The sequence below is a fragment of the Aggregatibacter segnis ATCC 33393 genome (assembly GCF_000185305.1).
GTDB classification, from domain to species: domain Bacteria; phylum Pseudomonadota; class Gammaproteobacteria; order Enterobacterales; family Pasteurellaceae; genus Aggregatibacter; species Aggregatibacter segnis.
In genome coordinates, this window is the sequence record NZ_GL622200.1 from 796,587 (window position 1) to 854,257 (window position 57,671).

Below are 57,671 nucleotides of genomic sequence, written 5' to 3' on the forward strand. Positions count from 1 at the left end.
TGTAATAATTTGATCATTTCAACGACTTTGGGATCGTTAATGTAATACACACGTTCCCGATGTTTGACATCACTTGCCACTAAGCCTGCTTTACGCAAAAGAGCGAGTTGGTTGGACATCGCTGCTTGTGGCATGTTCATTTTGACAGTCAATTCAGTGACGTTATATCGTTGTTCATGTAAACAGCACAAAATGGCTAAGCGATTCGGATTGGCTAACAATTTTAAGAAGTTGCTGGCTTCGTTACTTTTTTCCAATATGTCTTTCATCAGATTCTATTTCAGTCTTTACTCATTATGGGTAGGGGCGCGTATTCTACACATCTTACCCCGTGAAACCAATAACTGAATTGTTTTTTTCCGTTATTTTATGATCTAATCGACTATTTACGATTCCATGGCATCAGTGCGAGGAGTTTTGCCATCCCACAAAAACTGCTGATTCCGGCAAAAGTGAGCCCGGCACCGACAAATGCGGGTAGCCAATAAAAATAAGGTGAAACAGACCACCCCAATACTGAGCCTAGTAAAATCAAGCTTCCTGCAGAAATTTGAACTTGACGCATAATATCAATCGGTTGTGAGAGATTAACTCGTGTGGCAAGTCCGGCATTTTTCCAACCGGTTATCCCATCTTGAAGAAAATATGCTTCGCAATGATGCTCTTGTGCCAGTTGTTTGAGAAACGCTGATTGGCTACCGGTTCTTGCGCCGGATTTACAGTGGAAAATAAGGCAACTTCCTTGTTTTAGGGTTTTATCTAGACCTTGACATTGTAATTCAGAAAGGGGCTGTAACATTGCTCCTTCAATATGTTCACGTTGATATTCCTCAGGTTGGCGAATATCAATTAATAAGGCACCGGAGGCTAATCTATTTTTTGCCTCTAAGGCAGAAATGATGGAAATCGTCATAGTATTTTTATGTTTTCTTTAAAATAGAAAAACACTCGACATTTCTGCCGAGTGAAAATGATGTGTTAATGAATTATTTTTTTAATGGGCAGGTGTTGATGCCAAGTAGTGAATAAAGACCGCAGCGTGAGAATAGTCCGGTTAATAGCGGAACAACACCAATCCAGCCCCACCAACCGATAACGTTCGTTAAGGTCAAGGCAATGAGAACGATGCCTAGAACGATTCGAATAACTTTATCCATACCACCAACATTTGGGTTCATATTTGTCTCCTTAAGTTTGAATTAATAGTTAACAAAGAGTTAACATATAAAAATAGTATTATATGATGTGCTGGTTTGTCAAAACTTTTCTATATTATTTGGCATCATTTTTTATCACGACAAATAAAGGAAAGAGATTAAAACAGAGCAAATGTTCGTTTGCTGTGCTGAAAATAATGAAAAAACAGACCGCACTTTACTCATTCTATCTAAAGTGCAGTCTGTTTTTCTGATGTTTTTTAGGAGATTTACAGGGAAGAAACTACATCGTCTAAACTGAGTACTTTTTTCTCTCTTTCTAATTTTTCTTCACCGGAACCTAACATAATAAAACCGATAATTTTATCTTGCGCTTCACATCGGAAAGCGTTGCGTAGTGCCGAACCTTCTAGCCAAGGGCCGCTGATCCAAACGTTTTTAAAGCCTAACGCGTTGGCGGCAAGTTGCATTGCATAAGTGGCGCAACCGGCGCAGAGAAGTTGTTCCCATTCCGGCACTTTCTTGATGGTTGGATCTAATTTCGCGACGATACCGATAACCATCGGTGCGCGACCGGCAAGGTTTTCAGCTTTTTTCAAACGTTCTTCACCCAAATTGAGTTCATGCACCGCACTTTTTAACAAATCGCCGAAGGTGGCCATTTTTTCTTTTTTGATAACAACAAAACGGTAAGGTTGTAATTTGCCGTGATCAGGCGCCCGCAAGGCAGCTTGAAAGATTTGGTTTAATTGCTGTTCATTTGGTGCCGGTTCATTGAGTTTTTTTTGTGAACTGCGTTCAGTGAGGAGTTGTAATGCATCCATTTTCGCTTCCTTTTTATGGGGGGGAATAAAGTGCGGTGGATTATAGCACAGTTTTTAAAACAGGCTTTCTCTAGGTTTATTCAGACGTAGGTTTATGGTATTTTAAACGCCATTTTGTTGATTTTTCGAGGTTATATGAAATTTATCGTCTCTTTGGTGAAGTTTGCCTGGCGTATCCTTAATTTTATTCGTGATTTAGTCATGAATATCGTTTTCTTGATTTTTGTTTTATTGGCACTTTCCGTTTTTACCCTGATTGTTGGGGCGGATAAACAGGAAAAAGTCGTGTTAAAAGGCGATCAAGGGGCGTTGCTATTACAACTGGATGGCTATTTGGCAGATAATCGCGATGCTCAAAGCAGTTTCAAAAGCATGCTAAAAGAATTGGATAACCAACGTATTGCGCAACAATATTCGACCTTTGATGTGATTTATGCCATTGATGCAGCGGCACAGGATGACAAAGTGAAAGGCTTAGTGCTGGATCTCAATTATTTTCAAGGAGGCGATTTACCATCTCTTGAATACGTCGGTGAAGCGATTGAGAATTTCAAAGATAGCGGTAAACAAGTGATCGCTTATTCGGACAGCTACAACCAATCTCAATATTTCCTCGCCAGTTATGCCGATGAAATTTACATGAATCCTATCGGCAGTGTTTCTATTGAGGGCTTGGCACAGGAAACGCTGTATTATAAAGAAATGCTGGATAAATTAGACGTGAACCCGCACGTGTTCCGTGTGGGCACCTATAAATCAGCCGTTGAGCCATTTTTGCGTAATGATATGTCGCCTGAAGCACGGGCTAATTTACAACGCTGGTTAAACACCATGTGGGAGAATTACACGGCACAAGTGGCCATTAATCGGGACATTCCGAAAGCGCTTGTTACGCCGACGGCAAATACTTATTTAACCGAGTTGAAGGCCTTGAAAGGCGACAGTACGGCATATGCGGTAAAACGTAAATTAATTACTGATGTGTTGGATCGTTTCGATTTAAATAGAAAATTGACCGCACTTTTTGGTGAAGATAAAGAGCATCAGCCGAAAACCGTGGATTTTGAAACCTATTTAGCTTCTTTACCGGATCGTTTAATCGGCGAAACAGACAATAAAATTGCCGTGGTGAACGTCGAGGGCGCGATTGTAGACGGCGAAAGTGATGAAGAAAATGCCGGTGGCGATACGATTGCGATGTTATTACGTCAGGCGCACGATGATAAAGACGTAAAAGGCGTGGTATTGCGTGTCAATAGCCCGGGTGGCAGCGCTTTTGCTTCTGAGATCATTCGCCAAGAAGTAACGCATTTACAGAAAGCCGGTAAGCCGGTGGTGGTTTCCATGGGAGGCATGGCGGCGTCTGGCGGTTACTGGATTTCTTCCACGGCGGATTATATTGTGGCAGATAAAAACACCATTACCGGCTCTATCGGTATTTTTGCCGTGTTACCGACTTTCGAGAACACCATTAAGAAAATTGGCGTTTCTGCCGATGGCGTGAAAACTTCCGATTTGGCGTTAGGTTCTCTTTTAAGCCCGTTGTCCGCTGAATTAAATGATGTATTACAGCTGGAAATTGAACATGGTTACGATCAATTCTTAACTAAAGTGAGCGAGGGGCGTCATTTAACCAAAGCCCAAGTGGATAAGGTTGCACAAGGTCAAGTCTGGCTTGGTTCCGAAGCGTTAGCGCATAAATTGGTGGATGAGTTAGGTAATCTTGATACCGCTCTAGGAAAAGCCATGGAATTGGTGAATGAAAGACGCGCGGAGCAAGAAAAAATTGATGAAAGTCGTTTCTCTGTGGAATGGATGGTGGACGATGAGCGTACGTTGATTAAGAAAATCATGCGCGATTTCAAAGGTGAAGGTCGTCTTTGGTTACAGCGCGTGATGGCAGAAACTGTCGGATTACCAAAAGAAATGACACTGTTTAAAAAACAACTTGGTTTGTTAAATACGTTTAACGATCCGAAAGGGCAATATTTATATTGCTTAACCTGCGGTTCTGTGAAATAAAAGTGCGGTCGGTTTTTCGGGTGTTTTTAGCGGAGATAAGATGGAACAGTTAGCAGAGTTAAGAGCGCAAATTGATCAATTAGATCAAGAATTGCTACAGCTTTTGGCAAAGCGCTTGGAGGTGGTACATAAAGTCGGTGAAGTTAAACAACAACATGGCCTGCCTATTTATGTGCCGCAGCGGGAAATCGAAATGCTACAACGAAAACGTGAAGCCGCTGAGCAACTTGGGCTGTCGCCTGATTTAATTGAAGACATTTTACGCCGCATTATGCGTGAGTCTTATGTCAGTGAAAATCGTTTCGGCTTTAAAACCGTAAATCCCGCAATTCGCAAAATTGTTATTGTGGGGGGACGAGGCAAACTTGGGCGTTTGTTTGGTCGTTACTTGCAAGATTCCGGTTATCCTGTTGTGGTGTTGGAACACGAGGATTGGCCTCAGGCAGAGAGCATTTTGCAAGAGGCGGATGTCGTGATTGTTTCTGTACCTATCGCCAATACGCCTGAAGTGATTGAACGCCTTAAACCCTATCTCACCGAAAATATGTTGTTGGCGGATTTAACCTCTGTGAAACGAGTGCCGTTACAAAAAATGCTGGAAGTGCATCAAGGCGCCGTGGTTGGGTTACACCCGATGTTTGGGCCGGATATAGCCAGCATGGCAAAACAAGTGGTGGCATGTTGTGACGGGCGTTTTAGCGAACGCTATCAGTGGTTGTTACAACAAATTCAAATGTGGGGTGCCAAAATCTACCCAGTAGATGCCGCGGAACATGATCATCATATGACCTATATTCAGGCGTTGCGCCATTTTTCCACGTTTGTGTATGGCTTGTATTTGTCCCAACAGCCGGTGGAATTGGAAAAATTATTAGCATTATCTTCGCCGATTTATCGTTTGGAATTGGCAATGGTCGGACGTCTATTTGCACAGGATGCGGCATTATATGCCGATATTATTGCGGATAAACCGGAAAACTTGGCGGTGATTGAACATCTGAAAAACAGTTATGAAGTCGGCTTTGATTTTTTCAAAAACCATGATCGCCAAGGCTTTATTGATCAATTCAATCAAATTCGCGACTGGTTTGGTGATTATTCAGAACAATTTTTACAGGAAAGCCGTCAATTATTGCAGCAAGCCAGTGACGCAAGAAATGTTTAATGGCACGGCACAAAGCGTTATCCTGCAGGCGCTTAAACTGCTATAATACGCCGCAATTTTACTCGGAGAGTGAAAACATATGAGTCAATTTTTTTATATCCATTCGGAAAATCCGCAGGTGCGTTTAATCAATCAAGCGGTTGAAATTTTACGTAATGGCGGCGTGATCGTGTATCCTACCGATTCCGGCTATGCGTTGGGTTGCATGATTGGGGATAAGCATGCGATGGATCGTATCGTGCAAATTCGCCAATTACCGGAAGGGCATAATTTTACTTTGGTATGCAGTGATTTATCGGAGTTATCCAATTATTCTTTAGTGACGAATTCTGCTTATCGCTTGATTAAAAACAACACGCCGGGACGTTACACTTTTATTTTAACGGCAACCAAAGAATTACCGCGCCGTTTAATGACGTCCAAACGAAAAACCATCGGGATTCGTGTGCCGGATAATCAAATTGCCTTGGATTTATTGAAGGCATTGGGGGAGCCGATTTTATCTTGTTCTTTAATGTTGCCAAACGAAGAACATATTACCCAATCGGATCCGGAAGAAATTCGAGACCGCCTAGAGCATCAAGTGGATTTAATTATTCACGGCGGTTATTTAGGACAAGAGCCAACCACTGTGGTTGATTTAACGACAGAAACGCCGGTCATTTTGCGTGAAGGCAGTGGTTCGGTCGCTCCGTTTATTTAAACCTATTTTTGAAAAGACGCTTGGGAAAGCGACAACGAGGATTTATGAAACCCACAACACAAAAACGCGTTCAAAATCGACCGCACTTTACACAGAAAAACCAACCTGTCGTAGCGAAAAATCGTCCAACTTCAGTAAAGCCAAATGGAAAAAATGAGATGAAAACGACTTCAGCCGAAGGCGAGAAGTTACAAAAAGTATTGGCACGAGCCGGACAAGGTTCCCGTCGTGAAATCGAAAGCATTATTGCGGAAAATCGAGTAAGTGTGGACGGTAAAATCGCAACGCTAGGCGATAGAATTAACGTGAATTCTGGTGTGAAAGTGCGTATTGACGGTAATTTGATTAATCTGACACAGGCGCAGAAAGAAGTGTGTCGTGTATTGATGTATTACAAACCGGAAGGTGAGCTTTGCACCCGTCATGATCCGGAAGGGCGCGCTACCGTGTTTGATCGTTTACCGCGTTTAACCGGTGCCCGTTGGATTGCAGTTGGTCGTTTAGATATTAATACATCGGGTTTATTGTTATTCACAACAGACGGCGAATTAGCGAATCGTTTAATGCACCCAAGCCGCGAAGTCGAGCGGGAATATTCTGTTCGCGTGTTTGGTGCAGTAGATGACGCGATGTTGAATCGCTTAAAGAAAGGCGTTCAATTGGAAGACGGCCCGGCAAATTTTAAAGAGATTAAATTTGTTGGTGGGGTGGGGATGAATCAATGGTTTGATGTGACCTTAATGGAAGGACGTAATCGTGAAGTGCGTCGTTTATGGGAATCGCAAGGCATCCAAGTGAGCCGCTTGATTCGTATTCGTTATGGCAACATTAAATTGATGAAGAATTTACCACGTGGTGGCTGGCAGGAGATGGAACTGGCAGACGTGAATTATTTACGTGAATTGGTCGGTTTACCACCGGAAACCGAAACCAAATTAGACATGAATAAGCAACGACGTAAGCCAAAGACAGGGAAAATCCGTAAGGCAGTTAAACGTTATTCAGAATTAAGTAAACGTTATAAAAAATAACCGCACTTTACGGTTGTCATTAAAAGGAGAATTTATGAAATTTCAACAGCTTCGCTATATTGTTGAAGTCGCTAATCAAAATATGAATATCACGGAAGCTGCGCATGTGCTATTCACATCGCAACCGGGGATTAGTAAACAGGTACGCTTATTAGAAAATGAGCTAGGCGTAGAGATTTTTGAGCGTAATGGTAAGCACATCAAAGGATTAACGCCGCCCGGGAAAAAAATTGTGGCGATCTCTCGTGAGATTATGATGAAAATGCAAGGCATTCGTTCTGTTGCTGATGAATATACCAAGCCAGAACAAGGTGTATTGCGTATTGCAACGACAAATACGCAGGCGCGTTATATGTTGCCGGCGGTTGTAGAAAAATTTTCTCAGCGTTATCCCAACGTAAGTTTGCATATTCATCAAGGTTCACCTACACAAATTTATGATGCATTGATGTCTGATGAAGTGGATTTGGCCATTACTACCGAAGCGCAATATCTCTTTGATGATGTGGTCTTGTTGCCGTGTTACTTCTGGAATCGTTCGGTGATTGTGAAGCCCGATCATCCTTTAGCTCAATGCGAACATCTTACTATTGAAGAGTTAGGGAAATATCCTTTAATTACCTATACCTTCGGTTTTACCGGTGCGTCTGATTTGGATTATGCTTTTAATAGTGCGGGTATTTTGCCAAACATTGTGTTTACTGCAACGGATGCGGATATTATCAAAACCTATGTACGCATGGGGTTGGGCGTAGGAATTATGGCTTCTATGGCACATACATCGGCAGATAAGGATTTAGTGGCTATCAAAGCAGATCATTTATTCCGTCCAAGCATGACGCAAATTGCATTTAAAAATGGTGCATTCTTACGAAATTATATGTATGACTTTATTAATTATTTTTCACCGCACTTGACTCGAACCAATGTTGAAAAAGCTGAGGCGTTGCATGACAACAGCGACGTGAAAAAGTTATTTAGTAATGTCACGTTAGAAGTATTGTAATCTTAACGCATTTATTTTTATTAACACTGATATAGGAAGCAAGATGTCCAATTTACAACAAATTATTGAAAACGCCTTTGAAAAACGCGCGGAAATCACACCGAAAACCGTTGATGCACAAACTCGTGCCGCCATTGAAGAAGTGATTGAAGGCTTAGACTGCGGTAAATACCGTGTTGCAGAAAAGATTGATGGCGAATGGGTGACTCACCAATGGTTAAAGAAAGCGGTATTGCTTTCTTTCCGCATCAATGAAAATCAAATTATTGATGGTGCAGAAACCAAATACTACGACAAAGTCGCTTTAAAATTTGCTGATTACACGGAAGAACGTTTTCAACAAGAAGGGTTCCGTGTAGTGCCTTCTGCTACCGTGCGTAAAGGGGCATACATTGCTAAAAATACAGTGTTAATGCCATCTTATGTGAATATTGGTGCGTATGTGGGCGAAGGATCGATGGTGGATACTTGGGCAACAGTCGGCTCTTGCGCACAAATCGGTAAAAACGTGCACTTATCCGGTGGCGTAGGGATCGGTGGCGTGTTAGAACCATTACAAGCCAACCCAACCATTATCGGCGATAACTGCTTTATCGGCGCGCGTTCTGAAGTGGTAGAAGGGGTGATTGTTGAAGATGGTTGTGTGATCTCCATGGGCGTATTTATTGGTCAATCTACCAAAATTTATGATCGTGAAACGGGCGAAATTCATTATGGTCGCGTACCGGCTGGTTCAGTCGTTGTTTCCGGTAGTCTTCCGTCAAAATGCGGTAAATACAGTCTTTACTGTGCTGTTATCGTGAAAAAAGTGGATGCTAAAACGCTAGGAAAAGTGGGTATCAACGAGTTATTACGTTCCATTGAAGAATAATTAAAAATGCAATAAAAAAAGACCGCACTTTATATCGCAAAGTGCGGTCTTTTTCTTTTCTAAATCGGCAAACTATTTTTTTCTTGCCAACATGGTTACAAATTTCATTTTATAGCGATTGCCGTTTTCATCGGTTTTGTGCAGTTCACCCATGTTTTCGTTGTATTCTAAGAATTCCCAATCTTTGTAGTATTCTTTCAATTCATTTTCACCAAAGGTGAAAGAGAATGGTACCGGGCAAGGCACTTCCGGTGTGGACATGGCGGCCACGATTAAATTGTAGCCCCCCGGATTGGTGTGGTTTTGCATGTTTTCAAGAATTGCCGGTACGCGGGTACGATCGAGGAACATAAAGACCACAGTCGACAAAATAAAATCATAGTTTTCTTGAATGTTTGCATCGTTGATATTGTAAAGTGCGGTCTGAATTTTCAGATTTTCTTTCTCTTTAGTCTCGTTTAAAAATTGGAGACTGTTTTCATTGTGATCCCAAGAAGTTACATCATAGCCGAGTAAACTCAAATAGAGGGAGTTACGCCCTTGTCCACACCCTAAATCTAACACCTTACATGGTTTGATAATTTTAGCCGCATTGACCACATCGCCGTGAGTAGCGGTCATATTGTATTTTTTGCTGAAGTAGTCTTCCTTGGTGCAATAAAATTCAAGGAAACATTCCAAATCATCGGAAAGGGCTTCAACACGATGCCAAAGTTGAGGTTCAACAAAAGGTGTTTCATCTTGTGGGGTGAAAATGTGTTCGCTCACAATATCACCATTTTCCGTTAACACATAAAATTTGAGTTTGCCCTTTAAGACGGTGAGTTTTCCCCAAGTGCCGACTTTGGTGTTGTGCTTTTCTTGAAACATTTTTGGCAAGCTGTCTTTGGTCCAAACCGGCATTTTTTTGTAACAAATAAGTTCGTTTTGCATTTTTTATCTCCAAATTTTTATGCGATATAAATAGTTGAGTTTAATGGTAGGTTAATTAGGCGAAATACGCAATATTTAATTCTTTTTTTCAATGGCTAATATGTGATGACGATCACCTATTTTAGAAAGAGCGGTCGCTTTTTTAGGCGTTTTCTTTGGTGTGGCAGATTGTTGCGTAAATTTATGTATAAATGGTTATTTAAAAGAGCTCGGCGATAAGATATTTTCCGCTGCAGAGATAAAAATCACTATCATTCTTTCAAAAAATCTAATAAGATTTACATTATTTGTTAAAAATTTGTAATGTGTGTTTTTTGTACAGTTTACATAGTGGTTTTGACAAATTAAACCATTTTTAGTTATCAATTCGTTGTTTAATTGCTACCAAAAGTAGCGTTAAATGTACTTCTAACTTAACAAAATAAGGAAAAAACTATGTCAGAATTGTTAAAAAATGACGTAGATCCGATCGAGACTAACGATTGGTTGGCAGCAATTGATTCGTTAATTCGTGAGGAAGGCATTGAGCGCGCTCAGTTCATTATCGATCAAGTTATGCAACAAGCTCGCGCCGGTGGCGTTTCTTTACCTAGTGGGATCACAACCGATTATGTGAATACCATTCCAGTTTCCGAGCAACCGGCTTATCCGGGCAATTTAGAGATTGAACGTCGCATTCGTTCTTATGTTCGTTGGAATGCCGTGATGATGGTATTACGCGGACAGAAAAAAGACCTTGATTTAGGTGGCCACTTATCCACTTTCCAATCTGCGGCAACCATGTATGAAGTCGGTTTTAACCATTTCTTCAAAGCGGCAACAGAGAAAAACGGTGGTGACTTAGTCTTCTTCCAAGGCCACGCGGCGCCGGGGATGTATGCTCGTGCTTTCCTAGAAGGACGTTTAACGGAAGAGCAATTAGACAACTTCCGTCAAGAAGTGCATGGCAAAGGTTTGTCTTCTTACCCTCACCCCAAATTAATGCCTGATTTCTGGCAATTCTCTACCGTTTCTATGGGGTTAGGCCCGGTGAACGCCATTTATCAAGCCCGTTTCTTAAAATACTTACACAATCGTGGTTTGAAAGATACGGCTGATCAAAAAGTGTATGCCTTCTTAGGCGATGGCGAGATGGATGAAATTGAATCTAAAGGTGCATTAACTTTCGCCGCTCGTGAACATTTAGATAACTTAATTTTCGTCATTTCCTGTAACTTACAACGCTTAGACGGTCCGGTAAACGGTAACGGTAAAATCGTTCAAGAATTAGAAGGTTTATTCGTGGGCGCCGGTTGGGAAGTAATCAAAGTTATGTGGGGTAGTCGTTGGGATAAATTATTTGCCAAAGACACCACAGGTAAACTCACCCAATTAATGATGGAAGTGGTTGATGGTGACTACTTAACATTCAAATCTAAAGACGGTGCTTACGTACGTGAACACTTCTTCGGTCGTTACCCGGAAACCGCGGCATTAGTTGCTGATATGACTGACGATGAAATTTGGGCGTTACAACGTGGCGGTCATGATCCGCTTAAAGTATTTGCCGCATTCAAGAAAGCACAAAATGCCGGTAAACCGGTTGTTATCTTAGTGCAATCTGTGAAAGGCTATAAAATTGCTGAAGCAGAAAGTAAAAACACCGCACACCAATCCAAAAAAATGTCTGCTGACAGTATCAAAGCTTACCGCGATTACTTCCACATTCCGGTGAAAGATGAAGATTTGGAAAGCTTGCCGTATGTCACCTTCCCAGAAGGTTCCGAAGAGTACAAATACTTGCATGAATATCGTAAAGCATTGCAAGGTTATGTGCCTGCACGTCAACCGAAATTTACCGTGGACTTCAAAGCACCTGAGCTTTCAGAATTCTCTGCGTTGTTAGAAGCGCAACCACGTCCGATTTCAACCACAATGGCATTCGTTCGTTTCTTAAATACGTTGTTAAAAGACAAAAATGTGGGTCAACACATTGTGCCAATCGTGGCAGACGAAGCGCGTACTTTCGGTATGGAAGGCTTATTCCGTCAAATCGGTATTTACAACCCACATGGTCAAAATTATGTCCCATCCGACCGCGATTTAGTGGCTTACTACCGTGAGGCGAAAGATGGTCAAGTCTTACAAGAAGGGATCAACGAATTAGGTGCAACCTCTTCTTGGTTAGCTGCAGCAACGTCTTATTCTGTGAGCAATATGCCGATGATCCCATTCTTCATTTACTACTCCATGTTCGGTTTCCAACGTGTGGGTGACTTAATGTGGGCAGCCGGTGACCAATTGGCTCGTGGTTTCATGATTGGTGGTACGTCAGGCCGTACAACATTAAATGGTGAAGGTTTACAACACGAAGATGGTCACAGCCACATTCAATCTTTAACGATTCCGAACTGTGTCTCTTATGACCCGGCATTTGCTTATGAAGTAGCGGTTATCATGCAAGACGGTATTAACCGTATGTATGGTGAAAAACAAGAAGATGTGTTCTATTACATCACCACTTTAAACGAAATTTACGATCAACCTGCAATGCCTGAAGGCTCAGAAGAAGGTATTCGTAAAGGTCTTTATAAATTTGAACGCGTACAAGGAAAAGGTAAAGGCGAAGTGCAATTACTTGGTTCCGGTGCGATCTTGCGTCATGTACGTGAAGCTGCTCAAATCTTGGCTAACGACTACGGCATCAGCTCTGATGTTTATAGTGCGCCGTCCTTCACTGAAGCTGCTCGCGAAGGGGCGGATGCGGTTCGTTGGAATATGTTACATCCAACCGAAACACCACGTGTGCCATACGTTGCTCAAGTGATGAACGACAAGCCTACCGTTGCAGCAACCGACTACATGAAGCTTTTTGCTGAGCAAATCCGCGCTTATGTACCGGCTAAACATTATCATGTGTTGGGTACGGATGGTTTCGGTCGTTCCGATAGCCGTGCGAACTTGCGTGACCACTTTGAAGTAGATGCACACCACGTTGTGGTTGCCGCATTACATGTGTTGGCACAAGAAGGCATAGTTGACAAGAAAGTGGTTGCCGAAGCAATCGCAAAATACGGTATCGATCCTGAAAGATTGAATCCGTTATACGCATAAAAAATAACGAAAAAAACGACCGCACTTGATGAAAGTGCGGTTGGTTTTCCAAACGTTTAAAAGGTAAAAAGAAATGGCTAAACAAATTCAAATTCCGGATATCGGTAGTGATGAAGTGACCGTTACCGAAGTGATGGTAAAAGTTGGAGATACGATTACTGCGGATCAATCCATTATCAATGTTGAAGGTGATAAAGCATCGATGGAAGTGCCGGCACCTGAAGCAGGCGTGGTTAAAGAAGTGTTAGTGAAAGTTGGAGATAAAGTAACCACCGGCACGCCTATGTTGGTACTAGATAGCGCTGACGCGGCACCTGCACAAGCCGCTCAACCGGCCGCAGCACCTGCCGCTGCGCCGGCTAGTGCACAAGTAGTTGATGTGAATGTGCCGGATATCGGTTCTGATGAAGTCAACGTTACTGATGTTATGGTAAAAGTGGGTGATCGCGTTGAAGTGGATCAATCCATTATTAACGTTGAAGGCGATAAAGCGTCTATGGAAGTGCCAGCACCTGTTGCCGGTATCGTGAAAGAAATTATTATTAAAGCGGGCGATAAAGTGTCCACCGGCACATTGATTATGCGTTTTGAAGTTGCCGGCAGTGCGTCTGCTTCAGCACCAGCGGCATCTGCGCCTGCTGCCGCACCTGCCGCACCAGTTGCCGGTGGTGTGAAAGAAGTGAATGTCCCTGATATTGGTGGTGACGAAGTTAACGTGACTGAAATTATGGTAAAAGTAGGCGATAGCATCACAGAAGAGCAGTCATTAATTACCGTTGAAGGTGACAAAGCTTCGATGGAAGTGCCGGCACCATTTGCCGGTGTTGTTAAAGAAATTTTAGTGAAAGCGGGTGACAAAGTCTCTACCGGTTCATTAATTATGAAATTTGAAGTGGCAGGTTCTGCACCAGTTGCCGCAGCTGCACCACAAGCTACTGCACCGGCTCAGGTAGCAGCGCCAGCTGCCGCACCTTCTGCGTCGGCAGCAACGGCATCTGATGCTGATGTCACTTCAGCGAAAAGTTTTGCACACGCCACACCGGTGATTCGCCGTCTTGCCCGTGAGTTCGGTGTTAACTTAGATAAAGTGAAAGGTACCGGTCGTAAAGGTCGTATCTTAAAAGAAGACGTTCAAGCTTATGTAAAAGCGGCAGTGAAAGCGTTAGAAAGTGGTTCTTCAGCAACTGCTGGTGCTGCAAATGGCGCAGGTTTAGGCTTGTTACCATGGCCGAAAGTTGATTTCAGCAAATTTGGTGAAATCGAAGAAGTGGAATTAAGCCGTATCAATAAGATTTCCGGTGCGAACTTACATCGTAACTGGGTTATGATTCCACACGTTACTCATTTCGATAAAGCAGATATCACCGAGTTAGAAGCTTTCCGTAAAGAACAAAATGCCTTAGCGGAAAAACAAAAACTTGGCGTGAAAATCACACCGGTTGTGTTTATTATGAAAGCGGTTGCTAAAGCATTAGAAGCGTATCCTCGTTTCAACAGTTCTATCACTGAAGATGCGCAGCGCTTAATCTTGAAAAAATACATCAACATCGGCGTGGCGGTAGATACACCAAATGGTTTAGTTGTACCGGTATTCAAAGATGTGAATAAAAAAGGCATTATCGAGCTTTCCCGTGAATTGGCTGAAGTTTCTAAGAAAGCCCGTGACGGTAAATTAACGGCATCCGATATGCAAGGCGGTTGTTTCACCATCTCCAGTATTGGTGGTTTGGGTACAACTCACTTTTCGCCAATCGTGAATGCGCCGGAAGTGGCGATTTTAGGTGTATCCAAATCTTCAATGGAACCTGTTTGGAACGGTAAAGATTTTGCACCGCGCTTAATTCTTCCGATTTCCTTGTCATTCGACCACCGTGTTATTGACGGTGCCGACGGTGCACGCTTCATTAGCTACATCGGTTCTGTGTTGGCAGATTTACGTCGTTTAATTATGTAATTTATTGTGCCTCTCTCAAATGAGAGAGGCATTTTTAAATTTTTAGCGCTTGATTAAATGAAGTGCGGTCATAAAAAATCGCATTTTTAAGGAGACAAAATGAGTAAAGAAGTGAAAACCCAAGTGGTTGTGCTTGGCGCAGGTCCGGCAGGTTATTCCGCTGCATTCCGTTGTGCTGACTTGGGCTTAGAAACAGTCATTGTTGAACGTTATTCTACTTTGGGCGGCGTTTGTTTAAACGTAGGTTGTATTCCGTCTAAAGCGTTATTACACGTTGCAAAAATTATTGAAGAAGCTAAACACGTTGAACATCACGGCGTTGTTTTTGCTGAACCAACCATTGATTTAGATAAAATCCGTGCCGGTAAAGAAGGCGTGGTTTCTCGCTTAACTGGTGGTTTAGCCGGTATGGCAAAAATGCGTAAAGTGCAAGTGGTGCAAGGCGAAGCTAAATTTGCTGATTCCCACACTTTAGCGGTGACCGATAAAGACGGTAATGTTACGAACGTGAAATTTGATAATGCGATTATTGCAGCAGGTTCTCGTCCAATTGAATTGCCATTTATTCCACACCACGATCCACGAGTTTGGGATTCTACCGATGCGCTTGCATTGCGTGAAGTGCCAAAAGAATTGTTAATCATGGGCGGTGGTATCATCGGTTTGGAAATGGGGACCGTTTACCAAGCGTTAGGTTCTAAAGTTGATGTGGTTGAAATGTTCGACCAAGTGATTCCTGCTGCAGACAAAGATATCGTTAAAATCTTCACTAAACGTATTGAGCAAAAATTCAATTTAATGCTTGAAACCAAAGTGACTGCCGTAGAAGCGAAAGAAGACGGCATCCATGTGTCTATGGAAGGCAAAGCAGGCAGCATCACAAAACGTTATGATGCCGTATTAGTAGCTATTGGTCGTACACCGAACGGTAAATTGCTTGATGCAGAAAAAGCCGGCGTCAACGTTGATGAACGTGGCTTCATTCGTACCGACAAACAAATGCGTACCAATGTGTCTCACATTTTTGCTATCGGTGATATCGTTGGTCAACCAATGTTAGCCCATAAAGGTGTTCATGAAGGTCACGTGGCTGCTGAAGTTATTGCAGGTAAAAAACACTATTTCGATCCGAAAGTGATTCCTTCTATTGCCTATACAGAGCCTGAAGTGGCATGGGTTGGTAAAACTGAGAAAGAATGTAAAGCGGAAGGCTTGAACTATGAAGTGGCAAACTTTCCGTGGGCTGCTTCCGGTCGTGCTATTGCTTCTGACTGTGCCGACGGTATGACAAAACTGATTTTCGATAAAGACACTCATCGCGTATTAGGTGGAGCTATTGTAGGTACCAACGCAGGTGAATTGTTAGGTGAAATCGGTTTGGCGATCGAAATGGGTTGTGATGCGGAAGACATTGCGTTAACCATCCACGCGCACCCAACTTTACACGAATCTGTCGGTTTAGCGGCCGAAGTCTTCGAAGGTTCCGTCACCGACTTACCAAATCCAAAAGCGAAGAAAAAATAATTTGCTTGATTAAACATAAAAGCCTTTCCAAATGGAAAGGCTTTTTTCTTGCTTAAATATTGCAGGATGATTTTTTATTCCAATCCATTCAACGCATTGATCAACCTGATTTCTTCAAACAAACTCAAATCCGTGGCTAAAATCGACCGCACTTTTATGCGACCTTGGGCTAATAGTGCCGCCCGTTGGGTGCCTTCAAGGAGTGGCGTGTCGGGGGTGAACCATTGTGTACCTTGGCGGAAAATAAGATTGCCGATAGTGCAATCGGTGACATATCCGTTTTTGATGATCATGATTTCATCGCAATCGCCTTTTTGCGCGAGTAATTCGTTTAATAAAGTGCGGTCAGCGAATTTTAAGCCGTAGTCAATGTGGTCGCAGATAACCGGTTTAAAGGTACGACAATGTTTACGCTGGTAAGGAAAATAACGGCATTGAATTTGCTCTGCATTGTAATCGATTCGGCAACGAATCAGCGGTTCGGCAGTCAATTCGAGCGGTACACGAATATGTTCGGCAAGTTGAAAAATGCGAGGAAAAACGACCGCACTTTGTTTGCCATAAAACGCCTGTAAACTGCGTTCGTAGCGTCGTTGATGGAGTGCGATATTGCGGATCTTGCCTTGTTCGATGGCAAGGGTTTCAAATAAAGGAAATTCCATGGTTAAGCCCTCTGTAACGGCACATACACTTTTTGAATTAATTCTTGATATTCTTCCTGTGCGTCACTTTGAATGGTAATGCCTCCACCACTGCGGAAAACAAAGCCTTTTTCTGTGTCTTCAATAAAACGAATTGCCACCGCACTTTGTAATTTTTTCCCATCAAAAATACCGAATATACCGGTGTAATAGCCACGAGGTTGTTGTTCGGCCTGTTGAATAATTTGTACGGTTTTTTCTTTGGGGGCGCCACTGATAGATCCGGCGGGTAGCAATTTGGCAAGAAGAGAGCCGATTTCTTTCTGCCAGTTTTCCGCTAATTCACCACGAATTTCGGAGCTAGTTTGCAAAATGGCGCTGCGTTCTGTTTGGATTTCTTCCACATAACGAAAGCGAGTCACTTGAATGTTTTCAGCAACGGTGGCTAAATCATTGCGCATTAAATCCACGATGGTGTAATGTTCCCGCTGCTCTTTTTGATTGTTGAGCAAGGTGGCTTGGGCATGGGGAAGTGTTGCATCAATCGTGCCTTTCATCGGATAAGTGAAAATATGGTTGTCGTATAAATTGACAAAACATTCCGGTGAAAAACACACAAATTGATCTTTGAACAACAACTTGTATTTTGCCTGACTGTATTGGAAGAGTTGACGCAGTGAATAATGGGTTTCAATCAGTGTCGGATAAGTCAGATTCAGCAAATAGGAATTACCGAAGTGCTGTTCCTGTTGTACTAAATCAAAGCCTTTTTGATAGGCGGCAAAATCCATTGGCTGTTTATGTAAATAAAAAGGCGCTATCGGCAAATCTTCCAGCCAATTCACGTTGGTATAATCAGGAAATTGGACGAAAATCCCTTGCTCAGCCATTTCATTTAGCGGACACAATATCGGTTTTTGTTGCTCAAAATCGATTAAAAAGAAGAAGGGCGTTTTCGCTTCGCCAAATTGGTTCGCTTGTTGAATAAAATCTTGCCACATAACATTATCTCGTGAAAAAACGGCGAAAATTTTAGCTTAAATCGCCATAAAATTATATACTTCACCGCCTATTTAGCCCTTTGAGAAAGATGTTATGTCACTACTGATCATCAATAATCACGATTCTTTTACGTTCAACTTAGTGGATCTCATCCGTCGTTTGGATGTGCCATTTCAAGTGGTTAATGTGGAAGAACTGGATTTAGATGCCGTGGGCGATTTTTCTCATTTATTGATTTCTCCCGGCCCTGATGTGCCGCGCGCTTATCCACAATTATTTGAGCTGCTGGCGCGTTATCAGCACAGCAAATCCATTTTGGGCGTGTGTTTAGGGCATCAAATGTTATGTGAATTCTTTGGTGCAGAATTACATAATCTTCCGTCACCACGTCATGGGCAAGCCAAGCGGTTGCAGTGTGTGGCGGAATCCCTTCTCTTTAAAGATATGCCTCAGGCCTTTCAAATTGGCTTATATCATTCTTGGGCGGTAAGTGAGCTGAATTTCCCAAGTGCATTACAAATTACCGCCCGTTGTGATGACAACATCATTATGGCCATGCAGCATAAAACGTTGCCGATTTACGGGGTACAATTTCATCCGGAATCCTATATTTCGGAATATGGTGAGCAAATTTTGCGAAATTGGTTGCAGGAATCTTAAGAAGAACCATCAAAGTGCGGTGCTTTTTCGCTGCGTTTTTAGATCGAGATCACACAAATCATAAAAATCCTTTCTCTCCCTTGTTTTTGCGCAAAGGCTTCTTTAAGGTTAGACGTCATATTCAAACGTTGTGAAACTAAAGGAGTTTTTGATGAACATTGTTTTTCTCGATCGTACCGGTATTCCCGCAAGCCATAATATTCCACGTCTAAGCTTTCCACACACATGGACGGAATATGACCGCACTTTGCCGGAGGAAACCTTTGAACGCAGCAAAGACGCCGATATTGTGGTGACCAGCAAAGTGGTGTTTGACCGAGAATTATTAAGCCGCTTACCGAAATTAAAACTCATCGCAATTACCGCCACCGGTACCAACAACATTGATTTAGATGCCGCGAAAGACTTGGGTATTGCTGTGAAAAATGTGACGGGCTATTCTGGTGTGACCGTGCCGGAGCATGTATTGGGCATGATTTTCTCATTAAAACATAGTCTTATTGGGTATCATCGCGATCAAGTGACCTCTGATCGCTGGGCCACCTGCGGACAATTTTGTTACACCGATTACCCGATTACCGATGTGCGAGGCGCGACGTTAGGTGTATTTGGTAAAGGTTGCTTAGGCACAGAGGTGGGTCGCTTGGCGCAATTATTGGGTATGAACGTGTTGTATGCGGAACACAAAGGTGCAAGCCATATTCGTGAAGGCTACACTGAATTTGAAACCGTATTGAAACAAGCGGATATTGTTACGCTGCATTGCCCGTTAACCGATACCACCAAAAATTTAATCAATGCGGAAACGTTGGCATTAATGAAACAGACCGCTTATCTCATCAATACCGGGCGAGGCCCATTGGTAGATGAAGCTGTATTATTAGATGCGCTAGAAAACGGCAAAATTGCCGGTGCTGCCTTGGATGTGTTGGTCAAAGAACCACCGGAAAAGGACAACCCATTAATTCAAGCGGCAAAACGTTTGCCGAATTTATTAATCACGCCGCATATTGCGTGGGCGAGTGATTCAGCAGTAACCACTTTAGTGAATAAAGTCGCGCAAAATATCGAAGATTTTGTGGCGCACGGTAAGTAATTTTCGTTTCCTGTGCTATGATGTGGCGCCTGAAAAAGGGCGCCATTTTTTATGGCAAATTTCGTCTTTTAAATTGGAAAATCGAGAATGAAGAAGAATCTTATTACGACAGCAATGTTATTCAGTTTACCGGCGCTTGCCTTTGCCGCTGAACAAGCAAAAACCGAATTAAAACCTATCAGCGTTTATTCTGCGTACGCCACACCGGTGAACCAAGATCAAACCGCTTCATCTGTTACCGTTCTCACTGAAAAAGAGTTTGCCGAGCGCAACGCGACTTATGTGAGCGATGTGTTGAAAACCGTGCCGGGAGTGGCAATGGGAGTCAGTGGTGGACGCGGTGCGATAACAAGCCTTTTCCTACGTGGCGCAAATTCAAAACATACTGCGGTCATTATTGACGGCATTCGTGTTAATCCGGCTGATACTAACTTTGATTTCGGTGGTTTAGCGTTAAGTAACATTGAACAAATCGAAGTGTTACGTGGCGAGCAATCTGCACTTTGGGGCAGTGATGCCATGGGTGGCGTGGTTTATATCACCACCAAAAGCGGATTATATAAAGACAAAGAATTTAACGTTGATTTCGACTTAGGTGCAGGTTCACACCGCACCCGTGATGGCTCTGTCACCCTTTCCGGTCAACATCACGGTCTTTACTATGCCCTTCATGGTGATAGTCATCGTACGCAAGGGATCTCTGCGCGTAGCGAACGCGTATTTAATTATACGAGCGTATCCGGCGCAAAAAGTACAAACGTGCCGGCGACTGAAAAGGATGGCTTCCACCGTGATAACGTGTCTATGCGTTTAGGTTTTGATGATGGTCAAAAAGGCGTTGATTTCCTGGCTTCACATTCATCTCAAACGGTTCATTTTGATAATAGTGCAGAGCACGAAAGAAAATTTGATGACAATACCCGTACACGTGAAACCCGCTATAAATTAAGCGGTTATTTTGGTAATGCAGAAGATTTATTCGTGCATAAAGCGGCGGTAAGTCACGTTAAAACCGATGCTGATACTGCACAATATAGCAGTTGGACTTCTGCTGTTGGTAAAACAGAATACGACAGCAAAAAGTTGAATACGAACTATCAACTTGATATTAACTTCGACCGTGAAGGTGAAGTCAAACAAGCCGTCAGCGTATTAGCGGATTACCAAAATACGAAATATGTTGCTTCCGCTTACAATTTTGCTGAGAAAAAATTAACCGAGAAAAGTGTTGCCGCAGAGTACCGTTTATTTACTGAAGCGGACCACAGCCTTTCTGTTAGCGGTCGTTATACTGACAACAGCGTATTTGAAAATGCTTTCACCGCACGTCTTGCCGGTGCTTATCGTTTCACACCAAATGTTAAAGCGCACGCAAGTTTGGGCAAAGCTATTCATAATCCGACCATGTCCGAATATTACGGTTGGGGTGGAACTTGGTTAGCTAACCCGAACTTGAAAGCAGAAAAAAGCTTGGGGGGCGAATTTGGTGTCTTATTTGAAACCGATGATAAGCGTCATAGCTTGGATACGACCTATTTTGCCCGTAATGTAGATAACTTTTTAAGTGACGAAAATTCCCTTACCGGCAATTACATGAATCCAACAAATCGTGCGGTAAACCGTGATGGTAAAACCAAAATTAAAGGCGTAGAGATTGTGTATAACGGAAAATTCACTGATAGCCTTTCAGGTTATGCAAACTACACTTACACCTATATTAAATCTGAAAATGATCAATATGGTTCAAACTATGTTCGCCGTCCGAAACACACAGGAAACCTAGGGTTAGCTTATCAAATCACGGAAAAATTAGGTTCTGATGTCAATGTGTCTTATGTGGGTAAACGTCTTGATTCCGGCGATTTCAAAATGCCTTCATACACCTTGGCAAATCTTGGCGTGAACTACCAACTCATGTCAAATCTCAACATTTATGCGAATTTAAACAACGTATTCAATAAAAAATACGAAAACGTCCTTGGCTATGGTCAAGACGGACGTCATGTTTATGTTGGCTTGAGAGGATCGTTCTAATCATAAGGCGGGCTTTGGTCCGCCGAATTTTTTAATCATGGCGGGCTAAAAACCCGCCTTCGTTATATGAAAAAAACATCCGTTATTTTCACCGCACTTTTTCTTTCCTTTTCTGCACACGCTGAGCAATTTGTTTCGCTCACCTTGTGCAGCGACCGACTGCTTGCGGAAATTGCCCGTCCGGAACAAATCGCGGCGATGTCGCCTTACTCTCAAAATCCGCGCATGATGCTGGATAAAATTAATCGAGATAAACCTATCCTTGAGCCGCAACTTACCGCATTGTTGCCTTATTTGGATAAAACGCTGTTGATTAATGAAACCTTTTATCCTCAATTGGTCGCTGATTTAAAGCGCCTTGGCGTAAAAATTGTGCCGATTAACGACAGTCCACAAACCGCTGAAGAATTATTTGAACTCCTGTTGCAACTCGGAAAAATCACCGGTAATGAAGCCCATGCGGAACAGTTGGTAGCAAAATTAACATCACAAAAGACCAAAATGAATGTGTCCTTGACTGATACGCTAATGTTATCGGAAACCGGCGTAGTGGAACCTATTTTCCCGCAATATAACGTGCTATTAACATTGCTTGGTTTAACACCGTTAAAATACCCATTGACCCCGCAAAATTTTTCATTGGAAAAAGTGCTGCTTGCTCAACCTAACGGGTTAATCGAAATCACTGACCAACAAAGCTATAACGAACAGGCGGAATTGCTTGACCATCCTCTGCTAAAAAAATACTTTGAAAATCGACCGCACTTTCGCATTCCGATGAAATATACTTATTGCTTTGATCACGGTGTGTGGCAAGGGGCGGAGAGGATTTATCAACAATGGAAGTCATGGAATTCGACAAATCTCCCTTGAATGAGACAAATCTCTCCTAGCCCCTCTTTACTAAAGAGGGGGATTTTCTTTAGTAAATTAACCCCAGATGGCATATTTACCTTTTTTGTGTGTGAATGATTAAAATGAAAGGCATCAGAATGATAAATTATCGATACAACAGTTCCCCTCTTTAGTAAAGAGGGATTTGGGGAGATTTGTTAAATTAATAGAAAGAGATTTGATAACATTAAAACGAAGAACATACCGAATGATCTTTGGATTGCATAGGAAATAGCCCATTGACAAAAATACAAAAATTAAATACCGCACTTTTTTCATTCTTACTGTTGATAACAAGCATTGCCCTTTATCATCAACTTGGCGATTTTGCGCATCTTAAAAATGCGGATGGGGTGCTGACTGATATGCGCTCGCTTGTATTGTGGGATGTTCGTGTACCGCGCATTGGTTTGGCGATTTTAACCGGCGCCTGTCTTGCTCTTGCAGGGAATGCCATGCAGGGTATTTTTCAAAATCCATTGGCAAGCCCGGGTTTGCTCGGCAGTAGCGCCGGGGCAACTGCTGCCAGTGTGCTTATTCTTTATTATTTTTCTGTGCCGTTTACGGTATTGCTGTTCGGCGGTGTTGCAGGGGCATTAGCGAGTTTTTTATTGGTGTATGCCATTGCTAAAAATCATGGCACGACCATGATGCTCCTCAGCGGTTTGGCGGTGAATATGTTGCTTGGCGCCGCCATTGCGTTGTTGTTATCTAACGCCGAAAGCCCTTGGGCGCTAGCAGAGCTTTATCGTTGGTTACAAGGCTCATTAGTGTGGGCGAAGCTTGACACTTTGGTGATTTCACTGCTGATCGTTCTGTTTGGTTTAGTTTGTTTATACCGCGAACGTCGTTATGTGGATTTACTCAGTTTCGGTGAAGAGACCGCGGGCACCATGGGGATCGATCCGAAACGAAGTTTTTTTATCACCACCTTTGGCGTTGCGTTGCTCGTCGGCGCAACCATTCCACAAACGGGTGCCATCGGTTTTATCGGCTTAATCGCACCGCACTTTGCACGAATTTTATTGAAGCAACGCCCATCACAACTTTACATAACAAGTGCCTTATTTGGGGCTTTATTGTTGCTCATTGCAGATCTTTGTGTGCAATATGTGCCGTTTTTCTCTCACATTTACATCGGCACACTCACGGCAATGATTGGTGCGCCATGTTTGATTTGGATTTTATTGACGGAACAACGCAGATTGGCAAGGTAACTTTATGATTAAAATCGAGAATCTCTCCCAACCTTACGGGTTAAAAGGCATTCACTGCACTATCCCAACGGGCAAATTGGTCGGCATTATGGGTGCTAATGGTGCGGGCAAATCAACGTTGCTGAAAACCATCGCCGGTATTTTGCCTATTGATAAAGGTGAAATTTGGTTCGATGACAACAGATTGACCGCCATGAGTGCCACACAAAAAAGCCAACAGTTAGCTTATCTTGCACAAAACACGGAAATTCACTGGGATTTATCTGTGTATGACGTTATCGCGTTGGGTTTGCCAAATCCGCTTAACCGAGCCAAAGAACAAGAAAAAGTGCGGTCGATTTCAGAAACGTTTTCCATTTCACATTTATTAGAAAAATCTTTTCGCCAACTTTCCGGCGGCGAAAAAGCCCGCGTACAACTTGCTCGTTGTTGTATCAAAAATGCCCCTTTATTGCTCGCTGACGAACCCATCGCAGCCCTCGATCCGTTTTATCAAATCGATATGATGGAACAATTAAAATCTCTTACGCCCAGCCACACCTGCGTGGTCGCAATCCATCACCTTTCTTTAGCCTATAAATTCTGCGATGAAGTAATTTTATTGAATCAAGGACAAATCATTGCCAATGGCGAAAAAACGCAGGTGTTAACTGCTGAGAATTTGGCAAAAGCGTTTGGCATTCAGGCTGAAATTGATGAAGCGAAAAAAGAGATTATGGGGATTGAGAAGTTAAGTAACGAAAACGTTAAGTACTAATTGAGCTGGTTAGTAAATTAAAAAAGCGCTATTTCGAGAGAAATGGCGCTTTTTGTTTTGATTGTATTAAAAGTGCGGTTCGTTTTTTCAACGTTTTTCATTTGAGAAATACCAAAAAACTGATCGCACTTTCTATTTAAATCTAATGCTGCAGCGTCTCAAAAATCTTTTCTGCCAACGCTTTTGAAATGCCGGGGACGGAGGCGATTTCATCGAGAGTGGCATTTTTAACGCCTTGTAAGCCGCCGAGGTATTTGAGGAGCGCTTGGCGACGTTTAGCGCCTACGCCTTCAATGCTTTCTAAGCCGCTTTGGGTGAAATGTTGTTGGCGTTTCTTACGGTGTCCGCTGATAGCGTGATTGTGGCTTTCATCGCGGATATGTTGGATTAAATGGAGCGCGAGGCTGTCCGATGGCAAATGCAATTCTTTATCCCATTTGCTCAGAATCAGGGTTTCCAAGCCGGCGCGGCGATCGACACCTTTGGCAACGCCAATTAAGTGCGGTCGGTTTTTATTCCATTTTACCTTGAGATTTTCAAACACCTGTAATGCACGATTGAGTTGCCCTTTGCCGCCATCGATAAAAATAATGTCGGGGATTTTGTCTTCTTCTAGATCTTTGTCGTAGCGTTTTAACAGTGCTTGCTCCATAGCCGCGTAGTCATCGCCTTTGGTGATGCCGCTGATGTTGAAACGACGATAATCGGATTTTAGCGGCCCGTCTTGATTGAACACCACGCAGGAAGCGATAGTTTGTTCGCCCATCGTGTGGCTGATATCAAAACATTCCATGCGTTTGATAACATCAATGCCGAGTAATTCTTGCAGGGCGGCATAGCGATCATGTTGCAAGGTAGATTGTTTTAACTTGGTCACTAACGCGGCTTTGGCATTCATTTGCGCAAGTTGCAGGTATTTGCTTTTATCACCTTTGGCATGATCTTGAATGATAACTTTTCGCCCCGCTTGGTCGCTTAATAAGGTTTCCAAATCTGCTTTTTCTTCCAGTTTTTGATCCACGATAATGGTATTCGGAATGGTTCTGCCTTGGTGTGCCTGTAGATAAAATTGCCCAACAAAGGTTTCAGTGAGTTCTGCCAGGTTGGTATTGCTTGGTACTTTCGGGAAGTAGCTACGATTACCCAAAATCTTACCTTGACGGATAAACAACACCTGCACGCAAGCCACACCAAGTTGGTAGGCGATGGCGATAATATCAATGTCATCATGGCGATCGTTGGCGACAAATTGTTTTTCAATTACTGCGCGCACCGCCTGAATTTGATCGCGAACCCGTGCCGCCTCTTCAAAATTCAGTTGCTGACTTGCCTGTTCCATTTGTTTGACCAAATGATCCAACACTTGTTGATCTTTCCCCTGTAAGAACAAGCGGGCAAAATTTACCTGTTGCGCATAGGCTTCGTCTGTTACATAACCTTTCACGCAGGGGGCAAGACAACGCCCGATTTGATATTGCAAACAAGGGCGCGAGCGATTGTTATACACCGAATTTTCGCATTGCCGAATAGGGAACAATTTTTGCAACAAAGACAAGGTCTCACGCACAGCGCCGGCATTGGGATAAGGGCCGAAATATTCCCCTTGGATTTTTTTCGAGCCGCGATAAGACGTAATACGAGGATGAGTTTCTTTGGTTAATAAAATATATGGATAGGATTTATCATCGCGTAACAACACGTTATAACGCGGCTGATAGGTTTTGATGTAATTATGCTCAAGCAGGAGCGCTTCTGTTTCCGAGGTGGTAATCGTGGTTTCAATATGATGAATTGATGCCACCAATGCTTCCGTTTTTTTGCTGTTTAACTGCTTACGAAAATAACTGGATAAGCGTTTTTTCAGATCTTTCGCTTTACCCACATAAATCACCGTGTTGCTATCGTCATACATACGATAAACGCCCGGCAAGTGCGGTACGTTAGCGAGGAATTTTTTGGCGTCGAAAGTCATCATGAATGATTAAGTCGGATTTGATATTGAAATGATTTTAAACATTATCGTCGTTATTTTTTTAAAGCAAATTCCCCTCTTTAGTAAAGAGGGGTTAGGGGAGATTCATCGTTAATGTGATTTTTTCGCTAAAATCGACCGCACTTTTTCCAAATCTTCGGTGGTATCCACACCCACAGCCGGCACTTCTTTGGCGAGTTCTACATGAATTTTTTCGCCGTTCCAAAGCACGCGTAGCTGTTCCAGTTTTTCGATGTGTTCTAATGCGGTCGGTTGCCATTGCACATATTGTTTAATGAAACCGGCTCGATAAGCATAAATCCCAATATGGCGTAGGTATTGTGTGTTCAGTTGCAATTTTGCTACGTCATCCATTTGCGCAAATTGATCGCGATCCCAAGGAATCACTGCACGGGAGAAATAAAGCACATAGCCGTCTTTGTCGGTTAGCACTTTCACCACGTTGGGATTAAATAACTCCTCAGGCTCGTCGATATTAACCGCAAGGCTTGCCATGTTGACAGGGTAGTTAGCGAGATTTTCTGCCACTTGTTTGACGATCACCGGTGGAATAAGCGGTTCATCACCTTGAATGTTCACGATGATTTCGTTGTCGGGAATCGCCAGTTTTTCAACCACTTCAGCTAAACGTTCTGTGCCGGAGTTGTGGCTTTCTGCCGTCATGCATACTTCTGCACCAAAATTTTTGGTGGCGGCAGCCACCTGTTCATTGTCGGTCGCGATAATAATTCGGCTAGCACCGGATTGTTTGGCTTGTTCAAAAACATGTTGAATCATTGGCTTGCCGGCAATGTCCGCCAATGGCTTGCCCGGTAAACGGCTGGAGGCGTAACGGGCGGGAATGATTACAGTGAATTGGGTCATGTTATTGTTCCTCTGATTGGCTTAATGTTTCTGCCTGTTCTGCTAATAATATCGGAATACCGTTTTTGATCGGGTAGGCAAGCTTTTCAATGCGACAAATTAAACGTTGATGTTGCTCATCGTATTCCAAATGTCCATGGCAAGTTGGACAAGCCACGATATCCAATAATTGTTTGTTCATGGTATTTTACTTTGATTTTTGACCGCACTTTTGCGCGATTTTTTGAATCAGTTGCTGTGTTTTATTCCCTTGGATTTCTGTGGTTACCGGCACATACCACCAATTTTCTTGCGCAAAGGCGAGACACTTCACCGCATCTTTTTCGGTCATGAAGAGCGGTTGATTTTTATCGAATTTATCAAACAAAGACACGGTAAAAGCCTGATGATCTTGGAAGGCTTGGGTTTCGCTTAATGTGATTCCCTGTTGTTCTAACATCGCAAAAAAGCGTGGTGGATTGCCGATACCGGCAATAGCCGTGGCGTGGTTAAATTCATTTAACGGACGTTGCGCTTTGGTTACTAAATTTACGGCGTATTGTGGTTTTAAGAGCATCACCGCATCGCTGTATTGATTTTCTGCGCCGTTGGTAATAATGAAATCGACGGATTGTAAACGGCTTGGTAATTCGCGTAACGGGCCTGCCGGTAACAAGAAACCGTTGCCTAGACCACGTTGAGCATCCATGATCACGATTTCAACATCACGCTGTAATTTGTAATGTTGTAAACCGTCATCGCTAATGATGACATCACAAGGCGTATGTTGTAATAGACATTCGATGGCTTGTTGGCGATTGGGTGAAATGCAAACCGGGGCTTGGGTCCGTGTGGCAATTAAAACCGGCTCATCACCGGCTTGCACCGGATCACTGGTCGGTGTGACCAACAAAGGATAAGTTTTGGCTTGGCTGCCATAACCTCTGGAAATCACCCCAGCATTCAGACCGCACTTGCGAAGTTCTTCAACCAACCAAATCACCGCGGGTGTTTTTCCGTTTCCGCCCACAGATAAATTGCCGACAACCACGACGGGAACCGGTGCGCGATAGGATTTTAAGACATCAAAGCGAAAGAGCGATCGACGAAACGTGCTAATCAGCCAAAATAACAAGGAGAAAGGGCAGAGTAGCCATGTGATCCACGAACGGGAATACCAAAACTGCATACTTTCTCCTTAGGTTAATTATTGACTGAACTGCATGCCGTGTAATTGTTTATATGCACCGCCTTGTGCCAATAGGGCTTGGTGGTTGCCGCGTTCTTTAATTTGTCCGTTTTCAATGACAAGAATTTCGTCCGCTTTTTCAATGGTGGATAAACGATGCGCGATCACCAAAACGGTACGATCTTTTTGAATTTCTTCCAATGCGGCTTGAATCGCACGCTCGGATTCCGTATCTAAAGCCGAGGTCGCTTCATCTAAAATTAGCACCGGTGAATTACGCAATAAGGCACGAGCAATAGCTAAACGTTGGCGTTGACCGCCGGATAAGCTGGCGCCATTTTCACCGATAACGGTATCCAACCCATTTTCTAAATGTTCGATAAATTCCATTGCGTGTGCCGCTTTTGCTGCGTTGATGATTTCTTCACGGCTATATTTATCTTTTGCTGCATAAGCGATGTTATTGGCGATGGTATCGTTGAATAAGTGCACTTGTTGTGAGACGACAGCGCAATTTTCGCGTAAATCCGATAGGCGATAATCTTGAATATTCACGCCGTCTAATAGAATTTCACCTTGGGTGACATCATAGAAGCGGGTTACTAAATTCGCGATGGTAGATTTACCGGAACCGGAACGCCCCACTAATGCCACAGTTTTGCCATGGGGAATGTGGAAAGAAATATTATCCAAGGCAAGTTCTTCTTTGCCCTCATAGCGAAAGGTGACATTTTTAAATTCAAGGTCGCCTTTGACATTGTCCGCTTTATGCGTACCGGTATCTTTTTCCGTTTCCATATCTAAAATACCGAACAAGGTTTGACAGGCTGCCATACCACGTTGGAATTGAGCGTTGACGTTCGTTAAGGATTTTAACGGACGCATTAGCGCAAGCATGGAAGAGAAAACAACGGTAAATGTCCCCGCACTTAAGTTTTGATCCATGATGGAAGGGAAACTCGCGAGGTATAACACGGCGGCAAGGGCAAACGAGGCAATGATTTGCACCACAGGATCGGCAATGGCATCTGCTGCAGTCATTTTCATGCCTTTACGGCGCATATCATTGCTGACGTGATTGAAACGTTCTTCTTCAATAATTTGGCCACCGAAAGAAAGAACCACTTTATGCCCTTTTAACATTTGTTCTGCCGTTGAGGTTAAATCCCCCATGGAGTTTTGCATGTTACGGCTTAAATTGCGGAATTTCTTCGATACCATGCTGATTAAGATACCGATGATGGGCCCGATAACAAAAAGCACCAAAGAGAGTTGCCAGCTGGTATAAAGCATGACGCAAAGGAGAGAAATTAAATAAGCCCCCTCACGCACGATGGTAATCAATGATCCGGAAGAGGCATTGGCGATCATTTCGGAGTCATAAGTGATACGGGAAAGCAGTTTTCCTGCAGCATTTTTATCAAAAAAGCTGACCGGCATAAACATTAAATGTTTGAATAAACGCCGACGCATGGTCATCACCACTTTACCGGAAACCCAAGCCAAGCAATAGTTGGAAATAAAGCTGGACACGCCGCGTAAGATAATGATTAACACAACAAAGACAGACATGTATTTCAAAAATGATGCGTCTGCTTTACCAAAGCCCTCATCTAATAAGGGTTTGAGTAGGAAAATTAAGCCGGAGTCGGTTAGAGCGTTGAGAATTAAGGCAACAGCGGAAACAATCAAACCGGCTTTATACGGACTAATCATTGGCCACAGACGCTTGAAGGTTTGCATAGTAGAAAGATCTTGATCTTGCATAATAATTTCTGTCTTTGGGTCAAAAATAATGGCGCATTGTACCTTTATTTGCCCTTCAAGCCAATTAATCTGCGATACCATGGCGAAAATTCCGCCCGTGCAGTTTGAATTTCTATTTTATTTTCATGAAATAATAAAGTAATTTGACCTGTTTCTGCCGTATTGTAACTTTGCGTACCTTGCTGTTTTAGCCTTGCCATCACATCACCGTTCGGAAAATGCCACGGATTCCAACGCCCGCTGGAGATTAACGCTATATCCGGCTGTGTGTGGCGCACTAATGCCTCTCCTGTCGAGGTTTTGCTGCCATGGTGTCCCACTTGTAGTACGTGGATTTTATCTAGCTTGGGTAAAATTTTGTATTCCACGCTGAGATCGGCATCGCCTGTTAGTAAAATATTGTATTTACCATCCGTTAATAGCAGCGTGCAGGAATCGGGATTTTCCGCACGGGACACGATGTTGTTGGGAGAAAGTACGGTAAAGTGTAATCCCTGCCATGTCCATTGTTTGTTGGCAAGGCAAAAAGTGCGGTCGTTTTCTTCCGTGTTTTTTTCGCCATAACGTTTTTGCGAAGCGGTGGTCAGTTGAATGTCGGGATAAGCGGCCAACATCGCGCGAGCACCGCCCGAATGATCGTTGTCATCATGGCTTAAAATCAGCCATTCCAACTGAATGCCTTGTCGCTGTAAATAAGGCAGAATTTCTAACTGCGCCATACTGCCGCCTTCCCAACTCGAGCCAGTGTCGTATAGCACGCCTTTGCCATCTTTCACGATCAAGGTGGCTAGCCCTTGCCCCACATCTAAGGTATCCAATTGCCAATTTGGGCGGGAAAGGTAGTGGTGCGCTAATGTAGTGTTGCAAAAAACAATCAATCCGCAACCTAACCCGTAAATTGTCTTTTGTAAGGGAAAGCTTAAGGTGCGTTCAGCAGCGAGGTGAAATCCCTTTAAACGAGTGAGTTTTGCTAATTCCAATGTAGAAGAGAGAGGTTTCTGGGGTTTATAAACGTAATATAGCAAGCCTAAAAACAGGCAGGTTAAAACAAGCGTAATCCATAAACTGTGGGGAATAGAAATAGCCAGCCAATGATCCTGCAACGGGGCTAAAAGTGCGGTGATTTTTTCTGCCAGATCATTGGCAAGCCACCATGTATTCCAGCTGCCTTGGGTGAGCACAGCAAACAGTACCAACGGTACTAAAATGAAGCTATAAAGTGGCACGGCAATAAGATTGGTAATAAAACTGTTTAAGGAAATGCCATTAAAAAAGAACAATTGAATCGGCGTGAATAACCAAAGCAAACCAAGTTGCAAATGAAATAAACCGAAAACATACCGCACTTTTCTCCAGTGAGTATGAGTAAGCGGCTTGCCGCGCCAGTGTAATAAGGACAGCGGGAAACATTGATACCAAACAATTAAACAGGTGACTGCGCCCACTGATAGCCAAAAACTGGTGGAAAGCAATATGAGCGGATCGATAAAAATCAGTAGTGCGACCACTCGCAATAACAGTTGCCACACTGTCCAATGCAGTCTTAAATGCTGAATAGCGTAGAGTAAAGCGAGGGCAATTATGGCGCGTAGCGTGGGGATTGCCAGTCCTGCAAGTTGACTATAAAGCAGGGCTAAAATCATGCCGCAGAAAATTGGAAAGGTTGGGGTGATGTAATGGGTTGGAAACGTAAATTGGAGTAAGCGCGCCAAGGCAAAGCCTAACATCATCGCCAGACCGATATGTAATCCTGAAATAGCAATCAAGTGTGCTGTGTTAGTTTTTTGATAAATTTGCCATGTGGCGTTTTCGAGCCATGCCCGTTCGCCAAAACCTAGAGCCAATAACAACCCTTGTTGAGATAAATTTTCTATTTGTTGTCTTGCCTGATGTAACGCCGTTTGTCGCCACGAAAAAAACTGTTCTATTTTGACCGCACTTTTCACTTCTGCCCACGCAGTGATGCGTTTACTGAAGTACCATTGTTGCCGATCAAAACCATCCTTATTGAGTCGAGAAGATATAGGGCGTAGGCGTAAGTCTCCCACATAACGTTCACCAATATTCACGTTTTGTTTAAGTTTCCAATTGGCGTAGAGACGTTGTTCCGGCCGGTTATCCGCGAGCTTCGCACGGAGGATTAAGGTTTGATATTGTTGCTGATGTAGGATCTCTTCCACGATAAATTCGGTATGAATAGTTTTCGGCAAATGGGCAATGTTGTCCGCTTGGTTCAGCAACTGTATTGCCGGCTGATGTACATAAGCCAGATTGAGCGTGAACAAAAGTAGCCAAAGAAGCGAGTATTTCGTTTTATGACAGGATAAACCTCGGGCAAGCAAAATGAGCGGACATAAAAGAAGGGATAAATAAAGTGCCGTTTGCCAAGAGACTAAAAACCTATCGGGTAAAAACACCAAAGTGATACCGCTTACAATTAAACTTCCCGCAAATTTATCTAACGAAACACCCACATTTTTTACCGCACTTTTGTTCCATAGGAAGACTATGGAAGAATTGTGAAAGAGGGAAAATACGCTTTCAAAAATATTGGAATCTGAATCACAAAATTAAAAAAAATCCTTAGAATACTGAATGGATATGCAAATATTATTTGATAAATAGGGTGAGTTCTGCTATTTATACGCCTTCAAAATTTGGCTCCATTTTTTAATCGGTTTTACTTTTGGGTAGTAATCATATTAAGCGCCACTGATTGTGGCCTTAATACTATGAAATGGATGAATTTTTTATTAGGAGATACACATGAGTAAAGCGTCTTTAAGTTTATTGGCTTTAGCCGGCGTTGAGCCTTACAAAGAAAAGAAAGGCGAAGAATACATGAATGAGCACCAAGTGCTACATTTCAAAAAAATCCTTCAAGCCTGGCATGATCAAATTAGAGATGAAGCTTCTCGGACCGTTGCTCATATGCAAGATGAAGCGGCTAACTTCCCGGATCCGGCTGACCGCGCAACACAAGAAGAAGAGTTCAGTTTGGAATTACGTGCTCGTGATCGTGAACGCAAATTAATGAAGAAAATCGAAAATACATTGAAAAAATTGGATACAGACGATTTCGGCTATTGCGATTCTTGTGGCGTGGAAATTGGGATTAAACGCTTAGAAGCGCGTCCGACAGCAGATTTGTGTATCGACTGCAAAACATTAGCGGAAATTCGCGAAAAACAAATGGTCGGTTAATTCGACTAAAAATAGATAAAAGTGCGGTCAAAAAACACCTTATTTTTCGACCGCACTTTCACATTATTTTTCTGATAAACGGAGATCTCTTATCTTTACCTATATTAAAAATCTTTTGAGCAAGAAAATCAAAAAACATCCTGCTGCTCAAAATGACATTAAAGCCTCACCTAAAAGACCCTCTATCACAGTGACTGAACCTGTAAAAAACAAGGCTCAGGGTTCATCCCACAATAAAAGAAACACACCTAAAAAAGATTTCAAACATAGCATTAAGGCATCCGCGCATGGCATTACGCCACGTATGTTTAATCGTAACGCATTGACGGTGGTGGAAAAATTGCAACGTCAAGGGTATGAAGCCTATGTGGTCGGTGGCTGTTTGCGCGACTTATTGCTCGGTAAGAAACCGAAAGATTTTGATGTGGCGACCAATGCGCGTCCGGAACAAATTCAAGCGGTTTTTCAACGTCAATGCCGTTTGGTTGGGCGACGTTTCCGTTTGGCGCACGTGATGTTTGGCCGTGAGATTATTGAAGTGGCGACGTTTCGCGCCGGCCATGCGGAGCATCATAATGAGAAACTAGCCAAGCAAAGCGAAGAGGGCATGCTATTACGCGATAACGTGTACGGCACCTTGGAGCAAGATGCGGAACGCCGTGATTTCAGCGTAAACGCGCTGTATTACAATCCACAAGACAACACGTTGAAAGATTATTTCAACGGTATTGAAGATTTAAAAAACGGTAAATTACGTTTAATCGGCGATCCCGTTACTCGTTATCAGGAAGATCCGGTGCGCATGTTGCGCTCCATTCGCTTTATGGCGAAATTAGAGATGTTCTTAGATAAACCAAGTGAAGCGCCAATTAAATCCCTTGCCCATTTACTCAAAAATATTCCACCGGCACGTTTATTTGAAGAAAGCTTGAAGTTATTGCAAAGCGGGCATGGTGTAAAAACATATCAGTTATTGCGTCAATATGGCTTATTTGAACAACTGTTCCCGTTGTTGCCAACGTATTTCACTGAGCGTGAAGACAGCATGGCAGAAAAAATGATTTTGCGTGCGTTGATCTCCACTGATGAACGCGTGGCAGATAAATTACCGATTAATCCGGCGTTCTTATTTGCCGCATTCTTCTGGTATCCATTGCGTGAAAGAGTGGAAACTCTAAAAAATGAAGGTGGTTTGAATAACAATGATGCCTATGCTTTGGCCTCTAACGATTTGCTGGATGTGTTATGTAATGCGTTAGCGGTGCCACGTCGTCATACCACGGTCATTCGTGATATTTGGTCGCTACAGTTGCAGTTCTTAAAACGTACGCCGAAATCTGTGCAGCGAGCTATCGAACAATCAAAATTCCGTGCGGGCTTTGATTTATTAGTGATGCGCGCAGAAATTGAGGGCGGTGAAGCCGTTGAATTGGCGGCATGGTGGCATGAATATCAATTTAGCAACGAAAGCCAACGACAAGATTTGGTGAAAGAGTTGCCGAGTCAGCCGAGAAAACGCAAATATCATCGTCGAAAACGACATCATTCTGCGAAAAAGGCTAACCATGGATAAGGTGTATATTGCCTTGGGAAGTAACCTTGCTAATCCTCAGGCGCAACTGATTTCTGCATTAAAGTCGATGAATCAACTGCCAGGCTCAAGATTGGTGGCAGTGAGTTCTTTTTATCAAAGTAAGCCTCTTGGCCCACAAGATCAGCCGGATTATGTGAATGCCGTGACTTGTTTGGAAACCTCACTTGCGCCTCTTGCATTGTTGGATGAATTACAACGCATTGAATATGAACAAGGTCGTGTGCGTCTGCGTCGTTGGGGAGAGCGTACATTGGATTTGGATATTTTGCTTTACGCCGAGCACATTATTCAGTCTGAACGCCTGACAGTGCCACATTATGATATGCACCAGCGTGAATTTGTGATTATTCCGTTGGCAGAAATTGCGCCTCATCTTTCGTTGCCAAATGGGCAATCAATTCAAACGCTTGTGCAGAAATTTGCCGATCATCAAATGGTGATTGTGAAACACAAAAATGAAATCCACCTCAAAAACTGACCGCACTTTTCACTTTGAATAACAGGTTATTTAGACAAAAAGAACGAATTTGTTAATTCAATCCTTTCGGTAAATAAAAAGGCTTTCATCACGAAAGCCTTTTCTTTTGCACGAAAGTGCGGTGTGTTTTTCAAGCGTTTTATTGTGTTGCTTGAATTGCCGTTAATGCAATGGTGTACACAATATCATCAACTAACGCACCACGGGACAAGTCGTTCACCGGTTTGCGCATACCTTGGAGCATCGGGCCGATAGAAACAAGGTCGGCGGAACGTTGAACCGCTTTATAGGTGGTGTTACCGGTATTCAGATCCGGGAAGATGAATACGGTGGCTTGACCGGCAACCGGAGAATTTGGTGCTTTAGAACGAGCCACATCTTCCATCACCGCGGCATCGTATTGTAATGGACCATCGATGAGTAAATCAGGGCGTTTTTCTTTCGCAATACGAGTCGCTTCTTTTACTTTTTCAACGTCTGCACCGCTACCGGAAGAGCCGGTAGAATAGGAGATCATCGCCACTTTCGGTTCGATACCGAAGGATTTCGCTGATTCGGCAGATTGAATCGCAATTTCCGCGAGTTGTTCTGCGGTCGGATCCGGGTTCACCGCGCAGTCACCGTAAACCAATACTTGATCCGGTAACAACATGAAGAAGATGGAAGAGATAATGGAGCTGCCCGGTGCGGTTTTGATAATTTGCATCGGTGGGCGAATGGTGTTGGCTGTGGTGTGAACTGCGCCGGATACCAAACCGTCAACTTCGTTGGCTTCTAACATCATGGTGCCAAGTACAACGTTATCTTCTAATTGTTCACGCGCCATGGTTTCTGTCATGCCTTTGGCTTTACGTAATTCCACTAAACGCGCGACATAGTTTTCACGCACGCTTGCCGGGTCAACAACCGTAATACCTTTGACTAATTTCACACCTTGAGATTCAGCAACGCGTTTTACTTCTTCAGGGTTGGCTAACAAGATACATTCTGCGATACCGCGTTCGGCACATAAGATGGCTGCTTTGATTGTACGTGGTTCATCGCCTTCCGGTAAGACGATACGTTTATTCGCCGCACGTGCTAATTCCGTTAATTGGAAGCGGAATGCCGGTGGTGATAGACGACGTAAACGGCTTGAAGCTTCAACTAATCCGTTAACGAAGGCGGCATCTAATTTTTCGCTAGTATAGCGTTTGATGTTTTCAATGCGCTCTTTATCGTCAACCGGTACTTCAAGGTTAAAGTTTTGTAGGCTTAAAGCCGTTTGCCAGGTGTTGCCTTCAATACGGAAAACCGGCAATTTTTTGTTTTCAAAAACATGCTGACAAAGTTTGTTGATTTGTGGATCTAATTTGTAACCGCCGGTTAATAATAAACCACCGATTTCAATACCGTTGGATACCGCAAGTGCCGCTGCCACGATCACATCCGGGCGGTCAGCAGAAACCACGAGTAAGCTTCCGGCACGGAAGTGTTCCACCATATTTGGCAAGCTTCTTGCACAGAAAGTGATACCGCGAATACGACGGTTTACATCGCCTTCATTAAGAATGGATGCGCCTAAATGTTTAATTAAATCAATCGCACGGGTTGCAATAAGATCAGCAGACCATGGGATACATGCCAGTAAGTTGAGCTGGCTTTGTGCGAATAATTTTACCAACTCGGATTCGCTGTTGTGGCTGTGTTGGAAAGAATCGAAAATTTCGCTTAAATCTGGGCGGGTTCTGCCGGATTCATCCACTGGCGCATTGAATTTGTTCACGATCACGCCAAGAAGATTTTTATTGCCTTGACCACCGAACAGAGAAGCAGCTGCTTCTACACGTTCTTTTAATTGTGCTGGCGTTTCTGTGGCCGGTGCCGCAACTAATACGATTTCTGCATCAAGTGCTTGGGCGATTTCGTAGTTAATGCTATTGGCAAAAGAATGTTTGCGGGTTGGAATCAAGCCTTCCACAATGACAATTTCATTGTTTTTAGCAAGGCGTTGGTGATTTTCAACGATTTTTTCTAATAAAACATCAGATTGATTTTGACCGATCAGCGATTCTGCCACGCTTAGCATAAACGGCTCAGCCGTTTCTAAACCGGTGCTGGTGCGCACGATAGAGGTTGTGCGGTCGATAATATCTTCACCGGTATTTGGTTGAGAAATAGGTTTCATGAAACCGACTTTGGCACCTTTTTGTTCAAGTGCGTTGATTAAACCAAGACTTACGCTGGTTAAACCCACGCCGGTGCTAATCGGAATTAAAATAATAGTACGAGACATAATTTACCTTCGATTGGAATAGAGGATTAAAAAGAAACTGCCGAATAAATCGGCAGTTTATAGATTCCGTTTTAGATGCAAAGACGTGCGGTGTCTTGTGCAATCACTAATTCTTCATTGGTTGGAATTACCATGGCGATCGGTGTGTTATCAGCGGTAATCACGCCTTCTTTACCAAAACGGGCGGCCAAGTTTTTCTCATTATCCAATTTGTAACCGAATAATTTTAAGTGTGCTAAGGTGAGTTCGCGTACGTGCGCAGAGTTTTCACCAATACCGCCGGTAAAGACGATGGCATCCAAACGCTCACCGATAACGGCCATGTAAGAACCGATGTATTTCGCTAAACGGTAGCAATAAACATCTAATGCGCGTTTTGCCGGGATTTCTTTGTCGTAGTTGTCTTCGGCATAACGGCAGTCACTGGTGACTTCGGTTAAACCAAGCAAACCGGATTTTTTCGTTAAGGTGGTGTTGATTTCTTCAACGGACATGCCGAGGGTGTCGTGCATGTAGAAAACGATAGCCGGGTCGATGTCACCACAACGGGTACCCATGACTAAACCTTCTAACGGGGTTAAACCCATAGAGGTATCGATACATTCGCCATGACGAATTGCGGATACGGAACCACCGTTACCTAAATGGCAAGTGATCACGTTTACTTTGTCTTCTGCGACGCCTAAACGTTTTGCTGCTTCACGGCTGACATAATAGTGGCTTGTACCGTGTGCCCCGTAGCGACGAACACCGTGATCGCGATATAAAGAGTAAGGTAATGCGTATAAGTACGCTTCTTCCGGCATGGTTTGATGGAATGCAGTATCAAATACCACCACGTTTTTCTCTTTCAAATATGGGAAGAGTTTGAATGCTTCTTTGATACCGATTAAGTGTGCTGGGTTGTGCAATGGTGCAAATTGAATTGCATCTTCAATGCCTTTAACCACTTCATCGGTAACGATAACAGAGGATGTGAATTTTTCGCCGCCGTGTACGATACGGTGACCGATAGCAACAACGCCTTTTTGTAATTCAGGATCAAGCGAGAAAATGTTATTGACAACAAAATTTAACGCTTCGGCGTGAGCGGCGCCGGCACCTAAATCAGCCTGTCCTTTTTCGCCGTGTAATTTCCATTTGATACGGGCTTCAGGTAAGTAAAACGCTTCGGCTAAGCCGGACAATTTTTCTTCGCCGGTGGCAGGATTCAAAATAGAAAATTTTAGTGAAGAACTACCACAATTGAGGATTAGGACTAATTTTTCAGACATAAGCGACCTATACTGGTTTGAGTTAAACAAAATTCGTTCAAATATTGAACGAATAATAGAAAATTAAACTGCCATAGGATACACCTTTCATTCTTTAAAATAAATTCTCAACGACAAAAAATGCGACTTGAATCAAAAAATTTAGCAAATTTTTTACATTTGATAAGTGATTCATTTTCCCCGAAAAAAGAGACTACCAAAGAAGAGGTGGTTATGTAGAAAATTAAAAAATAGATTGGTTTATGGTATGTTGAGCAACCTTCATTCAGATTAAAACTAAGGATAAGCATGGGATGGGTTTTTATCGCACATTAAAAGTAGGGCAACAATATTTAAATATTTGGCCTTTAGAACCAAAGTTAGGCGCTATTTTCCCCGAGAATCGCATTATTAAAGCAACCTTATTTGCTCAGAAAATGATGCCGTTTCTCGCGGTATTATTTGTAGTGTGGCAACAAATTTATGCGCGTGGCGACAACATGGCGCTTGCTGTTGCGGTGTTAAGTGCTTTATTTGCGTTATGCTTGCCTTTACAAGGCTTTTATTGGTTGGGCAAACGTGCACAAATGCCATTATCACCTCAAAGTGCGGTGGGTTTTCAACGCGTTTTTGAAAAATTGAGAGAGACGCATGATACCTTGCCTTCTTTCCCCGACAAGCCCACTTATTTGGATTTGGCAAAGTTACTGAATCTTGCTCAGAAAAAATTACCCCGTGATTTTTGGCAGGAGCTTTAATTCCTCGATTTTTTCTATATTCCCAAACATAACAATGGTATAGTGACGCCCCTTTGCTTCTTTGTGCAAAAGGGCGTTTTTTAGCGTGTAAATTTTTGCGCAAACGTTTTCGTTTTTTGCTAGAATAGCGCCCGTTGCAAATAGAAGTGTCTTTTTCAACACTTTAGAGATGATTTGATGATTGATTACATTATTATCGGCATTATTGTTTTTTCCATTATTGTCAGCTTATTACGCGGTTTTGTCCGCGAAGTTATGTCACTAGCCAGTTGGATTGTGGCATTTTTTATTGCAAGCCATTTTTATGTGTATTTGGCGGGTTTGTTAACCTCTATTGAATCCCTGTATATCCGAAATGGTGTTGCCATTGCTATCTTATTTATTGCCTCATTGATTGTTGGCGCTATCGTGAATTATGTATTAGGTCAGTTAGTGGATCGCACCGGCTTAAGCGGGACGGATCGAGTACTTGGTGCTTGCTTTGGGCTATTACGTGGCGTGCTCATTGTAGCGGCAATTTTATTTTTCTTGGATACGTTCACCGCGTCAAATCAAACTGATTGGTGGAAAGAGTCAAAATTAATACCGCACTTTCGTTTTGTGGTGGATTGGTTCTTTCAACAGATACAAGCAAATTCCAGTTTTTTAAATTCAACCTTGAATTTGGAGCAAGTGACTACGCCGGCTTCAAATCCAATCCCAACTTCAACTCAGAATCAGTAGAGGAACAACGAGCATGTGCGGTATTGTCGGTATTGTCAGTCAAACCCCGGTAAATCAAGCAATTTATGATGCCTTAACCGTTTTACAGCATCGCGGACAGGATGCGGCAGGTATCGTCACCATTGATGACGAAAATCGCTTTCGTTTGCGTAAGGCGAACGGCTTGGTGAGTGATGTGTTTCAACAAGTGCATATGTTGCGCTTGGCGGGCAATACCGGTATCGGTCATGTACGCTATCCGACAGCAGGAAGTTCCAGTGTCTCTGAAGCCCAGCCGTTTTATGTGAACTCACCTTATGGTTTAACCTTGGTACATAACGGCAATTTAACAAATTCTGTCGAATTGAAGGAAAAACTCTTCAACCTTGCCCGCCGTCATGTGAACACCAATTCCGACTCAGAACTTTTACTGAACATTCTTGCGTATCATCTCGATCAACCTCAAAAATACGCGTTAACACCGCAAGATATTTTTAATGCAGTGAAACAAACCCATGAAGATATTCGCGGTGCGTATGCCTGTATTGCCATGATCATCGATCACGGCATGGTGGCGTTTCGTGATCCTCATGGTATTCGTCCTTTAGTGTTAGGTAAACGTGAAGAAAACGGCAAAACCGAATACATGGTGGCTTCCGAAAGTGTCGCATTGGATGTCGTCGGTTTTGAATTCATGCGTGATGTGGCACCGGGAGAGGCAATTTTTATTACCTTTGATGGTGAACTATATGCTGAACAATGTGCTGACAATCCCGTGTTAACGCCGTGTATTTTTGAATATGTGTATTTTGCCCGCCCGGATTCCTGCATCGACGGTGTTTCGGTATATGCTGCCCGCGTGCATATGGGACAACGTTTAGGGGAAAAAATCGCCCGTGAATGGCAAGATATGGACATTGATGTGGTGATTCCTGTGCCGGAAACCTCTAATGATATTGCCTTGCGTATTGCTAATGTATTGAACAAACCTTATCGCCAAGGGTTTGTAAAAAATCGTTATGTCGGCCGCACATTCATTATGCCGGGGCAAGCGCAACGCGTGAGTTCTGTTCGTCGCAAATTGAATACCATTGCTTCTGAATTTAAGGGCAAAAATGTGTTATTGGTGGATGATTCCATTGTGCGTGGCACGACCTCTGAACAAATCGTGGAGATGGCTCGCGCTGCCGGTGCGAAAAAAGTGTATTTTGCTTCCGCTGCACCGGAAATTCGCTATCCGAACGTGTATGGTATCGATATGCCAACGCGCAGCGAATTAATCGCCTATGAACGTAATACTGACGAAATCGCCAAACTTATCGGCGTGGATAAATTGGTGTTCCAAGACTTAGCGGATTTAACCGGTTCAGTGCAACAAGAAAACCCATCCATTAAAGCATTTGATTGTTCCGTGTTTACCGGTTGTTATGTGACCGGTGATATTACCGAAGACTATTTGGATAATATTGCTGAACAACGTAACGATGCGGCAAAGAAAAAACGCGAAAAGGATTCCTCGAATCTTGAGATCCATAACGAGAGATAAAGAGGCTTCTATTTATCAAAACAAACGGCGCCTAATGCGCCGTTTGTTTTATAGAGAAGGCAGCAAATAAGAAATTTAATAGAAACGTCATTTACCTGTGGATTTTTTGTGACAGGTTTGTCGTAAATCGCATAAGATAGGGTGAATACGGCATTGATATAAGTAAAGGAGCTATATATGAAAAAATCCTCTTTGTTGGCGGCATCGGTTTTTATCGGTTTGTTACCGTCCTTCGATGTTTTGGCTGAAGAACAGGAAAAAACATGGGTAGATGAACAACATCAAGAGATACGCACCAAATTGCGTGGTTGGGCGCATACGATGGATGAGTGGATGGGAGAGCCAGATCCCAATCAGCCTGCGACTGCCGGCTTGCGTATCATGTTGGATAGCCAGTGGAATCATTACGATCACTTTTCTATGAAACCACGTGTCCGTGGGAAAATTCGCCTACCGACGTTGAAAAAACAGCTGAGTTTGGTCTTCGGGGATGAAGATTTAGATAATGAATCACGAGACAAAAACCACATGGGTAAGGTTTATAACCAGCCATTGAATAAAAATAAACATTATGATCGACGTCAAACTCGGGAAGATAATGCTTCAGTGGGTTTACGTTGGTCTGACTCTATTAAAAAATTAGGCATTGACACCGACATTGATCTGGGTATTCGTTCCGGTAGCGATATTTATTTGCGCTTTAAAGCAGGAAAAGAATGGCTTATTACTGATCGTTTCTCTACCAGATTGGAGCAAATTTACCGCTACGGAACCAATAGTAAACATTATTTGCGGACTAACTTTGAAAACAAGTATCGGACCTCTCATAATACCTTTATCGCTAATCAGCTATATTTGCAGTCCGAACATGATATAGATGAGAAAAATTCTTGGGGGAACAGTTTTTATCGTCAACACGACTTCAATAATTATAAACGGCTAAATTATGGCATTTTTATTGGTGGTGATATCGATAATAAACAATTTCATATTAACCAATACGGCCCATTTATTACTTGGCGTCAGCCGATTTTGCGTCAGTGGTTTTTTATTCAGCCTGAATTGAATTATTACAATGATAAGAATCAGGATCGCCGCCATCATATCGGTGCATTTTTACGTTTAGAAGCCATCTTTTAAAATTGGTGATTGATTATGGTTGAAATAGAGAGGGTAAAGTGCGGTGGATTTTGAAGGTATTTTTTAGAAAAGCATAATTGAATATTTAAACAATTTCATGGCGGCACGCATTTTCCGTTGCGTGCTGCCATTATTTTACATACTGCTATTTGGCAATTTGACTTCTCTTACCGACATGGTCATTCCATCAATCAATAACAATCTGCCGCATAAATTCTTGCCGATTTTTAACCGCACTTTGATGGCTTCTAAGGCTTGAATAGAACCAACTAAACCGACAATCGGTGCCAATACGCCGGCTTCTACACAGCTTAACGCGTTGTCGCCAAATAAACGGCTGAGGGTGTGATAGGTTGGCGTATTGTCTTCATAAGTGAAAACAGAAACCTGTCCTTCCATACGAATAGCCGCGCCGGAAACCAGCGGAATTTTATGGGCGGCGCAAGCCGTGTCTAATTGATTGCGTATGCTGACGTTATCGGTACAATCCAACACCACATCAAATTTGCCAACCAAGTCGTGAAGTTGCTGTTCATCCAATAATTGATGAATTGTCTTGATCTCAATATGTGGATTTAAACGTTGCAGGGACAGTTTCGCCGATTCCACTTTCGGCATACCAAGGCGACTGTCATCATGCAAGACTTGGCGCTGCAAATTAGATAAATCCACGGTGTCGAAATCCAACAAGGTTAAATGCCCCACACCGGCAACGGCTAAATATTGGCCGGCAGCACAACCTAATCCACCGAGACCGACAATCAGCATTTTGCTACCTTTTAATGTTTCTTGTCCGTCAAAATCAATGTCTTTCAACACGATTTGGCGGTTGTAACGCAATTCTTCTTGATGGCTTAATTCCATAGCAAACCCAATGTATTAGCGTAATAAATCGTTGAAAGGCTCAATGGTAACGGTTTCACCCGCGGTAACGTTGCCGCGTTCTTGTTCTAACACGATAAAACAGTTGCTTTTGACAAAGGAGCTAAACAAATGCGAGCCTTGGAAGCCTACCGGTTGTACTTCAATTTGACCTTGTGCATTGAGTTGATAGAAACCTCGTTGGAAATCCAAGCGTCCCGGGGCTTTTTTTAAGTTGGTTGAGGTGATGGCAGATAAACGCATCGGCGCTTTCCATTGGCTATAACCGCTCAACTTGGCAATTGCCGGTTGTACTAATTGGTAGAAAGTCACCAAGGCCGATACCGGGTTGCCCGGTAAACCACAGAACCACGCTTTTTCTAATTTTCCGAAGGCAAACGGTTTGCCCGGTTTAATGGCGATTTTCCAGAAGTTGATTTTGCCGACTTTTTCTAAAATATGTTTGGTGAAATCCGCTTCGCCCACAGACACACCGCCACTGGTGATGACCAAATCTGCTTGTTGTTGTGCGTCTAAAAAGGCTTTTTCAAATTGCGCCTCGTTGTCCGGTAAAATACCGAAATCCAACACCTCACAATTGAGTTTCTCTAACAACAGTTTTACGGTGAAACGGTTCGTGTCATAAATTTGACCGGCTTGTAACGGTTGACCGACCGGAACCAGTTCATCGCCGGTAGAAAGCACCGCTACTTTTAAGCGTGGGAAAACTTTGACTTTTTCGATGCCGAGAGAGGCGAGCAATGGCAAAGAAACGGCATTGAGTAATGCACCTTGTTTTAACACCACATCGCCCAGTTTCACATCTTCACCAATGCGACGAATGTTTTGACCTAATTTAGGCAGGCTGGTAAACGTCACCGTGCCATCATCGTTTACTTGAACCTCTTCTTGCATTACTACCGCGTCAGCGCCTTGCGGAATCATCGCTCCGGTCATGATTCTGACCGCACTTTGTGCCGTCCATTCTCCTTCAAAAGGCGCACCGGCAAAGGCTTTTCCGGCAACAGAGAGAGTCATGGATTGTTGTAAATCTGCCAACCGTACTGCATAACCGTCCATCGCGGAGTTATCGAAAGAAGGAACATTAATCGGAGAAATAACATCTTCAGCACAAATACGTTGGCTGGCTTGATGTATTGGCAGCGCCTCCGTACATGTCGGAGAAGGAAGTTGATTTAACATTTGTTCAAGTGCTTGGGATAGCGGCAACATACGGAATCCTTGTAAGAATAAAAAAGTCCGCTCATTATACTCGGGCTTTTGGATGTTTCAAAAAATACTTGTAAGAGAACAGGTTGAAACAGGTTTTAAATAAAACTTTTCATGGAGGCTAGTCATTATCTTCATTTTATTATTGCTGGTGATTTTGTTAAAATGCGGCATTATTTTTATTGGGAGCAGTAAATGAACGATATTTCACCTGAAGCAGAGAAAGTCCGCACGGCGCTGGTTCAGAAAGGAATTGAAACACCGATGGCGGTGTTGAATGAAACAAAAGATGAACGCCGCACAAAAATTGAACAATACATGCGGGAAGTTTTGCGTTTAATCGGTTTAGATTTAAATGACGACAGTATTGAAGAAACCCCGTCACGTCTTGCAAAAATGTTTGTGGATGAAATCTTCAGTGGTTTGGATTACGCTAATTTTCCTAAGATTACCAATATTGCTAACCGCATGAAAGTTAGCGAAATGGTGTTGGTGAATGATGTCACATTAACCAGTACATGTGAGCATCATTTCGTGACTATCGACGGTAAGGTTTCTGTGGCCTATTACCCGAAAAAATGGGTTATCGGTTTATCTAAAATTAATCGCGTGGTGTCTTTTTTTGCTCAACGCCCTCAAGTACAAGAGCGTTTAACAGAGCAAATTTTATTGGCATTCCAAACGATTTTAGAAACAGAGGATGTTGCCGTGTATGTGAAAGCGACGCATTTCTGTGTGAAATGCCGTGGCATTAAAGACGCAAATAGTTATACCGTCACTTCTGCCTTTGGTGGCGTTTTCTTAGAAGATCGTGAAACCCGTAAAGAATTTTTGAGTTTGATTAATAAATAATCTTGCGACGGATTCGTCGGTCGCTCAATTAAATTAAAAGTGCGGTGGATTTTAGAGGCGTTTTAAAACGTTTGAAAAATCCACCGCACTTTTTTTAGTTTTAGTCGGTTACATTAATCTTGATAGAGCGCGTTATACACGCCGCTTTCAAATTGCACTAGCGGTGCACGTTTGGTTTTGCTTTCTAAATCGCCGGTAGAATATCCATTGATGAATTGTACGAATGCCACTTTTTCCCCTCGCGCGTTGGTGAGGTAGCCTGCCAAGTTATACACGCCTTTTAACGCCCCGGTTTTGGCTATCACATTTTTTATTAACGGCGGATTGATTAAGGAACCACGTCCGCTCAAGGTGCCGTCCACACCGGCAATCGGGAAGGTGTCCAGCAAATGTAATTTGTCTTCATTTTTGGCGATGTAATCCAATACCTGCAACATGGTTTGTGGAGCGACTAAATTATGGCGGGAAAGCCCGGAACCGTCAGCAATAATACTGTTGCCAAATTTAATGCCTACCTGTGATAACACGCTTTTCATGGCTAATGTACCCAATTGGAACGATGCCGGGCGTTTATATTTATGATAAGCGATAGTACGGAATAAGGCATCGGCAATTTGGTTATCGGATTTTTTCATCATTTTTTTGATGAGTTCAGGCAGTGGTTTAGAAAGGTGCTGCGCTAGAACTTGTCCTTGCTGTTGGCGATAGGGCTGTTGCACTTGACCGTTAAATTCAATGTTCAGGCGTTTTAGCTGACGTTGAATAATCGCCGCAGCGTAAGCATCAGGATCTTGTACGGCAAAACTCAATCCAAAAGGCTTGGCTTGGCGCGCTAAACAACCTTTCACTTGATAGCGGTTATTGTCGTGTACCACCGCATCTAATTGACAATAGCCGACTTCCTCTTTACCAGCTACATAGACCTGTCCGAACACTTGAATTGGGTATTGTGACGGCACGTTAAATTTGACTTGTTGTCCTTCCGGCAGGTTTGCATCAATATCTACATAGAAGCAGTTATTATCAATGTTTACCGCAGCTGGAGGGGAGTTAAAACACATGGTCAGATCGTTCCAAATCCAACCTAAACCGCGATCATGACCGGTAAACACAGAGGTATCCAAAATCAGATTGCCGGTAATTTTATTGATGTTTTGTTTTTTTAATTCTGCGAATAAGTTGAATAATTGTCCGCTGGTGAGATCAGGGTCTCCTGTGAAACGTACGATTAAGTCGCCGTTGAGTTGACCATTTTGCACTTTTCCGTTGGTTAAAAGTGCGGTCTGAAATTTAAATGAATCGCCGAGCGCTAATTTTGCCGCCAACGCGGTGAATACTTTTTGTGTACTGGCGGGTAACATGAAGGTTTGCCCTTGGTAGTCGGCGACAATCTTATTTTGATTAATGTTTTTGGCGATAAAAGCCAAATTTGCACCCTCAGGTAGTTTGTCGAGGTAATTGTTTACATCAACATTGGCAAAAGTCGAAGTGGTTGCTGTTAAGCCAAGGAGAAAACAGATTTTTTTGAACATACGAAATGAGTAAAACTGACACATAATTTAGACTTGAGGTTGCTATTTTTTTTCAGGCGAACAATAATAGTACGCGAATACGCGGGAGTAAATGCTTTTCTCCCTCTATAACGGATTAATTTATGCTGTGGAATCCTTGGGATTCCACGGTTTTTCTTTTGTTTAAATTTAGGGAAAAGAAGAATGCAACAAATTCCAATGACCGTTCGTGGCGCGCAATTATTGCGTGAAGAACTGGATTATTTGAAGAATGAACGTCGCCCGGAAATTATCAAAGCCATTGCAGAAGCACGTGAACATGGCGACTTAAAAGAGAATGCGGAATATCATGCAGCGCGTGAACAACAAGGTTTCTGTGAAGGGCGTATTCAAGAAATTGAAGGTAAACTCGGTAACAGCCAAGTCATTGATGTCACCAAAATTCCTAATAATGGGAAAGTGATCTTTGGCGCAACGGTGGTGTTATTTAATACCAATACAGATGAAGAAGTGACTTATCGTATTGTGGGCGATGATGAAGCCGACATTAAAAACGGGTTGATTTCTGTGAATTCGCCGATTGCTCGTGGTTTGGTGGGTAAAGAAGTGGACGATGTCGTCAATATCACCACACCGGGTGGCGTGGTTGAATTTGAAATTATTGAAGTAGAGTATGTGTAACTTTTTTCGCTATCAATAACAAAAAAGGCAGTTAAATAACTGCCTTTTTTATGTTTGCGTTTTGTCTTATTTACGCGGAAGTTGAATTTTATTTTCTTCACTTGGGCGATACAACACTAATACATGACCGATAGTTTGTACTTCCGCAGCGCCGGTTTCACGCACGATAGCATCAATAATCAATTGTTTGGTTTCGCGATCAGAACCGTTGATTTTCACTTTAATCAATTCGTGATGATTAAGCGACAAATCAATTTCTGCCAACACGCCTTCCGTTAAACCATTGCCACCGAGCATGACGACCGGGCTTAAATGGTGGGCAAGGCTTTTTAAATATTGTTTTTGTTTTGTTGATAATGTAATTGACATAATAATCTCGTTGAAAAATTTGATGGCTGATTCTAAAGCAAAATGGGCGTTTTAGCTAATAAATTCTGATAAAAAACGCCGTAAAAAAACACCGCACTTTTAGGCTTCTTTCTGCGCCAAATAACGTTCCACCGTATCCACGATAGCTTGTGTTTGCGGATCGATTTCAATATTGACTTTTTCACCGACCTCTTTCTTGCCAATTAGCGTACGATGAATGGTTTCCGGAATCAGGTTGACGCAGAAACGTTGTTCGTGAACTTCACCAATGGTTAAACTGATGCCATCCACGGCAATAAAGCCCTTGGTTAACACATATTTCATCATGTCTTGATTCGGCAGTTGGAACCAAATTTGCAGGTTGTTTTCAGATGGAAGGCGTTCAACGATGTCCGCGGTGCAATACACATGGCCGGATAATATATGCCCGCCGATTTCTGTGCCCATTTGCATGGCGCGTTCGATATTGACGAAATCGCCAGTCTTTAATTTGCCTAAATTAGTGATTTTCAAGGTTTCTTGCATTAAGTCGAAACTGACCAAATTATCTTGGATTTTGGTGACGGTTAAACACACGCCATTGTGTGCAACGGACGCACCGATTTGTAATCCTTTCAGCATTTCTTGTGGCATTTCCACCACGTGTGTTCTAAAATTAGTCCCTTCTGTAATAGCCTTAATTTGTGCGGTGCCTTGCACAATGCCTGTAAACATAATGACCTCGAAATCTATTTATTTATGAATCTAAACTTCGTCAAAGAATATCATATTGAAGCCAAAAAATTAATTGCTATCGCTATACCGATTTTGCTTGCACAAATTGCGCAAAATTCCATGGGGATGGTGGATACCATTATGGCGGGGCGCGTGAGCGCAGCAGACATGGCAGCTATTTCCGTGGGTGCCTCCATTTGGTTGCCGTTGGTGTTATTCGGACACGGGTTGTTACTCGCCTTGCCTCCGACCATTTCCTATTTGAATGGCTCCGGTCAGCGTAAACGGATTGCTCATCAGGTACGCCAAGGCATCTGGATTGTGTTCTTTAGCTGCATTCCCCTCGGCTTATTGATTTATCACAGTGATGTTGTCCTGCAAAACATGGATATGGAACCACGTTTGGCGGAGATCACAAGCGGCTATTTACACGCCATGATTTGGGGCTTGCCGGGTTATTTATTAATGATTAATTTTCGTTGTTTAAATGACGGCATTGCCAAAACCAAGCCTGCCATGATGATTGCTTTCCTCGGTTTAATGTTCAACATTTCCCTTAACTATATTTTCATTTACGGCAAACTCGGTATTCCGGCATTTGGGGCGGTGGGCTGTGGTATTGCGACGGCAATCGTGAACTGGATGATGTGTCTTCTCATGTTGACCTATTGTATGCGCGCGAGAAATCAACGTGATTTAAAGGTCTTCGATAAGATTATCGAACGTCCGAATGTGCGTACATTGAGCAAGTTGCTGAAACTTGGATTTCCTATCGCCATGGCGCTGTGTTGTGAAGTGGCATTATTTGCATTGACTTCATTATTTCTATCACCACTTGGTGCTGATGTTGTGGCGAGCCACCAAATTGCCTTAAACACCAGTTCGTTTGTCTTCATGTTGCCTATGTCGATTGGCATGGCTACTACGATCTTAGTAGGGCAACGTTTAGGTGAAAAATCGCCACATGGGGCAAAACTGGTGTCTTATTCTGCGTTGGCGGTCGGATTATCAGTTGCGATAGTCACTGCATTGTTAACGGTAATTTTACGTGAGCATATTGCTGCCATTTTTGTGAAAGACATTGAAGTGATTGCCATGGCAGGCACCTTATTATTAATTGCCTCGCTATACCAATTTTCTGACACGGTGCAAGTGATTATCGGTGGCGTATTGCGTGGTTATAAAGATACCAAAGCCATTTTATACATCACATTATTTTGTTATTGGGTGGTGGGGATGCCGCTTGGTTACGCATTGGCACGCACCGATTGGATCATTACAGGTGGCATTGCGGCAAAAGGGTTCTGGATTGCCTTTATTGTGAGTTTAACTTTAGCTGCGATTTTATTAATTTATCGTCTCCGAAAAATTCAGCGTTTGCCGGATGAAGTCTTGTTAGCACGTTTAGAAAAATTGAAATAAAAAGAAGCCTGTTACCGTTGTAGCAGGCTTTTTTCATCTAAAGTGCGGTTATTTTTTGAGATGTTTTTTTAGTGTATTTAAAAGAGAATAATTCTCTTTTTCAGCTAAAACTTTTCAGCTATACTGTCGCCGTTTTTTGACTCGAAAAGGTAATGTTATGAAATTTAAATTAAGCGTGATTTCCACCGCACTTTTAACGGCGGTATCCATGTTGGCTTATGCGGAAGAAAAAGCGGAAAATCTTGAACAAATCACTGTTGAAGATACCGGCATTAAGCAAAACGGTTATCAAACCACCGGGACCTCTGTGGTCTCAAAAGCCGAGGTGCCTGTGCTGGATACACCGAACACGGTCAATATTCTTTCCACCCAATTATTAAAAGATCGCAAACCCGAATCCTTAATTGATGCGCTTTACAATGTGAGTGGCGTTAGTCAAGCCAATACCTTAGGCGGCATGTTCGATTCCATTCAAAAACGCGGTTTCGGCGGCAATCGTGATAATTCGATTATGCGTAACGGCTTGCAAGCCGGCCCTGCCAAGAACTTTAGTGCCACCACGGAAACCGTCGAAGTCTTAAAAGGCCCGGCCTCTGTGCTTTATGGTATTCAAGATCCGGGCGGTGTCGTCAATATCATTACCAAAAAACCGCAACAAACACCAAAATATGTAGTGGGCGGCACATTGGGAAATCATAGTTTGTGGGGAACACAAGTGGATTTTACCGGTGGCTTAGGCAACGGCTTTGCTTATCGTTTTATTTATGACAAACAAGAAAAGAACTATTGGCGTAACTTTGGCAAAATTAAAAACACCACTTACGCGCCTTCTCTTTCTTGGGAAAATGACACCACCAAAGTCTTCGTGGCGTATGAGCATAAAGACATTCTTGAGCCGTTTGATCGTGGGACGAATTTATTAACGGCGACAAATTCTCTGCCGAATATTCCGGTCTCCCGTCGTTTAGACGAACCGAATAATGAAACCACGGCAAAAACCGATAACATTGATTTTAAAGTTGAGCATAAACTTAACGATAACTGGAAGTTAAACGCCGGTTATAACTATGCCCGTTATGAATATTTCTATAATCAAGCGCGTATTTCGAATATTAATGTTGCAGACACACCGATCCCTGCGGTTAAAAATAAAAAGGGCGTGATCACCTCTCCGGAATTAAAAGCACGCCATGTACGCCGAGCCATTGAGCAACAACAAGGCGATCAACGCGTGCATAGTGGCACATTAAATATCGTGGGTGAATTCGGTATTGGTGAGATTGCTAACCGTTTTGTCGCCGGTGTGGATGTGATGCGTAATATTCGTGATATTGGTCCGATTTATAACCAAGGCATCATGAATTCCGATATTAATATTGATCATCCAAACTACACCAATCCTGTTGCGCAGAAGAAAAACGGCAATGGCAATGCTTACCAATATAACTATTTAAAAACTGTTGGTGTTTACGTTCAAGATACGGCTTATTTCACTGATCGCTTTATTATGACCGGCGGTTTGCGTTATGAATATTTTGACCAATTTGCCGGCCGCCATTGTTTAAATGCAGCAAATTGTGATGTGTCAAAAGGACAAAACGTAACGAAGACCGGTAATACGGATCAGCACGATGGTAAGTTGCTTTATCAATTAGGTGCGGTATATAAATTTACGCCTGATTTTGCCACTTTTGCTAATTACTCTGAATCCTTCCGTCCGCAAATGAGCGTTGCAACTCCTGTGAACGGCGATTTGAAACCGGAACAAGGCAAATCCATTGAAATTGGTGCCAAATATGAAAATGCTGGTTTTAATGCAACGGTTTCGTTATTTAACATCAATAAACGTCATGTGGCAGAAGCGGTGGGTAGTGGAGCCAATGCCGAATTAAATATCGTCGGCAAACAACGTTCCCGCGGTGTGGAATTTGACTTAAACGGTCAGCTTACCGCTCAGTTGAGCGTGGCGGCGAACTATACTTACACCAAAGTGAAATCCTTAGAAAATGAAAGATACCCTGACGCGGTGAATCAACAGCTTTCCGGCGTGCCGAAACATCAAGCCTCCTTATTCTTGGCTTATAATGTGGGCGAATTTGATTTCGGCAATATCCGTGTTGGCGGTGGCGCTCGTTATTTGGGATCTTGGTATGCCTATACAAATAACTACGCGAAATCGTATAAAATTCCACACGCTGTAGTGTATGATGCCTTTATTGCCTACGACACCAAAATCTCCGGCAAGAAAGTGTCATTCCAACTTAACGGTAAAAACTTAACGGATAAAACCTATTTCCCATCTACTTCAGGTAATGCAACAAACACGCTGATTCCGGTGGCGTTGGGGTATGGACGTGAGTTTATCTTTAATACCAAAGTGGAATTCTAATTAAATACATTCATCCCTAAAGGGCGTTTAACGCCCTTTCTTTTTGGATATTCAAATGGATTGGCAAACAGAAGTTAATAATAGTTTCTCTTGGATTTTGACCGCACTTTTCGGCGTGTCGGCGGTGTTGGCAGTATTGGCATTGGCGCTTAAACGAACAGACTTCGGGCAACGTTTTTGGCTGATTACACAACCTTGTGTGCAAACCTCATCGGCATACAAAATTATCGCTTTGCTTTTATTATTGCTGACCTTGATTTTGCTGGAAGTGCGAATCAGCGTGCTGAATTCTTTTTTCTATAACGGGCTTTATACCTCGTTACAAGAACAAAAAGCCGATGCCTTTTGGTTTTTTGCCGGGCTTAATGCCTTGTTGGTGATGTTCAAAATTGTCCATTCCATTATCAATTATTTTGTACGCCAGCTGTTTGAAATTCGTTGGTTAGAAAAACTCAATAATGAAATGCTGGTGCGTTGGTTGCGCCATAAAAATTATTATCGCCTGAAATACGAAAAAGAATTGCCGGATAACATCGATCAACGTATCGAACAAGATGCCCGTGAATTTATTAGCGGTACGGTTACCATGTTGCAAGGCTTGATTAATTCCGTGATGTCCACCATTGAATTTACGATTATTCTGTGGGGCTTGTCAGGGATATTGGTGTTGCTCGGCGTGCCGATTCCGAAAGGCGTGGTGTTCTTTATTTATATTTTTATCATCGTCGCCACCGCACTTTCCGTTTGGATTGGACATCCGCTGATTAAATTGAATTTTGATAAAGAACGATTGAACGGGGATTACCGTTATTCCTTGATTCGCGTGCGTGATAATGCAGAAAGTATTGCGTTTTACGGTGGTGAAACAAAAGAGCGGTCAAATTTACAAGCGAAATTTCACGCTATCATTCACAACCGTTGGGTAATTGTGCGCCGTATGTTGGGGTTGGACGGGTTTAATACCGGCGTGACGCAAATTGCCATGATTCTACCGCTCATGTTGCAAGCGCCACGTTTCTTTGCTGGACAGGTGAAATTAGGCGATATGCACCAAACGGTGCAAGCCTTTAATCGTCTTATGCGGGCGTTGTCTTTCTTCCGTTTGTTCTATGAAGAATTCACGTTGTATCAAGCGCGTCTCAATCGTTTGTATGGTTTTTTTACCAAATTAGACGAATTGGACGGCACGGACATTCATCAACCGGTGGAGTGTTCTCATCGGGTGTCATTGCATCATTTCGGGATCAAAGACGGCAACGGAAAAGTCTTGTTGAAGGATCTGAACGTGGATTTACAAAATGGCGATGCTTTGCTCATTCAAGGCCCCTCTGGCGCAGGAAAAACCTCGTTACTCAAAGCTATTGCGGGGATTTATCCGTTTGATACGGAAGGTCGGGTAGAGCGTCCATGTAGCAACAGTCTGTTTCTGCCACAACGCCCGTATATGCCGCAGGGCACGTTGCGCGAAGCGATTTGCTATCCGAATATTGAGCCTAAACGTGGTGAATTGGAGTTGGCTATGGAGCAGTGCCGTTTGAGCAAATACATTCCGTCTCTTAACGAATCCAACGACTGGCAGGCAATTTTGTCTCCGGGGGAATTGCAACGGGTGGCGTTTATTCGCATTCTTCTGATGCAACCCGATGTGATTTTTTTAGACGAAACCACATCAGCACTGGACGAACCGACGGAAGAATTGCTGTATAAAATCATCCGCAGCCGCTTCCCAAACATGATTATTCTTAGTGTCGGTCATCGTTGCACGTTGCAACAGTTTCATAATAAGCAGCTAGTGCTATAAATGCGCTAAAAGTGCGGTGGTATTTTGGGGCAAATTGAGGGTAGACATTAAAAAACGCCCTGAAAATCGACCGCACTTTTATCCTTCATCCACAATGTCCACAAATTGTGCATTTAAGATCTTCGCCAAATCTTGCGGTGCGAGTTCCACGCTTAAGCCACGTTTGCCGCCGGAAACGTAAATCTGATCAAAGTTTAAGGCAGAATGTTCAATGACCGTGCTTACTCGTTTCTTTTGACCTAATGGGCTGATGCCCCCCACTAAATAACCCGTACTTTTTTGTGCTGCATCTTTGTCTGCCATCTCTACTTTTTTCACCCCTAAGGCTTTCGCGGCTTTTTTCAAACTTAACATGTGGCTGGTCGGTAAGACGAAACAAGCGAGCTTTTTCTGATCACCGTTTTCTGCCACCAATAAGGTTTTGAAAGATTGGTCGGGATTGATGCCTAATTTTTCAGCGGCTTCATCGCCAAAATGCGTATTGTCAGGATCGTGATCGTAGTGATGTAACGTGAAAGGCACCTTGTGTTTTTTCAGTAAGTCAATCGCCGGTGTCATTGTATTTCCTCATGATAATTCAGTAAAATGTAGCCCGTTTATTTTACTGCGGAGAAAAAAATGAGTACAAGTTTAAATGTTGCCCTTGTCGCGGAATTTGATTTATGCGAGAAGTTGGCGGAGGCGTTAGAGCAGAGTTGTTTAGAAATTGAGAAATTGTCCGTCGTTGAGCTTTTCCCTTTCAGTGAAGAACAAGGCATTCGGTTTAATAATAAAAGTGTCGAACAACGTCCATTAGACGAAACGGAATGGTCAGATTTCAATTATGTTTTCTTTGCCGGCGATGTAACGCATGCCGCGCATATGGCTAAAGCAGCACAAGCCGGTTGTGTCGTGATTGATTTGAAAGGTGTGTGTGCTTCGTTAAATGATGTGCCGCTGATTGTGCCAAGTATTAATGATGAACAGTTAGTTGTATTACAACGTAACATTGTTTCGTTACCAGATCCGCAAGTCACTCAATTTGTTTTCTCTGTGTCACAATTTGCCCGCGAAAATACGCTTTCTCAGGTGCTGGTAACATCCTTATTACCGGCATCTTATATTGACAGTGATACCGTGAATAAACTAGCTGGGCAAACCGCGCAGTTGTTAAACGGTATCCCATTAGACGAAGAACAACAACGCTTGGCGTTTGACGTGTTCCCGTCTCCGAAATCGCCTGCAAGTCTTGCGGCACAAGTGGAGAAAATCTTTCCTCAATTATCGAATGTGATTTTTCATCAAGTGCACGTGCCGGTATTTTATGGCATGGCGCAAATGGTGACGTTGCGTTCGGAGTATGAATTTGATGCGCAAGCACAGCTTCAAGCATGGCAAGCCAATGAGCTTGTAGATTATCGTGAAGCGTCTGCATTGACACCGGTCACAAACGGGGAAGCTGAAGCAGGTGAAGCGCCTAAATTGCATATTGGCGGCTTAACCGCACTCGAAAACGGCATGCAATTTTGGTTGGTTGCCGATGAGCAACGCTTTGATATTGCGCTACTTGGTGTGAAATTAGCGGAATTGGTGTATCAAAAAGGATATTAGTTTAAGTGAAAAGTGCGGTAGAAATTCACCGCACTTTTTTGTTGTCAGAGAATTCATCATGTTTTTATTTTCAAAAATCATAAGTGCAATCAATAAATATTACAGACGATCTATTAATCGCGAATTAAGAGCTCGATTACAAAATCACGGGATGTCTGTGCTGTCGAGTAATTGTGTCGGCGCGTTTATTTTGCACGATTTAAATGAACCTTTTAATTCGCCTTTTGTGAATTTATTTATTAAACCGCGGGATTTTATTCGTTACTTACAAAATATGCCTCACTATCATCAGCAAACCTTGGTATTTAAGCCGAGTGATAAAGCGTATCCCATTGGTTGGTTGGACGACATTCCCATTCATTTTATGCATTACCACAGCGAGCAGGAGGCTCAAGAAAAATGGGAAACCCGTTTAAAACGTGTCAATTTGGATAATTTATTTATCATGATGACGGATAAAGACAGCCCTCAAGGTATGATTGAAGAAGAGCTTGAAGCCTTTGATCGCTTACCCTTTAAAAATAAAGTGGTGTTTACCCATAAACCTTATCCGCACTTGAAATCGGCGTTTTATATTCGTGGTTTTGAGCAAGATGATCAGGTGGGCGATTTATTTGCATTCTCTGGTTGGAACGGCAAAAAATATTACGATCAATTTGATTATGTAGCCTGGTTTAATCAGTCTTAAAGACAATTTGCAGTGACAAGAGAATAAAAAAGTGCGGTGAATTTTCACCGAACTTTTTTCATCGGGCGAGAATTTAATTTTCCATTAATTGTTTAATTTGTGCCGTGCCTAAATGCCCCGGTAAGGTTTTTTGAAGGGTAAAATTGGCATCCAATACTAAACTGGACGGATAACCGCGTACTTTTCCGCGTTTAATGACTTCGCCGCTTTCATCGAGCAACACAATGATGTTTTTAT

Annotated in this window: 51 protein-coding genes (2 of these 51 cut by a window edge); 29 read left to right on the plus strand and 22 right to left on the minus strand. The window is 42.8% G+C overall.

Features of this window, described 5'->3' with window-relative positions:
* From HMPREF9064_RS05610 to HMPREF9064_RS05595, 4 genes are all read right to left on the minus strand, one after another.
* Window positions 1-269: the 5' portion of an ArsR/SmtB family transcription factor gene (locus HMPREF9064_RS05610; RefSeq protein ID WP_006717872.1), read on the minus strand. It extends 34 nt beyond the left edge of the window; only the first 269 of its 303 coding nucleotides appear in the window; the start codon lies at window positions 267-269; its stop codon lies off the left edge, out of view.
* Between the two features lie 113 nt (window positions 270-382).
* On the minus strand, window positions 383-913 hold the full coding sequence (locus HMPREF9064_RS05605) for a rhodanese family protein (protein ID WP_006717874.1): 531 nt from the start codon (window positions 911-913) through the stop codon (window positions 383-385).
* 73 nt (window positions 914-986) lie between these two features.
* The gene (locus HMPREF9064_RS05600) at window positions 987-1,178 is read right to left on the minus strand and encodes a YgaP family membrane protein (protein WP_006717876.1); all 192 of its coding nucleotides are present in this window, start codon (window positions 1,176-1,178) and stop codon (window positions 987-989) included.
* 248 nt (window positions 1,179-1,426) lie between these two features.
* Window positions 1,427-1,981: an NAD(P)H nitroreductase gene (locus HMPREF9064_RS05595; protein ID WP_006717878.1), complete on the minus strand. Its 555-nt coding sequence runs from the start codon at window positions 1,979-1,981 to the stop codon at window positions 1,427-1,429.
* Window positions 1,982-2,116: 135 nt separating this feature from the next.
* Between HMPREF9064_RS05595 and sppA the strand changes: the two genes are divergently transcribed.
* The 6 genes from sppA (at window position 2,117) to dapD (ending at window position 8,779) form a co-directional block, all read left to right on the plus strand.
* Window positions 2,117-4,003 (plus strand): signal peptide peptidase SppA, encoded by a 1,887-nt coding sequence (sppA, locus tag HMPREF9064_RS05590; RefSeq protein ID WP_006717879.1) that lies wholly within the window; start codon window positions 2,117-2,119, stop codon window positions 4,001-4,003.
* Window positions 4,004-4,043: 40 nt separating this feature from the next.
* Entirely contained in the window at window positions 4,044-5,168 is a 1,125-nt protein-coding gene (gene tyrA / locus HMPREF9064_RS05585; protein WP_006717881.1) for a bifunctional chorismate mutase/prephenate dehydrogenase, read from the plus strand.
* 79 nt (window positions 5,169-5,247) lie between these two features.
* Window positions 5,248-5,871 (plus strand): L-threonylcarbamoyladenylate synthase, encoded by a 624-nt coding sequence (locus HMPREF9064_RS05580; RefSeq protein WP_006717883.1) that lies wholly within the window; start codon window positions 5,248-5,250, stop codon window positions 5,869-5,871.
* A gap of 44 nt (window positions 5,872-5,915) precedes the next feature.
* Window positions 5,916-6,902, plus strand: coding sequence for a 23S rRNA pseudouridine(2605) synthase RluB (gene rluB, locus HMPREF9064_RS05575; RefSeq protein ID WP_006717885.1), 987 nt, complete (start codon window positions 5,916-5,918; stop codon window positions 6,900-6,902).
* A gap of 34 nt (window positions 6,903-6,936) precedes the next feature.
* Window positions 6,937-7,908 carry an HTH-type transcriptional regulator CysB gene (gene cysB / locus HMPREF9064_RS05570; RefSeq protein ID WP_006717887.1) on the plus strand — a complete coding sequence of 324 codons (972 nt, stop codon included), beginning with the start codon at window positions 6,937-6,939 and terminating at the stop codon, window positions 7,906-7,908.
* Window positions 7,909-7,951: 43 nt separating this feature from the next.
* Window positions 7,952-8,779: a 2,3,4,5-tetrahydropyridine-2,6-dicarboxylate N-succinyltransferase gene (gene dapD / locus HMPREF9064_RS05565; RefSeq protein ID WP_006717889.1), complete on the plus strand. Its 828-nt coding sequence runs from the start codon at window positions 7,952-7,954 to the stop codon at window positions 8,777-8,779.
* Between the two features lie 72 nt (window positions 8,780-8,851).
* Here dapD and tehB read toward each other — a convergent pair whose 3' ends face one another.
* Window positions 8,852-9,712: an SAM-dependent methyltransferase TehB gene (gene tehB / locus HMPREF9064_RS05560; RefSeq protein WP_006717892.1), complete on the minus strand. Its 861-nt coding sequence runs from the start codon at window positions 9,710-9,712 to the stop codon at window positions 8,852-8,854.
* A gap of 435 nt (window positions 9,713-10,147) precedes the next feature.
* Between tehB and aceE the strand changes: the two genes are divergently transcribed.
* From aceE to lpdA, 3 genes are all read left to right on the plus strand, one after another.
* A complete protein-coding gene (aceE, locus tag HMPREF9064_RS05555; RefSeq protein ID WP_006717894.1) occupies window positions 10,148-12,805 on the plus strand; it encodes a pyruvate dehydrogenase (acetyl-transferring), homodimeric type in 2,658 nt (885 codons plus the stop codon).
* A 73-nt stretch (window positions 12,806-12,878) separates the two neighbouring features.
* Window positions 12,879-14,759, plus strand: coding sequence for a pyruvate dehydrogenase complex dihydrolipoyllysine-residue acetyltransferase (gene aceF / locus HMPREF9064_RS05550; RefSeq protein WP_006717895.1), 1,881 nt, complete (start codon window positions 12,879-12,881; stop codon window positions 14,757-14,759).
* A 99-nt stretch (window positions 14,760-14,858) separates the two neighbouring features.
* Window positions 14,859-16,283: a dihydrolipoyl dehydrogenase gene (lpdA, locus tag HMPREF9064_RS05545; RefSeq protein WP_006717897.1), complete on the plus strand. Its 1,425-nt coding sequence runs from the start codon at window positions 14,859-14,861 to the stop codon at window positions 16,281-16,283.
* A gap of 74 nt (window positions 16,284-16,357) precedes the next feature.
* On the opposite strand, the gene HMPREF9064_RS05540 is transcribed toward lpdA, so the two are convergent.
* Window positions 16,358-16,945 carry an aminotransferase class IV family protein gene (locus HMPREF9064_RS05540; RefSeq protein ID WP_006717900.1) on the minus strand — a complete coding sequence of 196 codons (588 nt, stop codon included), beginning with the start codon at window positions 16,943-16,945 and terminating at the stop codon, window positions 16,358-16,360.
* Window positions 16,946-16,947: 2 nt separating this feature from the next.
* Window positions 16,948-17,925 (minus strand): aminodeoxychorismate synthase component I, encoded by a 978-nt coding sequence (locus HMPREF9064_RS05535; protein WP_006717902.1) that lies wholly within the window; start codon window positions 17,923-17,925, stop codon window positions 16,948-16,950.
* 94 nt (window positions 17,926-18,019) lie between these two features.
* Between HMPREF9064_RS05535 and HMPREF9064_RS05530 the strand changes: the two genes are divergently transcribed.
* The 6 genes from HMPREF9064_RS05530 to HMPREF9064_RS05505 all read left to right on the plus strand — a co-directional run bounded on the left by HMPREF9064_RS05530 (window position 18,020) and on the right by HMPREF9064_RS05505 (window position 24,584).
* On the plus strand, window positions 18,020-18,586 hold the full coding sequence (locus tag HMPREF9064_RS05530; RefSeq protein ID WP_006717905.1) for an anthranilate synthase component II: 567 nt from the start codon (window positions 18,020-18,022) through the stop codon (window positions 18,584-18,586).
* Window positions 18,587-18,737: 151 nt separating this feature from the next.
* Window positions 18,738-19,682, plus strand: a complete 945-nt coding sequence (locus HMPREF9064_RS05525) for a 2-hydroxyacid dehydrogenase (RefSeq protein ID WP_032997844.1) — start codon at window positions 18,738-18,740, stop codon at window positions 19,680-19,682.
* An 87-nt stretch (window positions 19,683-19,769) separates the two neighbouring features.
* Window positions 19,770-21,716 (plus strand): TonB-dependent receptor plug domain-containing protein, encoded by a 1,947-nt coding sequence (locus HMPREF9064_RS05520; RefSeq protein WP_006717910.1) that lies wholly within the window; start codon window positions 19,770-19,772, stop codon window positions 21,714-21,716.
* A gap of 66 nt (window positions 21,717-21,782) precedes the next feature.
* Window positions 21,783-22,589 carry a substrate-binding domain-containing protein gene (locus tag HMPREF9064_RS05515; RefSeq protein WP_006717911.1) on the plus strand — a complete coding sequence of 269 codons (807 nt, stop codon included), beginning with the start codon at window positions 21,783-21,785 and terminating at the stop codon, window positions 22,587-22,589.
* A 260-nt stretch (window positions 22,590-22,849) separates the two neighbouring features.
* Window positions 22,850-23,827, plus strand: coding sequence for a FecCD family ABC transporter permease (locus HMPREF9064_RS05510; protein ID WP_006717914.1), 978 nt, complete (start codon window positions 22,850-22,852; stop codon window positions 23,825-23,827).
* A gap of 4 nt (window positions 23,828-23,831) precedes the next feature.
* Window positions 23,832-24,584, plus strand: coding sequence for an ABC transporter ATP-binding protein (locus HMPREF9064_RS05505; RefSeq protein ID WP_006717917.1), 753 nt, complete (start codon window positions 23,832-23,834; stop codon window positions 24,582-24,584).
* Between the two features lie 142 nt (window positions 24,585-24,726).
* Here the strand turns inward: HMPREF9064_RS05505 and uvrC are convergent, their stop codons facing one another.
* The 6 genes from uvrC to HMPREF9064_RS05475 all read right to left on the minus strand — a co-directional run bounded on the left by uvrC (window position 24,727) and on the right by HMPREF9064_RS05475 (window position 32,850).
* Entirely contained in the window at window positions 24,727-26,556 is a 1,830-nt protein-coding gene (uvrC, locus tag HMPREF9064_RS05500) for an excinuclease ABC subunit UvrC (RefSeq protein ID WP_032998119.1), read from the minus strand.
* A gap of 111 nt (window positions 26,557-26,667) precedes the next feature.
* Window positions 26,668-27,441 (minus strand): 3-deoxy-manno-octulosonate cytidylyltransferase, encoded by a 774-nt coding sequence (kdsB, locus tag HMPREF9064_RS05495; RefSeq protein WP_006717922.1) that lies wholly within the window; start codon window positions 27,439-27,441, stop codon window positions 26,668-26,670.
* Window position 27,442: 1 nt separating this feature from the next.
* Complete coding sequence (locus HMPREF9064_RS05490) at window positions 27,443-27,622, minus strand: Trm112 family protein (RefSeq protein WP_006717924.1); 180 nt, start codon at window positions 27,620-27,622, stop codon at window positions 27,443-27,445.
* 6 nt (window positions 27,623-27,628) lie between these two features.
* Window positions 27,629-28,609, minus strand: coding sequence for a tetraacyldisaccharide 4'-kinase (gene lpxK / locus HMPREF9064_RS05485; protein ID WP_006717927.1), 981 nt, complete (start codon window positions 28,607-28,609; stop codon window positions 27,629-27,631).
* Between the two features lie 18 nt (window positions 28,610-28,627).
* Window positions 28,628-30,376: a lipid A ABC transporter ATP-binding protein/permease MsbA gene (gene msbA, locus HMPREF9064_RS05480; protein WP_032998121.1), complete on the minus strand. Its 1,749-nt coding sequence runs from the start codon at window positions 30,374-30,376 to the stop codon at window positions 28,628-28,630.
* A 44-nt stretch (window positions 30,377-30,420) separates the two neighbouring features.
* The gene (locus HMPREF9064_RS05475) at window positions 30,421-32,850 is read right to left on the minus strand and encodes a DNA internalization-related competence protein ComEC/Rec2 (protein WP_006717932.1); all 2,430 of its coding nucleotides are present in this window, start codon (window positions 32,848-32,850) and stop codon (window positions 30,421-30,423) included.
* Window positions 32,851-33,142: 292 nt separating this feature from the next.
* Between HMPREF9064_RS05475 and dksA the strand changes: the two genes are divergently transcribed.
* From dksA to folK, 3 genes are all read left to right on the plus strand, one after another.
* Complete coding sequence (gene dksA, locus HMPREF9064_RS05470) at window positions 33,143-33,580, plus strand: RNA polymerase-binding protein DksA (RefSeq protein WP_006717934.1); 438 nt, start codon at window positions 33,143-33,145, stop codon at window positions 33,578-33,580.
* A gap of 115 nt (window positions 33,581-33,695) precedes the next feature.
* Complete coding sequence (pcnB, locus tag HMPREF9064_RS05465; RefSeq protein ID WP_006717936.1) at window positions 33,696-35,153, plus strand: polynucleotide adenylyltransferase PcnB; 1,458 nt, start codon at window positions 33,696-33,698, stop codon at window positions 35,151-35,153.
* Complete coding sequence (gene folK, locus HMPREF9064_RS05460; protein WP_006717939.1) at window positions 35,146-35,652, plus strand: 2-amino-4-hydroxy-6-hydroxymethyldihydropteridine diphosphokinase; 507 nt, start codon at window positions 35,146-35,148, stop codon at window positions 35,650-35,652. The genes pcnB and folK overlap by 8 nt, the downstream gene beginning before the upstream one ends.
* A gap of 139 nt (window positions 35,653-35,791) precedes the next feature.
* On the opposite strand, the gene pta is transcribed toward folK, so the two are convergent.
* The gene (pta, locus tag HMPREF9064_RS05455; RefSeq protein WP_006717941.1) at window positions 35,792-37,927 is read right to left on the minus strand and encodes a phosphate acetyltransferase; all 2,136 of its coding nucleotides are present in this window, start codon (window positions 37,925-37,927) and stop codon (window positions 35,792-35,794) included.
* A 71-nt stretch (window positions 37,928-37,998) separates the two neighbouring features.
* A complete protein-coding gene (locus HMPREF9064_RS05450) occupies window positions 37,999-39,201 on the minus strand; it encodes an acetate kinase (protein WP_006717943.1) in 1,203 nt (400 codons plus the stop codon).
* Window positions 39,202-39,494: 293 nt separating this feature from the next.
* Here HMPREF9064_RS05450 and yfbV point away from each other — a divergent pair, with 293 nt between their 5' ends.
* The 4 genes from yfbV (at window position 39,495) to HMPREF9064_RS05430 (ending at window position 43,326) form a co-directional block, all read left to right on the plus strand.
* Window positions 39,495-39,938 carry a terminus macrodomain insulation protein YfbV gene (gene yfbV / locus HMPREF9064_RS05445; protein ID WP_006717944.1) on the plus strand — a complete coding sequence of 148 codons (444 nt, stop codon included), beginning with the start codon at window positions 39,495-39,497 and terminating at the stop codon, window positions 39,936-39,938.
* A gap of 177 nt (window positions 39,939-40,115) precedes the next feature.
* Window positions 40,116-40,661 carry a CvpA family protein gene (locus HMPREF9064_RS05440; protein ID WP_006717946.1) on the plus strand — a complete coding sequence of 182 codons (546 nt, stop codon included), beginning with the start codon at window positions 40,116-40,118 and terminating at the stop codon, window positions 40,659-40,661.
* 13 nt (window positions 40,662-40,674) lie between these two features.
* Window positions 40,675-42,186, plus strand: coding sequence for an amidophosphoribosyltransferase (gene purF / locus HMPREF9064_RS05435; protein ID WP_006717947.1), 1,512 nt, complete (start codon window positions 40,675-40,677; stop codon window positions 42,184-42,186).
* A 177-nt stretch (window positions 42,187-42,363) separates the two neighbouring features.
* Window positions 42,364-43,326: a hypothetical protein gene (locus HMPREF9064_RS05430; protein WP_006717949.1), complete on the plus strand. Its 963-nt coding sequence runs from the start codon at window positions 42,364-42,366 to the stop codon at window positions 43,324-43,326.
* 135 nt (window positions 43,327-43,461) lie between these two features.
* Here the strand turns inward: HMPREF9064_RS05430 and moeB are convergent, their stop codons facing one another.
* The gene (moeB, locus tag HMPREF9064_RS05425; protein WP_006717951.1) at window positions 43,462-44,190 is read right to left on the minus strand and encodes a molybdopterin-synthase adenylyltransferase MoeB; all 729 of its coding nucleotides are present in this window, start codon (window positions 44,188-44,190) and stop codon (window positions 43,462-43,464) included.
* Between the two features lie 15 nt (window positions 44,191-44,205).
* Window positions 44,206-45,420, minus strand: a complete 1,215-nt coding sequence (moeA, locus tag HMPREF9064_RS05420; protein ID WP_006717953.1) for a molybdopterin molybdotransferase MoeA — start codon at window positions 45,418-45,420, stop codon at window positions 44,206-44,208.
* Window positions 45,421-45,612: 192 nt separating this feature from the next.
* Here moeA and folE point away from each other — a divergent pair, with 192 nt between their 5' ends.
* Window positions 45,613-46,269 (plus strand): GTP cyclohydrolase I FolE, encoded by a 657-nt coding sequence (gene folE / locus HMPREF9064_RS05415; protein ID WP_006717954.1) that lies wholly within the window; start codon window positions 45,613-45,615, stop codon window positions 46,267-46,269.
* A 113-nt stretch (window positions 46,270-46,382) separates the two neighbouring features.
* Here folE and dacB read toward each other — a convergent pair whose 3' ends face one another.
* Entirely contained in the window at window positions 46,383-47,801 is a 1,419-nt protein-coding gene (dacB, locus tag HMPREF9064_RS05410) for a serine-type D-Ala-D-Ala carboxypeptidase (RefSeq protein WP_006717956.1), read from the minus strand.
* Between the two features lie 183 nt (window positions 47,802-47,984).
* On the opposite strand from dacB, the gene greA reads away from it, so the two are divergent.
* Window positions 47,985-48,461: a transcription elongation factor GreA gene (greA, locus tag HMPREF9064_RS05405; protein ID WP_006717958.1), complete on the plus strand. Its 477-nt coding sequence runs from the start codon at window positions 47,985-47,987 to the stop codon at window positions 48,459-48,461.
* Window positions 48,462-48,527: 66 nt separating this feature from the next.
* Here greA and yhbY read toward each other — a convergent pair whose 3' ends face one another.
* Together yhbY and HMPREF9064_RS05395 are read right to left on the minus strand one after the other, a co-directional pair.
* Complete coding sequence (gene yhbY, locus HMPREF9064_RS05400) at window positions 48,528-48,830, minus strand: ribosome assembly RNA-binding protein YhbY (RefSeq protein ID WP_006717959.1); 303 nt, start codon at window positions 48,828-48,830, stop codon at window positions 48,528-48,530.
* 99 nt (window positions 48,831-48,929) lie between these two features.
* Complete coding sequence (locus HMPREF9064_RS05395; protein ID WP_006717961.1) at window positions 48,930-49,544, minus strand: riboflavin synthase; 615 nt, start codon at window positions 49,542-49,544, stop codon at window positions 48,930-48,932.
* 24 nt (window positions 49,545-49,568) lie between these two features.
* Here HMPREF9064_RS05395 and HMPREF9064_RS05390 point away from each other — a divergent pair, with 24 nt between their 5' ends.
* The 3 genes from HMPREF9064_RS05390 (at window position 49,569) to HMPREF9064_RS05380 (ending at window position 55,156) form a co-directional block, all read left to right on the plus strand.
* Entirely contained in the window at window positions 49,569-50,966 is a 1,398-nt protein-coding gene (locus HMPREF9064_RS05390) for an MATE family efflux transporter (RefSeq protein WP_006717963.1), read from the plus strand.
* Window positions 50,967-51,123: 157 nt separating this feature from the next.
* Window positions 51,124-53,355, plus strand: a complete 2,232-nt coding sequence (locus tag HMPREF9064_RS05385; protein ID WP_006717965.1) for a TonB-dependent siderophore receptor — start codon at window positions 51,124-51,126, stop codon at window positions 53,353-53,355.
* A gap of 55 nt (window positions 53,356-53,410) precedes the next feature.
* Window positions 53,411-55,156, plus strand: a complete 1,746-nt coding sequence (locus HMPREF9064_RS05380) for an ABC transporter ATP-binding protein/permease (protein ID WP_006717967.1) — start codon at window positions 53,411-53,413, stop codon at window positions 55,154-55,156.
* A 78-nt stretch (window positions 55,157-55,234) separates the two neighbouring features.
* On the opposite strand, the gene ybaK is transcribed toward HMPREF9064_RS05380, so the two are convergent.
* Window positions 55,235-55,714 carry a Cys-tRNA(Pro) deacylase gene (gene ybaK / locus HMPREF9064_RS05375; RefSeq protein WP_006717969.1) on the minus strand — a complete coding sequence of 160 codons (480 nt, stop codon included), beginning with the start codon at window positions 55,712-55,714 and terminating at the stop codon, window positions 55,235-55,237.
* A gap of 60 nt (window positions 55,715-55,774) precedes the next feature.
* Between ybaK and HMPREF9064_RS05370 the strand changes: the two genes are divergently transcribed.
* Window positions 55,775-56,746 (plus strand): oxidoreductase, encoded by a 972-nt coding sequence (locus tag HMPREF9064_RS05370; protein WP_006717972.1) that lies wholly within the window; start codon window positions 55,775-55,777, stop codon window positions 56,744-56,746.
* 58 nt (window positions 56,747-56,804) lie between these two features.
* Window positions 56,805-57,434: a DUF1919 domain-containing protein gene (locus HMPREF9064_RS05365; RefSeq protein ID WP_006717973.1), complete on the plus strand. Its 630-nt coding sequence runs from the start codon at window positions 56,805-56,807 to the stop codon at window positions 57,432-57,434.
* 73 nt (window positions 57,435-57,507) lie between these two features.
* On the opposite strand, the gene HMPREF9064_RS05360 is transcribed toward HMPREF9064_RS05365, so the two are convergent.
* Window positions 57,508-57,671: the 3' end of a redoxin family protein gene (locus HMPREF9064_RS05360; protein ID WP_006717975.1), read on the minus strand. The gene runs 319 nt beyond the window's last position; the window shows 164 of its 483 coding nt (coding positions 320-483); the start codon falls outside the window, past its right edge; the stop codon is at window positions 57,508-57,510.

What these genes read in the sequence shown, in the direction of transcription:
- HMPREF9064_RS05605 (WP_006717874.1), bottom strand. Translation starts at nt 913, where the DNA reads ATGACGATTTCCATCATTTCTGCCTTAGAGGCAAAAAATAGATTAGCC.
- HMPREF9064_RS05600 (WP_006717876.1), bottom strand. Translation starts at nt 1,178, where the DNA reads ATGAACCCAAATGTTGGTGGTATGGATAAAGTTATTCGAATCGTTCTA.
- HMPREF9064_RS05595 (WP_006717878.1), bottom strand. Translation starts at nt 1,981, where the DNA reads ATGGATGCATTACAACTCCTCACTGAACGCAGTTCACAAAAAAAACTC.
- sppA (WP_006717879.1), top strand. Translation starts at nt 2,117, where the DNA reads ATGAAATTTATCGTCTCTTTGGTGAAGTTTGCCTGGCGTATCCTTAAT.
- tyrA (WP_006717881.1), top strand. Translation starts at nt 4,044, where the DNA reads ATGGAACAGTTAGCAGAGTTAAGAGCGCAAATTGATCAATTAGATCAA.
- HMPREF9064_RS05580 (WP_006717883.1), top strand. Translation starts at nt 5,248, where the DNA reads ATGAGTCAATTTTTTTATATCCATTCGGAAAATCCGCAGGTGCGTTTA.
- rluB (WP_006717885.1), top strand. Translation starts at nt 5,916, where the DNA reads ATGAAACCCACAACACAAAAACGCGTTCAAAATCGACCGCACTTTACA.
- cysB (WP_006717887.1), top strand. Translation starts at nt 6,937, where the DNA reads ATGAAATTTCAACAGCTTCGCTATATTGTTGAAGTCGCTAATCAAAAT.
- dapD (WP_006717889.1), top strand. Translation starts at nt 7,952, where the DNA reads ATGTCCAATTTACAACAAATTATTGAAAACGCCTTTGAAAAACGCGCG.
- tehB (WP_006717892.1), bottom strand. Translation starts at nt 9,712, where the DNA reads ATGCAAAACGAACTTATTTGTTACAAAAAAATGCCGGTTTGGACCAAA.
- aceE (WP_006717894.1), top strand. Translation starts at nt 10,148, where the DNA reads ATGTCAGAATTGTTAAAAAATGACGTAGATCCGATCGAGACTAACGAT.
- aceF (WP_006717895.1), top strand. Translation starts at nt 12,879, where the DNA reads ATGGCTAAACAAATTCAAATTCCGGATATCGGTAGTGATGAAGTGACC.
- lpdA (WP_006717897.1), top strand. Translation starts at nt 14,859, where the DNA reads ATGAGTAAAGAAGTGAAAACCCAAGTGGTTGTGCTTGGCGCAGGTCCG.
- HMPREF9064_RS05540 (WP_006717900.1), bottom strand. Translation starts at nt 16,945, where the DNA reads ATGGAATTTCCTTTATTTGAAACCCTTGCCATCGAACAAGGCAAGATC.
- HMPREF9064_RS05535 (WP_006717902.1), bottom strand. Translation starts at nt 17,925, where the DNA reads ATGTGGCAAGATTTTATTCAACAAGCGAACCAATTTGGCGAAGCGAAA.
- HMPREF9064_RS05530 (WP_006717905.1), top strand. Translation starts at nt 18,020, where the DNA reads ATGTCACTACTGATCATCAATAATCACGATTCTTTTACGTTCAACTTA.
- HMPREF9064_RS05525 (WP_032997844.1), top strand. Translation starts at nt 18,738, where the DNA reads ATGAACATTGTTTTTCTCGATCGTACCGGTATTCCCGCAAGCCATAAT.
- HMPREF9064_RS05520 (WP_006717910.1), top strand. Translation starts at nt 19,770, where the DNA reads ATGAAGAAGAATCTTATTACGACAGCAATGTTATTCAGTTTACCGGCG.
- HMPREF9064_RS05515 (WP_006717911.1), top strand. Translation starts at nt 21,783, where the DNA reads ATGAAAAAAACATCCGTTATTTTCACCGCACTTTTTCTTTCCTTTTCT.
- HMPREF9064_RS05505 (WP_006717917.1), top strand. Translation starts at nt 23,832, where the DNA reads ATGATTAAAATCGAGAATCTCTCCCAACCTTACGGGTTAAAAGGCATT.
- uvrC (WP_032998119.1), bottom strand. Translation starts at nt 26,556, where the DNA reads ATGACTTTCGACGCCAAAAAATTCCTCGCTAACGTACCGCACTTGCCG.
- kdsB (WP_006717922.1), bottom strand. Translation starts at nt 27,441, where the DNA reads ATGACCCAATTCACTGTAATCATTCCCGCCCGTTACGCCTCCAGCCGT.
- HMPREF9064_RS05490 (WP_006717924.1), bottom strand. Translation starts at nt 27,622, where the DNA reads ATGAACAAACAATTATTGGATATCGTGGCTTGTCCAACTTGCCATGGA.
- lpxK (WP_006717927.1), bottom strand. Translation starts at nt 28,609, where the DNA reads ATGCAGTTTTGGTATTCCCGTTCGTGGATCACATGGCTACTCTGCCCT.
- msbA (WP_032998121.1), bottom strand. Translation starts at nt 30,376, where the DNA reads ATGCAAGATCAAGATCTTTCTACTATGCAAACCTTCAAGCGTCTGTGG.
- dksA (WP_006717934.1), top strand. Translation starts at nt 33,143, where the DNA reads ATGAGTAAAGCGTCTTTAAGTTTATTGGCTTTAGCCGGCGTTGAGCCT.
- folK (WP_006717939.1), top strand. Translation starts at nt 35,146, where the DNA reads ATGGATAAGGTGTATATTGCCTTGGGAAGTAACCTTGCTAATCCTCAG.
- pta (WP_006717941.1), bottom strand. Translation starts at nt 37,927, where the DNA reads ATGTCTCGTACTATTATTTTAATTCCGATTAGCACCGGCGTGGGTTTA.
- HMPREF9064_RS05450 (WP_006717943.1), bottom strand. Translation starts at nt 39,201, where the DNA reads ATGTCTGAAAAATTAGTCCTAATCCTCAATTGTGGTAGTTCTTCACTA.
- yfbV (WP_006717944.1), top strand. Translation starts at nt 39,495, where the DNA reads ATGGGTTTTTATCGCACATTAAAAGTAGGGCAACAATATTTAAATATT.
- HMPREF9064_RS05440 (WP_006717946.1), top strand. Translation starts at nt 40,116, where the DNA reads ATGATTGATTACATTATTATCGGCATTATTGTTTTTTCCATTATTGTC.
- purF (WP_006717947.1), top strand. Translation starts at nt 40,675, where the DNA reads ATGTGCGGTATTGTCGGTATTGTCAGTCAAACCCCGGTAAATCAAGCA.
- HMPREF9064_RS05430 (WP_006717949.1), top strand. Translation starts at nt 42,364, where the DNA reads ATGAAAAAATCCTCTTTGTTGGCGGCATCGGTTTTTATCGGTTTGTTA.
- moeB (WP_006717951.1), bottom strand. Translation starts at nt 44,190, where the DNA reads ATGGAATTAAGCCATCAAGAAGAATTGCGTTACAACCGCCAAATCGTG.
- moeA (WP_006717953.1), bottom strand. Translation starts at nt 45,420, where the DNA reads ATGTTGCCGCTATCCCAAGCACTTGAACAAATGTTAAATCAACTTCCT.
- folE (WP_006717954.1), top strand. Translation starts at nt 45,613, where the DNA reads ATGAACGATATTTCACCTGAAGCAGAGAAAGTCCGCACGGCGCTGGTT.
- dacB (WP_006717956.1), bottom strand. Translation starts at nt 47,801, where the DNA reads ATGTTCAAAAAAATCTGTTTTCTCCTTGGCTTAACAGCAACCACTTCG.
- greA (WP_006717958.1), top strand. Translation starts at nt 47,985, where the DNA reads ATGCAACAAATTCCAATGACCGTTCGTGGCGCGCAATTATTGCGTGAA.
- yhbY (WP_006717959.1), bottom strand. Translation starts at nt 48,830, where the DNA reads ATGTCAATTACATTATCAACAAAACAAAAACAATATTTAAAAAGCCTT.
- HMPREF9064_RS05395 (WP_006717961.1), bottom strand. Translation starts at nt 49,544, where the DNA reads ATGTTTACAGGCATTGTGCAAGGCACCGCACAAATTAAGGCTATTACA.
- HMPREF9064_RS05390 (WP_006717963.1), top strand. Translation starts at nt 49,569, where the DNA reads ATGAATCTAAACTTCGTCAAAGAATATCATATTGAAGCCAAAAAATTA.
- HMPREF9064_RS05385 (WP_006717965.1), top strand. Translation starts at nt 51,124, where the DNA reads ATGAAATTTAAATTAAGCGTGATTTCCACCGCACTTTTAACGGCGGTA.
- HMPREF9064_RS05380 (WP_006717967.1), top strand. Translation starts at nt 53,411, where the DNA reads ATGGATTGGCAAACAGAAGTTAATAATAGTTTCTCTTGGATTTTGACC.
- ybaK (WP_006717969.1), bottom strand. Translation starts at nt 55,714, where the DNA reads ATGACACCGGCGATTGACTTACTGAAAAAACACAAGGTGCCTTTCACG.
- HMPREF9064_RS05370 (WP_006717972.1), top strand. Translation starts at nt 55,775, where the DNA reads ATGAGTACAAGTTTAAATGTTGCCCTTGTCGCGGAATTTGATTTATGC.
- HMPREF9064_RS05365 (WP_006717973.1), top strand. Translation starts at nt 56,805, where the DNA reads ATGTTTTTATTTTCAAAAATCATAAGTGCAATCAATAAATATTACAGA.